General features: G+C 72.3%; 41 protein-coding genes (2 of these 41 running past the window's edge). 20 read left to right on the forward strand and 21 right to left on the reverse strand.

Translation table 11 applies throughout. The annotated features are described in order from the left end of the window. Positions 1-99 carry the 5' end (the start) of an RICIN domain-containing protein gene (locus ACWD4A_RS04580; protein ID WP_451189467.1) on the reverse strand. Its footprint begins 1,404 nt before the window's first position, so 99 of the gene's 1,503 nt are visible here — the first part of the coding sequence; its start codon is at positions 97-99; its stop codon lies off the left edge, out of view. 190 nt (positions 100-289) lie between these two features. Then, complete coding sequence (locus ACWD4A_RS04585; protein WP_451189469.1) at positions 290-1,522, reverse strand: DUF418 domain-containing protein; 1,233 nt, start codon at positions 1,520-1,522, stop codon at positions 290-292. 1,231 nt (positions 1,523-2,753) lie between these two features. On the opposite strand from ACWD4A_RS04585, the gene ACWD4A_RS04590 reads away from it, so the two are divergent. The 4 genes from ACWD4A_RS04590 to ACWD4A_RS04605 all read left to right on the forward strand — a co-directional run bounded on the left by ACWD4A_RS04590 (position 2,754) and on the right by ACWD4A_RS04605 (position 10,747). Then, positions 2,754-6,701, forward strand: a complete 3,948-nt coding sequence (locus ACWD4A_RS04590; protein WP_451189471.1) for a Pls/PosA family non-ribosomal peptide synthetase — start codon at positions 2,754-2,756, stop codon at positions 6,699-6,701. Positions 6,702-6,757: 56 nt separating this feature from the next. Further along, positions 6,758-8,122, forward strand: coding sequence for an aspartate aminotransferase family protein (locus ACWD4A_RS04595; protein WP_451189473.1), 1,365 nt, complete (start codon positions 6,758-6,760; stop codon positions 8,120-8,122). A 100-nt stretch (positions 8,123-8,222) separates the two neighbouring features. After that, positions 8,223-9,509: an aspartate kinase gene (locus tag ACWD4A_RS04600; RefSeq protein ID WP_451189474.1), complete on the forward strand. Its 1,287-nt coding sequence runs from the start codon at positions 8,223-8,225 to the stop codon at positions 9,507-9,509. Beyond that, positions 9,506-10,747 (forward strand): GNAT family N-acetyltransferase, encoded by a 1,242-nt coding sequence (locus ACWD4A_RS04605; RefSeq protein WP_451189476.1) that lies wholly within the window; start codon positions 9,506-9,508, stop codon positions 10,745-10,747. The genes ACWD4A_RS04600 and ACWD4A_RS04605 overlap by 4 nt, the downstream gene beginning before the upstream one ends. 29 nt (positions 10,748-10,776) lie before the next feature. Here the strand turns inward: ACWD4A_RS04605 and ACWD4A_RS04610 are convergent, their stop codons facing one another. Further along, positions 10,777-11,874 carry an alpha/beta hydrolase gene (locus ACWD4A_RS04610; RefSeq protein ID WP_451189478.1) on the reverse strand — a complete coding sequence of 366 codons (1,098 nt, stop codon included), beginning with the start codon at positions 11,872-11,874 and terminating at the stop codon, positions 10,777-10,779. A 200-nt stretch (positions 11,875-12,074) separates the two neighbouring features. On the opposite strand from ACWD4A_RS04610, the gene ACWD4A_RS04615 reads away from it, so the two are divergent. Further along, the gene (locus ACWD4A_RS04615) at positions 12,075-12,944 is read left to right on the forward strand and encodes a class II glutamine amidotransferase (protein ID WP_451189479.1); all 870 of its coding nucleotides are present in this window, start codon (positions 12,075-12,077) and stop codon (positions 12,942-12,944) included. A gap of 11 nt (positions 12,945-12,955) precedes the next feature. On the opposite strand, the gene ACWD4A_RS04620 is transcribed toward ACWD4A_RS04615, so the two are convergent. The 7 genes from ACWD4A_RS04620 to ACWD4A_RS04650 form a co-directional block, all read right to left on the reverse strand. Beyond that, entirely contained in the window at positions 12,956-14,026 is a 1,071-nt protein-coding gene (locus ACWD4A_RS04620) for a class I SAM-dependent methyltransferase (RefSeq protein ID WP_451189481.1), read from the reverse strand. Next, positions 14,023-15,204, reverse strand: coding sequence for a glycosyltransferase (locus tag ACWD4A_RS04625; protein WP_451189482.1), 1,182 nt, complete (start codon positions 15,202-15,204; stop codon positions 14,023-14,025). The genes ACWD4A_RS04620 and ACWD4A_RS04625 overlap by 4 nt, the downstream gene beginning before the upstream one ends. Beyond that, positions 15,201-15,995: an alpha/beta fold hydrolase gene (locus tag ACWD4A_RS04630; RefSeq protein WP_451189484.1), complete on the reverse strand. Its 795-nt coding sequence runs from the start codon at positions 15,993-15,995 to the stop codon at positions 15,201-15,203. The genes ACWD4A_RS04625 and ACWD4A_RS04630 overlap by 4 nt, the downstream gene beginning before the upstream one ends. After that, positions 15,992-16,312 (reverse strand): acyl carrier protein, encoded by a 321-nt coding sequence (locus tag ACWD4A_RS04635; RefSeq protein ID WP_451189486.1) that lies wholly within the window; start codon positions 16,310-16,312, stop codon positions 15,992-15,994. Before ACWD4A_RS04635 ends, ACWD4A_RS04630 begins: the two co-directional genes overlap by 4 nt. Beyond that, positions 16,309-20,823, reverse strand: coding sequence for a beta-ketoacyl synthase N-terminal-like domain-containing protein (locus ACWD4A_RS04640; RefSeq protein WP_451189488.1), 4,515 nt, complete (start codon positions 20,821-20,823; stop codon positions 16,309-16,311). Before ACWD4A_RS04640 ends, ACWD4A_RS04635 begins: the two co-directional genes overlap by 4 nt. A 2-nt stretch (positions 20,824-20,825) precedes the next feature. Next, on the reverse strand, positions 20,826-27,650 hold the full coding sequence (locus ACWD4A_RS04645; protein ID WP_451189490.1) for an SDR family oxidoreductase: 6,825 nt from the start codon (positions 27,648-27,650) through the stop codon (positions 20,826-20,828). Between the two features lie 365 nt (positions 27,651-28,015). Further along, positions 28,016-29,152, reverse strand: a complete 1,137-nt coding sequence (locus ACWD4A_RS04650; RefSeq protein WP_451189492.1) for an ABC transporter substrate-binding protein — start codon at positions 29,150-29,152, stop codon at positions 28,016-28,018. 294 nt (positions 29,153-29,446) lie between these two features. On the opposite strand from ACWD4A_RS04650, the gene ACWD4A_RS04655 reads away from it, so the two are divergent. Further along, a complete protein-coding gene (locus ACWD4A_RS04655) occupies positions 29,447-29,812 on the forward strand; it encodes a hypothetical protein (RefSeq protein ID WP_451189494.1) in 366 nt (121 codons plus the stop codon). A gap of 147 nt (positions 29,813-29,959) precedes the next feature. Here ACWD4A_RS04655 and ACWD4A_RS04660 read toward each other — a convergent pair whose 3' ends face one another. Beyond that, positions 29,960-30,355 carry a hypothetical protein gene (locus ACWD4A_RS04660; protein ID WP_451189496.1) on the reverse strand — a complete coding sequence of 132 codons (396 nt, stop codon included), beginning with the start codon at positions 30,353-30,355 and terminating at the stop codon, positions 29,960-29,962. 234 nt (positions 30,356-30,589) lie between these two features. On the opposite strand from ACWD4A_RS04660, the gene nadE reads away from it, so the two are divergent. Further along, entirely contained in the window at positions 30,590-31,432 is an 843-nt protein-coding gene (gene nadE, locus ACWD4A_RS04665; protein ID WP_451189498.1) for an ammonia-dependent NAD(+) synthetase, read from the forward strand. A gap of 153 nt (positions 31,433-31,585) precedes the next feature. On the opposite strand, the gene ACWD4A_RS04670 is transcribed toward nadE, so the two are convergent. After that, positions 31,586-32,881, reverse strand: a complete 1,296-nt coding sequence (locus ACWD4A_RS04670; RefSeq protein WP_451189500.1) for a class III lanthionine synthetase LanKC N-terminal domain-containing protein — start codon at positions 32,879-32,881, stop codon at positions 31,586-31,588. A gap of 165 nt (positions 32,882-33,046) precedes the next feature. Next, positions 33,047-33,967, reverse strand: a complete 921-nt coding sequence (locus ACWD4A_RS04675) for a radical SAM protein (RefSeq protein ID WP_451189502.1) — start codon at positions 33,965-33,967, stop codon at positions 33,047-33,049. Positions 33,968-34,256: 289 nt separating this feature from the next. On the opposite strand from ACWD4A_RS04675, the gene ACWD4A_RS04680 reads away from it, so the two are divergent. Both ACWD4A_RS04680 and ACWD4A_RS04685 read left to right on the forward strand, forming a co-directional pair. Then, positions 34,257-34,946, forward strand: a complete 690-nt coding sequence (locus ACWD4A_RS04680) for a helix-turn-helix domain-containing protein (protein WP_451189504.1) — start codon at positions 34,257-34,259, stop codon at positions 34,944-34,946. Positions 34,947-35,272: 326 nt separating this feature from the next. Beyond that, complete coding sequence (locus tag ACWD4A_RS04685; RefSeq protein ID WP_451189507.1) at positions 35,273-35,995, forward strand: dienelactone hydrolase family protein; 723 nt, start codon at positions 35,273-35,275, stop codon at positions 35,993-35,995. 85 nt (positions 35,996-36,080) lie between these two features. On the opposite strand, the gene ACWD4A_RS04690 is transcribed toward ACWD4A_RS04685, so the two are convergent. From ACWD4A_RS04690 to ACWD4A_RS04705, 4 genes are all read right to left on the reverse strand, one after another. Beyond that, on the reverse strand, positions 36,081-36,584 hold the full coding sequence (locus ACWD4A_RS04690; RefSeq protein WP_451189510.1) for an LURP-one-related/scramblase family protein: 504 nt from the start codon (positions 36,582-36,584) through the stop codon (positions 36,081-36,083). A gap of 99 nt (positions 36,585-36,683) precedes the next feature. Beyond that, the gene (locus tag ACWD4A_RS04695) at positions 36,684-38,555 is read right to left on the reverse strand and encodes an acyl-CoA dehydrogenase family protein (RefSeq protein WP_451189512.1); all 1,872 of its coding nucleotides are present in this window, start codon (positions 38,553-38,555) and stop codon (positions 36,684-36,686) included. Next, positions 38,552-39,385 (reverse strand): AfsA-related hotdog domain-containing protein, encoded by an 834-nt coding sequence (locus ACWD4A_RS04700; RefSeq protein WP_451189514.1) that lies wholly within the window; start codon positions 39,383-39,385, stop codon positions 38,552-38,554. Before ACWD4A_RS04700 ends, ACWD4A_RS04695 begins: the two co-directional genes overlap by 4 nt. 172 nt (positions 39,386-39,557) lie before the next feature. Beyond that, positions 39,558-40,520, reverse strand: coding sequence for a 3-oxoacyl-ACP synthase III family protein (locus ACWD4A_RS04705; RefSeq protein WP_451189516.1), 963 nt, complete (start codon positions 40,518-40,520; stop codon positions 39,558-39,560). A 289-nt stretch (positions 40,521-40,809) separates the two neighbouring features. Here ACWD4A_RS04705 and ACWD4A_RS04710 point away from each other — a divergent pair, with 289 nt between their 5' ends. Together ACWD4A_RS04710 and ACWD4A_RS04715 are read left to right on the forward strand one after the other, a co-directional pair. Next, positions 40,810-42,126: an MFS transporter gene (locus ACWD4A_RS04710; protein WP_451189518.1), complete on the forward strand. Its 1,317-nt coding sequence runs from the start codon at positions 40,810-40,812 to the stop codon at positions 42,124-42,126. Next, entirely contained in the window at positions 42,123-42,689 is a 567-nt protein-coding gene (locus ACWD4A_RS04715) for a hypothetical protein (RefSeq protein WP_451189519.1), read from the forward strand. The genes ACWD4A_RS04710 and ACWD4A_RS04715 overlap by 4 nt, the downstream gene beginning before the upstream one ends. A 17-nt stretch (positions 42,690-42,706) precedes the next feature. Here the strand turns inward: ACWD4A_RS04715 and ACWD4A_RS04720 are convergent, their stop codons facing one another. Then, positions 42,707-44,206: an IucA/IucC family protein gene (locus ACWD4A_RS04720; RefSeq protein ID WP_451189521.1), complete on the reverse strand. Its 1,500-nt coding sequence runs from the start codon at positions 44,204-44,206 to the stop codon at positions 42,707-42,709. A gap of 48 nt (positions 44,207-44,254) precedes the next feature. Between ACWD4A_RS04720 and ACWD4A_RS04725 the strand changes: the two genes are divergently transcribed. Further along, positions 44,255-45,787: an IucA/IucC family protein gene (locus ACWD4A_RS04725; RefSeq protein ID WP_451189523.1), complete on the forward strand. Its 1,533-nt coding sequence runs from the start codon at positions 44,255-44,257 to the stop codon at positions 45,785-45,787. A 27-nt stretch (positions 45,788-45,814) separates the two neighbouring features. Here ACWD4A_RS04725 and ACWD4A_RS04730 read toward each other — a convergent pair whose 3' ends face one another. Further along, positions 45,815-46,849 (reverse strand): helix-turn-helix domain-containing protein, encoded by a 1,035-nt coding sequence (locus tag ACWD4A_RS04730; protein WP_451189525.1) that lies wholly within the window; start codon positions 46,847-46,849, stop codon positions 45,815-45,817. Between the two features lie 118 nt (positions 46,850-46,967). Here ACWD4A_RS04730 and ACWD4A_RS04735 point away from each other — a divergent pair, with 118 nt between their 5' ends. Both ACWD4A_RS04735 and ACWD4A_RS04740 read left to right on the forward strand, forming a co-directional pair. Continuing rightward, positions 46,968-47,864 carry an alpha/beta hydrolase gene (locus tag ACWD4A_RS04735; protein ID WP_451189527.1) on the forward strand — a complete coding sequence of 299 codons (897 nt, stop codon included), beginning with the start codon at positions 46,968-46,970 and terminating at the stop codon, positions 47,862-47,864. An 81-nt stretch (positions 47,865-47,945) separates the two neighbouring features. Beyond that, the gene (locus ACWD4A_RS04740; RefSeq protein WP_451189528.1) at positions 47,946-48,335 is read left to right on the forward strand and encodes a cupin; all 390 of its coding nucleotides are present in this window, start codon (positions 47,946-47,948) and stop codon (positions 48,333-48,335) included. 98 nt (positions 48,336-48,433) lie between these two features. On the opposite strand, the gene ACWD4A_RS04745 is transcribed toward ACWD4A_RS04740, so the two are convergent. Further along, a complete protein-coding gene (locus ACWD4A_RS04745; protein WP_451189530.1) occupies positions 48,434-49,948 on the reverse strand; it encodes a neocarzinostatin apoprotein domain-containing protein in 1,515 nt (504 codons plus the stop codon). A gap of 289 nt (positions 49,949-50,237) precedes the next feature. On the opposite strand from ACWD4A_RS04745, the gene ACWD4A_RS04750 reads away from it, so the two are divergent. Next, positions 50,238-50,777, forward strand: a complete 540-nt coding sequence (locus ACWD4A_RS04750; RefSeq protein WP_451189532.1) for a hypothetical protein — start codon at positions 50,238-50,240, stop codon at positions 50,775-50,777. Positions 50,778-50,810: 33 nt separating this feature from the next. Here ACWD4A_RS04750 and ACWD4A_RS04755 read toward each other — a convergent pair whose 3' ends face one another. After that, the gene (locus tag ACWD4A_RS04755; protein ID WP_451189534.1) at positions 50,811-51,872 is read right to left on the reverse strand and encodes an amidohydrolase family protein; all 1,062 of its coding nucleotides are present in this window, start codon (positions 51,870-51,872) and stop codon (positions 50,811-50,813) included. Between the two features lie 470 nt (positions 51,873-52,342). Here ACWD4A_RS04755 and ACWD4A_RS04760 point away from each other — a divergent pair, with 470 nt between their 5' ends. The 5 genes from ACWD4A_RS04760 to ACWD4A_RS04780 all read left to right on the forward strand — a co-directional run. Next, entirely contained in the window at positions 52,343-53,155 is an 813-nt protein-coding gene (locus ACWD4A_RS04760; protein WP_451189536.1) for an SMP-30/gluconolactonase/LRE family protein, read from the forward strand. Between the two features lie 470 nt (positions 53,156-53,625). Continuing rightward, positions 53,626-54,684: an iron ABC transporter substrate-binding protein gene (locus ACWD4A_RS04765; RefSeq protein WP_451189537.1), complete on the forward strand. Its 1,059-nt coding sequence runs from the start codon at positions 53,626-53,628 to the stop codon at positions 54,682-54,684. Then, positions 54,681-56,252, forward strand: coding sequence for an ABC transporter permease (locus ACWD4A_RS04770; RefSeq protein WP_451189539.1), 1,572 nt, complete (start codon positions 54,681-54,683; stop codon positions 56,250-56,252). The genes ACWD4A_RS04765 and ACWD4A_RS04770 overlap by 4 nt, the downstream gene beginning before the upstream one ends. Continuing rightward, positions 56,249-57,355 (forward strand): ABC transporter ATP-binding protein, encoded by a 1,107-nt coding sequence (locus ACWD4A_RS04775; RefSeq protein WP_451189541.1) that lies wholly within the window; start codon positions 56,249-56,251, stop codon positions 57,353-57,355. Before ACWD4A_RS04770 ends, ACWD4A_RS04775 begins: the two co-directional genes overlap by 4 nt. A gap of 196 nt (positions 57,356-57,551) precedes the next feature. Next, positions 57,552-57,671, forward strand: the 5' end (the start) of a protein-coding gene (locus ACWD4A_RS04780; protein ID WP_451189543.1) for a hypothetical protein. Its footprint extends 270 nt past the window's final position; the window shows 120 of its 390 coding nt (coding positions 1-120); it begins with the start codon at positions 57,552-57,554; its stop codon lies beyond the right edge, outside the window.

A 57,671-nucleotide genomic window follows, 5' to 3' on the forward strand; every position in this document is an offset into this window, starting at 1 on the left:
GGCGGGAGCGGCCGGGGTGGCGGCGTATGCCTGGACGGTGGGGAGAGCGACGGCCAGGCTCGCGGCGGCGAGCGTCAGTGTGACGGCATGTCTGCGCAACGGATACTCCGTTTCAGGTGTGGGTACAGCGGTTCCCGGACCGTAGGCGCCTGGGATCGCCATCTGATTGACAGCCGATCGATTGCCCGCCCCGGGCATGGGCGCCCGCCCGTGCCGGGGCGCGACCGCAGGTGCCGTCAACAGCGGGAGCGTGGGCCCCTGGACACCGCGTACCGGGCCGGTGAGGGCCCTACCTGACGAGCTGCGCGGCCTTGGTGGCGCTGTTCAGGAGGTACTCCAGCGGCCCGCGCCGGAAGTGGCGCGACCAGGCGAGGGCCAGGACGGCGGCGGCCGCGACGAAGCCGAGCAGCACGGGCAGCGGCGAGCCGGGCACGTCCTCGATGCCGAGGGCCCAGATACCGACGATGTTGAGCACGTAGGCGGTCAGCGACATGGCGCCGACCGCGATGACCGGCCTGGCCAGCCGACGGACGCGGGGCAGCCTGTCGGCCGCCGCGACGCAGGCCGCGAGGACGGCGACGGCGACGCCGGTGTTGCCCAGGATCGACAGGGTCGTCTCGCTGTGCGGTGAGGCCACCAGCAGCCACGCGGGCGTACCCCCGGCCGGGTCGCCCGCGGTGTCGGACCACCACAGCGACATGGCGGAGCCGGTGCTCCCGGTCGCTTCGATGGCCTCGACTGCCCGGGGGAACAGGTGCAGTGCCAGCCAGGAACCCCCGTAGCCGAGGGCGGTGAGGGCGCCACCGGTGAGGGCGAGCCGGCGCTGGACGGCGGCCGAGGTGAGGTCGAGCCGGGCGACGGCCATCCCCGCGATGACGAAGGGCATCCAGGTCAGCACCGGATAGGCGCCGGTGAAGAGGAGTTCCAGGAAACCGCCCGTGCCGCTGATCCGGGCGAGCGGGTCGTGGTGGAGGACGGCCGGCGCCCAGCCGCCCGTGCGGATCGACCGCTGTATCAGGTAGAGCACCTGCGGCAGGACCAGCGCGGTGGTGGCGGCGACGACGGCGAGCGTCCTGGCACGCAGCCCGCGCAGGGGGAGGGCGAGCACGAAGTACAGCGCGTAGAAGGCCAGGATCACGTCGACCGGGGTGCCGGTCATCGTGAGCGCGGTGCCCAGCGGGAGCAGGACGGCGGAGCGGATCAGGATCCTGGCGACGGCCTGCCGGCCCGCGCGCCCGGTCCTGGGCGTGCGGCGGCCGGTGATGAGCAGGATCGAGAACCCGGCGAGGAAGGCGAAGAGCGCCGAGGCCCGGCCGTGGGACAGCTCCATGAGGAGGCCGACGGGCCCGCCGTCCGACGGGTCGGGGCCGACGTGGGCGGCGTACATCCCGAGGACCGCCAGGCCGCGTGCGAGGTCCACCCCGGCCAGCCGGGCCGTGGACGGTGGCGCGGCCCGGTCCCGCGGCGGTTCCGTGGGAGGGGCCTGGGCCGTTCGCCCGGCGGGGGAAGCGTTCTGTGTCATGGCTCCAGCGTCGGCCGGAGGGGCGTCCGGAGAGCAACGCTTCCCGGTTGATTCGAGGGCGAGTTGGGGGACCGACGACCCGCTCGCGGGTGGGCTCGCGCGGCGCGCCGGGGAGCGTGTCCGACGGCCCCATTGACAAGGGAACAGCAAGGTGCGGGGAAGCGTAGGGGTAATCGAGAGCCAGACTTTGCACGGCTGAAACGCCTCGCGAAGGCATCGGGCGAAGCCGCGGCCGCGGTGAATGGCTCGTTTTCCGGCTTGACTTGACGTCAGGACGGTGGACGCACATCGCCGTGCAGGGCCCGTTCCACCGTTGCCGAGGGTCCTGCGGCCGGTCGTCGCGGTGTCCGTGCGGGGCCCGTCTGCGGCGGGCCGGCCGGGCAGTGGTATACGGACGACGGGTCGCGGTATACGGACGGAAGTCCGTGTCGGGAGGGGGCCGGTGTCCACCACCGGAGTGGCGCGTTCGCATTGGTCCAGCGGGCGCGACTACGCCAGGACCCGAAGGGGAAGACATGCTTCCGAGGGGCTGAGCGGTCGTCGTCCTCCCGACCCGTCCCACCGTGGCGCGGTGACATTCCGTGGGCGCGGGCCGACGGCAACGGGCCAGTTCACGTTGGCGCGTATGCAACTGTTCGCCTCGGTTGGCCGAACCTAGTTTTCGTTTCGCCTAAACGTGTGGCCTACGCGAAAAGGGCACGGCCGGAACGTCGTAACAGGCAGGAGAGCGTGATGCTCTGAGTCGGAATGATCACGACGTCCGCCGGTGATTGCCGGGCCCGTTCTCTTCGGGATATCCGGACATCGGCACAGGACCGAGGCGAATGACCGTTGCCGGGCCGCGGGTGCGGCCCGGCCGTCACCGACGGCGACTTGTCGAGCGGGGGAATTCATCGGCTCCGCACCACTTCGGGACCCGATGGCGCCTGCCCGCAACGGCCCGCCGCACCAGCGCACATGGGGCATTACATGCGGGTTTACCCCGGCATACAGGGCTCCACCCGACACATCGCCCGGCGCGCGCCGTTCGCCGGGCCCGAACTCCGGGCGGTATGTCCGAGGGAGCGCCGCATTCGGTCAACGAGCAGCAATTAAGCAACCAAATTGCAGAAGTTCGGAACAGGGAGAGGTTATGCCAGAGGTGAGATCGACTCCTGGTCCCGCACGACCGGACGATTTTCCGGGGGTATCACCGCCGGCCTCCGCGAACGACGAGCCACCCGTCCGGACGTTGTCGCAATATTTCGAACGGACTTGTGACCGGCATCCGGACCGTACGGCCGTCGTCTGCGAAGGCGAGCAGCTCGGCTACGCGGAGCTCGACCGCCGTGCCAACCGGCTGGCGCATCTGCTGTGCTCACGCGGCGTGACCCAGGGCAGCACGGTGGGGATCCTGCTCGAACGGTCCGTGGACACGTATGCCGCCCTGCTCGGGGTGCTCAAGACCGGGGCCGCCTATGTCCCGCTCGACCCGTCGTTTCCCGCCGAACGGCTGGCCTTCATCGCCCGGGACGCGGGGCTGAGCGACCTTGTGACGGCCTCGGCGATGCGCGGGCGCACCCGGCAGTTGCCCTGTCCCGTCCTGGAACTCGACCGGAGCCAACCGGAACTGGCCATTCAGTCCAGTGGCCGTCTCGATGTCGACATCCCGCCATCATCGGTCGTCTATGTCATCTACACCTCCGGCACCACCGGCCGGCCCAAGGGCGTGGCGGTCTCCCACGCCAACATCGCCAACTTCCTGCGCGTGGCCACCCCGATCTACCAGGTGCGCGGCGAGGACCGCGTCTACCAGGGACTCTCGATCGCCTTCGACTTCTCGGTCGAGGAGATCTGGCCGGCCTGGATCGCGGGCGCGACCCTGGTGGCGGGACCCACCGACGCCCGCCGCGTCGGCCAGGGGCTGAGCGACTTCCTCACCGAGCAGGCGATCACCGTCCTGTGCTGCGTACCGACTCTGCTGACGACGATCGAGGCCGAAGTGCCCTCCTTGCGGAGCCTGCTCGTCAGCGGCGAGGCATGCCCGCCCGACCTGGTGCGCCGCTGGTCGCGTCCGGGCCGCCGCATCCTCAACGCGTACGGCCCCACCGAGACGACCGTCACCGCCACCTGCGGCGAGCTCTCCCCCCACCGGCCGGTCACCATCGGCACTCCCCTGCCCAGCTATCGCGTCTACATCCTCGACGACCGGCTGCGTCCCGTAGCCGAGGGCGAGAGCGGCGAGATCTGTGTCGGCGGCCCCGGCGTCGCGATCGGCTACGTCAACCGCCCCGACCTCACCACGGAACGGTTCGTGCCCAACCCGGTCGAGGCGGACCGCCGGGAGGTCCCGCGCGTCTACCGCACGGGCGACCTGGGCAAGTTCACCGCCGCGGGGGAGATCGAGTACCTCGGCCGCGTCGACACCCAGGTCAAGATCCGCGGTTATCGCATCGAGCTCGCCGAGATCGAGGAGGTGCTCCGGGAGGACGACGCGGTCGAGAACGCGGTCGTCACCCCTCTCGAACGGGACGGTGTGGTGCAGGATCTCGTCGGCTACCTCACCCTCGCCGACCGCACGGCGCGCGGCGCCGCCGACGACCTGCGCGACCGGCTGCGCGTCCGGCTGCAGCGCAAGCTGCCCGACTACATGATCCCCTCCTTCGTCGAGGTGCTCCCCGCGTTCCCGATGCTGGCCGCCGACAAGGTCGACCGCGCCGCCCTGCCCGCGCCGTCGTCGCCGCCCCTCACCCGCCGCTCGCGGCGGCACGTGCCCCCTCGTACGCCGCTGGAGCGGCAGTTGGCCGCGGAGTGGCGGGAGGTCCTCGGCGGCGAGGAGGTCTCCGTCGAGGACGACTTCTTCTGCGACCTGGGAGGCCACTCCATGGCGGCCGCCCGGCTGATGTCCCGGCTGCGGCGGCAGCCCCGGTTCGAGGGCCTGGCCATGGGCGACCTCTATGCCCGGCCCACCGTCCGTGGCCTCGCCGCCTGTGTCGAGGCCGGTGCCGCGGCGCCCGCCGCGCGGCGGGCCGGTGCCCCCTCTCCCCCGGTCCGGCGGCACTCCACCGCCCGGGTCCTGGCCTGCGGCGCCGCTCAACTCGCCGCCCTGTACGCCTGGCTGCTCCTGCTCGGTCTTCCCGCGGTCGTCCTGCTCTACCGGCTGCTCCTCGCCTGGCACGTCCCGGTGCGCGGCCTCGCCCCCGGCGGCACCCTGGACCGTCTCGCGCACCTGAGCCCGCCCGGCTTCGTGCTCATGGAAGTCGCCTGGCTGATGGTGAGCCTCGTGCCGCTGCCACTGCTCGCCGGCCGTCTGCTGATGCTCGGCGTCCGCCCGGGGTGGTATCCGCTGTGGGGCGTCACCTATCTGCGGTTCTGGCTCCACGGGAAGGTGCTCGCCTTCTCCCCGCTTGCGGTGCTGACCGGCTCGCCGCTGCTCGCCCCCTGCCTGCGGCTGCTCGGCGCCCGGGTCGGCCGCGGCTGCCATCTGTCCGCCGTCCTCGGCCTCCCGCCCTTCGTGGAGATCGGCGAGGGCGCGAGCATCGGCTACGGCGTGCGGATCCAGCCGTACGTGGTCGAAGGCGGCCGCATCCGGCTGGCACCCGTCCAGATCGGTTCCGGCGCCTTCGTCGGCACCAACAGCGTCGTCATGGCCGGTGCCGTGATCGGCGACCGCGCCTCGGTGGGCGAGCAGTCCCTCGTCCCCGCCGACCTGGCCGTTCCGGCGGACGAGCACTGGGCCGGGTCGCCCGCCGCCCGCTGCCCCGGCGTGCCGCCGCTCCTGGAGAGCATGGCCGCGGACGCCGACGACCGGCCCTGGACCGCCCGCCTGCTGGCCGGGTACGCGGCGGGGGCGCTGCTGCTCACGCTCGTCCCACTGCTGGTGGCCACGGCCGGTTCGGCGCCCGTGGCGTATGCGGTGTGGCGGTACGGCTTCGCCTGGGCGCTCGTGGCCACGGCGGCGGCCGGGCCGCTCGTGGTGCTGACCACCTGCGGGCTGGTGCTGCTCGTCAAGCGGGCCGTCCTGCCGCGTGTGCGTGCCGGGATCCACCCGGAGCGCAGCGGCTTCGGGGTCCGCAAGTGGATCGGCGACGGCATGATGACCATGAGTCTGACGCTGACGCACTCCCTCTACTCCACGCTCTATCTGGTTCCGTTCCTGCGCCTGCTGGGCGCGCGCACCGGCCGCTGGTCCGAGGTGGCGACCGTCAGCTTCGTCGACCCCGACATGCTGATCGTCGGCGAGGGCAGCTTCGTCGCGGACGTCTGTGTCGTGGGCCCCGCCGTCTTCCACCGGGGGCGCGTCGCCCTCGCGCCGGCGGAGATCGGCCGGCGCAGCTTCGTCGGCAACGGCGCGCTGGTCCCCGGCTCGTGCCGGCTCGGCGAGAACAGCCTCCTCGGTGTCCACTCCCTGGCACCGACCCGCCCGATCGATCCCGAGACGACCTGGCTCGGCTCACCGGCGATCTTCCTGCCGCGCCGCGAGACCAGCCAGGACTTCCCCGCCAGGTTCACCTACAGCCCCAGCCGCGGCCTGATCGCGGCTCGGCTGGCCATCGAGTACTTCCGGGTGACGCTGCCCGGGACGCTCGCCGCGCTCGGGGCGCTCGGCAGCCTCTGGGCCTCGGTCCGGCTCGCCGAGGACCTGCCGCCGTGGGTGCTGCTGCTCCTGGGACCGGCCCTGTTCCTCGCGGTCGGCGTCTCCTGCACGGTGGCCGTCGCCCTGCTCAAGTGGCTGGTCATCGGCCGCTACCGGCCGCGCGTGGAGCCCCTGTGGGGCGTGTGGGTGCGGCGTACGGAGCTCATCACCGGCCTGTTCGAGAACCTCGTCGTCCCGGCCCTGGTGAACTTCCTGACCGGCACCCCCTGGATCGCCCCGGTCCTCCGCCTCTTCGGTGCCCGGATCGGCCGGAGGGTGTGGCTGTCCACGACGTACCTCACCGAGTTCGACCTGGTCGAGATCGGCGACGACGCGGCCGTCGCCGAGGTCACGTCGGTGCAGACCCACTTGTTCGAGGACCGGGTGATGAAAATGTCCGACGTCAGGGTCGGCGCGGCGAGCTCGGTCGGCACCCGCTCCGTCGTGCTCTACGACGCGGAGGTCGGCGACGGCGCCTGCCTGGACGCGCTGTCCCTGGTCATGAAGGGCGAACGTCTGCCCGACCGTTCCCGGTGGCGCGGTATCCCCGCCCGCCCCTGCTGACACCACGGGGGCGGCACCCCGCCGCCCCCGCCCTCCCACCCTTTTCGGAGACAGTCATGGCACCCCTCGTACAGCGTGGTACGCGGACCGGGCCGCACGTCGACGGCGCCCTTCCCGGCCCCTGCTCCACCGAGCTGCTCGACCGGCAGCAGCAGCGGGAGTCCAACGCCCGTACCTATCCACGGCACTTGCCGATCGCCCTCGCGGAGGGATCCGGCAGCTTCGTCGAGGACGTGGACGGCAACGTCTTCATCGACTTCCTCACCGGCGCCGGAGTCCTCTCGCTCGGCCACAACCACCCCGAGCTCGTCCGGGCCGTGACCACGCAGCTGGGCCTGCTCACCCACAGCCTCGACTTCCCCACCCCGGCGAAGGACGCCTTCGTCGAGGCCCAGTTGTCGATGCTGCCCGCCCCGATGCGGGACCGGGTGAAGATGCACTTCTGCGGGCCGACGGGGGCCAACGCGGTGGAGGCGGCGATCAAGCTCTGCAAGATCGCGACCGGCCGTGGCGACGTCGTCTCCTTCCAGGGCGGATTCCACGGCAGCACCCACGCGGCCCTGTCCCTCAGCGGGCTCGTGGCGCAGAAGCACGACGTCCCCAACGGCATGCCCGGCGTGCACTTCTTCCCGTACTCCTCCTGCGGCAGGTGCCCGGTCGGCCTGGCACCGGACACCTGCGCGACCAACTGCGTCGAATACCTGGAGCGTTCGCTCGACGACAGCAACGGCGGCGTCCCGCTCCCGGCCGCGGTGCTGCTGGAGATGGTCCAGGGCGAGGGCGGCGTCGTTCCCGCCCGCGCGGACTTCGTCCGCCGCGTGCGGGAGCTGACCCGCGCGCTGGACATCCCCCTCGTGGTCGACGAGGTGCAGACCGGCTGCGGGCGCACCGGCACATGGTTCGCCTTCGAGCAGTACGACATCGAGCCGGACGTGATCGTCGCGTCCAAGGCGCTGAGCGGGATCGGCGCCCCGATCGCCGTCATCATCTACGACGCGAAGCTCGACACCTGGGCACCGGGCGCGCACATCGGCACGTTCCGCGGCAACCAACTGGCCTTCGCCGCGGGCACGGAGGCGGTGCGCATCGTCCGCCGCGACGACATCCTCGGCAACGTCCGCCGACGGGGCGAGCAGATCGCGGACCGGCTCACCGCGCTGCTGGTCAACCCCTGGGTGCACGAGGTGCGCGGCCGCGGCCTGATGTGGGGCGTCGAGCTGGCCGACCCCACGACCGGACGGCCTGCCTCCGCCTTCGCGGCCGAGGTCCAGCGCCGCGCGCTGCGGGGCGGTCTGATCGTCGAGCTCGGCGGGCGCGACGACTGCGTGGTGCGCATCCTGCCGCCGCTCAACGTCGAGGCCGACGTCGTGGACACCGCCTGCTCGATCCTCGTCGACGCCGTCGAGGCCGGTCACCCGTAACTCTGGTCCGCCCCGGGGCGGCCGGCACCGGCCGCCCCACACCGAGCGGCCGCCCTCCGACACACACAGCCGGGGCGGCCCCTGGAGGAGGCCCACCCTCATGGCTCTCATCGTCCAGAAGTACGGAGGCTCCTCGGTGCGGTCCACCGAACGCATCAAGCGGGTCGCCGAACGCGTCGTCGCCACCCGCGGGGAGGGCCACGACGTCGTGGTCGTCCTCTCCGCCATGGGCGACACCACCGACCGGCTGCTCGAACTGGCCCGGGAGGTCAGCGACCTCCCCTCGCCCCGCGAGCTGGACATGCTGCTCACGGCGGGCGAGCGCATGGCGAACGCGCTGGCCGCGATGGCGATCCACACCCTGGGCGCCGACGCGTGCTCCCTCTCGGGCCCGCAGGCCGGCGTGCTCACCACCTCGGCGTACGGCAGGGCGCGGATCGTCGACGTCGCGCCACGGCGGGTCCGGCAGGCGCTGGACCGCGGTGCGATCGTCCTGGTCGCAGGCTTCCAGGGACTCAGCCCGGAGACCGAGGACATCACCACACTGGGCCGCGGCGGTTCCGACACCACGGCCATCGCGCTCGCCGCCGCGCTCAAGGCCGACGTCTGCGAGATCTGCACCGACGTCGACGGCGTCTACACCGCCGACCCCAGGATCGTGCCGGAGGCCCGGCGCCTTCCGCACATCACCTTCGAGGCGATGCGCGAGATGGCCGCGAGCGGTGCGAAGGTCCTGGCGCTGCGCAGCGTGGAGTACGCCCGGCGGTGCGGCGTGACCGTGCACGTCCGCTCCTCCTGCCACACCGGGCCCGGCACCACGGTCTCCGGCTCGGCGGACGACGACCGGGGGGAACACGGCTCGATCACCGGCGTCGCGCACGACGTGTCGTGCGCGAAGGTCGCCGTGACGGGCGTGCCGGACCGCCCCGGCACCGTCGCGCGGGTCTTCCGGGCCGTGGCCGACGCCGGGTGCGAGGTCGACACGGCCGTGCAGAACGTGCCGGAGTCGGCCGACGGGGTCAGGGACATCACCTTCCTGCTGCCCGGGGACGGCGCGCCCGCCGCGGTGGCCGCCCTCCGGGAGATCCGCGCCGGGACCGGCTTCGCCGAGGTGAGCCGGGACGACGACGTCGCCAAGGTCTCCGTCATCGGCGACGGCATGCGCGCACGCCCCGGCGCGACGGCGACCTTCTGCGAAGCCCTGGCCGAGGCGGGGGTGAACATCGAGATCCTGTCGACGTCGGAGATACGGATCTCCGCCGTCTGCCGGACCGCGCGCCTGCACGACGCGCTCCGCGCGCTCCACCGGGCCTTCGGCCTCGACAGGACGTCCGACGGGACGCTCGGCGAGACACCCGGCAAGACGGAGGCGGTACCGGGCACATGAGCACGTCGCCGGCCGCGGCGTCCCTCCGGTTCCGGGAGGTGCCCGAGGCCCATCTCGACCGCGCCCTCGACCACGCCTCCCTCGTCTTCCACGAGACCTACGAGGACGGGTTGCGGGAACGCCACCGCCGGACCCTCCTGCGCTGCGACCGCCTCGGCGCCTACGAGGAGGGCCGGCTCGTGGGCCTGCTCGCCGCGCACCGGCTCCGGCTGTCCGTTCCCGGCGGCCAACTCCCCTGCGCCGGGCTGACCTTCATCTCCGTGGCACCGACCCACCGCCGCCGCGGAGTCCTCTCCGGTCTGCTGGAACAGCTGTGGCGGCACTGCGCCGCGGCCGGGCGCCCGCTCGCCGCCCTGTGGGCCTCCGAAGCCGCCATCTACGGCCGCCACGGCTTCGGGGCCGCGACGACCCTGTGCACGGTCGAGATCGACTCGCGGCGGCCGCTCGGCCTCCGTATCAGCCCCGACCCCCGACCGCCGCGCCTTGTCGACCCCGCCGCGGCGCCCGCCCTCCTGGCCCCCCTGCACGAGGCGGGCCGGGCCCGCCGGGCCGGGCGCCCCGCCCGCGACCCGCGCTGGTGGCGCGAACAGGTCCTGCCCGAGGAGGACGAGGACGACGACGAGCTCGGCCCGCCACGCGTCGTCGTCCTCGGCCACGGCACACCCGCGGGCTACGCGGTCTACCGCACCCGCGGCGGGGACGGCGACGGCGCACCCGGCCTCGTCCAGGTCGACGAACTGGAGGCCGGGACGGCGCCCGTCGCGGCGGCTCTGTGGAGCTACCTCGCCTCCATCGACCTCACCGGCAGGGTGCGGGCCTGGGGGCGGCCCGCGGACGACCCGCTGCTCCTGATGGCGGCGGACCGCGACCAGGTGCGCGTCACCGGGCAGTTCCCGGCGCTGTGGCTGCGCCTGGCGGACGTACGGGCCGCGCTGACCGCCCGCTCCTGGGCGGCACCCGCCGACCTCGTCCTCGACGTGTGCGACACCCGGATCGCCGCCAACCACGGCCGGTTCCGCCTGGTCACGGCCCCGGGCCACTGCGCGTACGAGGCGACCACCGGCCCCGCCGACCTCACCCTCGACGTGCGCGACCTGGCCGCCTGCTACCTGGGCGGCACCCTTCCCACCCACCTGGTGCGCGCGGGGCTCGCCACCGAGCACACGGCGGGCGCCGCCGACGCGCTCGACACCGCGCTGCGTACCGGGTATCTGCCGTTCACCGAGGACGAGTTCTGATCCGGGACCGCCGGACGCGGCGTCCCGGGTCAGGAGGAGGGGACGGGGCCCTGCATGTGCTCGCTGATCCACTGGATCAGGCCGCCCGTCTCCATGTTCGGCACATATGTCTTCGCGTTGTGGCTGCCGCCCTGTATGACACTCAGCTTGGTGTGGACCGGGCCCTTGGTGTACTGCTGCACGAAGTCCTCGATCGGGGGCATGGCGGAGGTCTCCTTGGTGCCGACCTGGAAGCCGAGGTAGACGTCCGGGCCCCCGGCCCGGATCAGTTCGGGGGCGAGCACCTTCGGATTGTTGGCGGCCTTCTCCTTGCCGTGGCCGGCCCACAGCCGGGAGTCCGGAACGATGTCCGGCCCCGAGGCGATGACGGCCTTGAACTTGTCGGGCTTCTGCAGCACGGACTTCAGGCCCGCGAAACCGCCGGTGGAGGATCCCATGAAGGCCCAGCCGTCGCGGGAGTCGATCGTGCGGAAGTTCTCCTTGACCAGGTCCGGGACGTCCTCGGTCAGCCAGGTACCCATTTTCGGCTGGCCGGGGATGTCGCTGCCGTCCCAGTACTGGCCCGCCTTGGGATCCTTGGCGTCCTTGTCGTGGTCCTCGGGGTTGAGCACCGGCATGACCACGATGAACGGCAGGCTCTTGCCCTCCTGCGACCACTTGGAGATGCTCGCCTCCAGCTTGAGGTCGGTGCCCATCCAGTAGTTGTTCGGGTACCCGGCGCCACCGGGCAGCGCGATCATCACAGGGAACCCGCTCTTCGCGTACTTGGGGTCCTTGTACTGCGGCGGGACCCAGACCCAGACCTTCCCCTTGAATCCGGACTTCTTGCCCGCGTACTCGGTGACCGCGATCTTGCTGCCGTCTTCCGGCACCGTGCCCGAGACGGTGAACTTCGCCTCCGGCCCCGTCGGCAGGGACACCTTGCCGCTGCCCGTCCCGCCCGGCTTGCCGTCCTGGCCGAAGCTGATGGGATCGCCCTTGTCGGAGAACACCCCGGCGTAGTCGAGCACCGGCCACGCGACCAGCCCGAGCACGACCGTCACAGCCGACGCGACGACCCAGCGCTTGGTGCGGGAGCCGCGGCGGCGGCCCTCGGAACGGGGAGTTTCGGTATCGGGGCGTGTCATCGTGTGTACTCCGGATCGTGCTGGTACCTGGGCGCGGGGCAGCCCCTGGGGATAACTCCGACCATGTATCTCAAGCCCTGCTAAGAGTCCTTTAAGAGGGCGGGAGCCGGGTGGTGCCCTGTCCCGGCGGGACGGTTCACGCCTCGTCGCCGGGGTACGCCGAGCGGCAAAGGGACCGACAGACGGACGAGGAGCCCCCCATGTGCCGACTATTCGGCCTGAGCAGCGCGCCCGTACGCACGCACGCCACCTTCTGGCTGCTGGACGCCCCGGACAGCCTCAGCAGACAGAGCCACCGGGATCCCGACGGAACGGGTCTCGGCTACTTCGACGCCCAGGGCGTCCCGCAGCTGCGCAAGGCGCCCATCGCCGCGTACCAGGACCGCCGCTTCGCCCAGGAGGCCAGACACGTCGAGTCGACCACCTTCCTCGCCCATGTGCGCTTCGCCTCGACGGGGAGCCTGGAAGGCCGCAACACCCACCCCTTCCTCCAGCAGGGCAGGCTCTTCGCGCACAACGGCGTCATCGAGGGCCTGGACGAGCTCGACGCCGAACTGGGGGAGGATCTGGAACAGGTCGCGGGCGACACCGACTCCGAGCGGTTCTTCGCGCTGATCACCCGCGAGATCGAGGCGCACGGAGGCGATGTCGCCGCCGGGATCGAGCACGCGGCCCGCTGGATCGCCCGGCGCCTGCCCGTCTACTCCCTCAACCTCGTTCTCACGACGCGTGACGAACTGTGGGCCCTGCGCTATCCCGAAGCCCACCAGTTGTACGTCCTCGATCGCGACGCCGGAGGCCAGCACGGTGACCGGCACCTCGACCACAGCGGCACCAAGGGCCGTATGCGCGTCCACTCACAGGACCTGGCGGGCACCCCCGCGGTCGTGGTCGCCAGTGAACGCATGGACGACAACCCTCGCTGGCGTCCGATGGAATCCGGTGAGCTGCTCCACGTCGGCCCCCGCCTCGGCATCACCAGCCAGGTGGTGCTGCGCGACCCGCCGGCCCACCGACTGTCCCTGGACGATCTGCGGCCCGAGGCCGCCACTTCCCAGAAGGCGGGCTGATCCGCCGCGCGTCACGGACGTGCGGCGGCTCCGTTGCGTGCCACGATCCGGTACGCGTTGGAGAGCCGCGTCCGGCGGAGGAGCGGGGCGAGCAGCTGTTCCGCGCCGTACACACCGGCCAGCAAGGGGACGGCCGACCAGAACAGGGCCGTACGGGCTCTCCGCTGGAGACCGCTGGGCGGGCCGGGGTGCCAGGGGTCGTCGGCGGTCGGCAGGGCGTAGGCGAGGGCGAGGACCGCGGCGCCGGTGAGATCGAACGGGATGTGCGGCTCGTGCCGTTCGACGGCGACGACGGTGTAGCCGAGTGATTCCAGTTCGCTGCGGAGGTTGGCGAGCGGGATGAGGTGCAGGTGCTGGGGCTGGAAGTACGGCATCCACCAGCGGCCCAGGATCCCGCTCATCGCGGACTCCGGGTCGGGGACCTCGATGATCAGGTGACCGCCGGGGGCGAGGACCGTCCGGGCGGCGGTCAGCTCCGCGCGCGGGTCGATGGTGTGCTCCAGGTAGTGGAACATGCTCACCGTGTCGTACCTGTCCTCCAGCTTGGGGGCGAGGTCGGTGAGGAGGCCGCGGTGCGCCTCGGCGATCCGGCCCTGGCGCTTGCCCTCGTCGACTCCCCCGCTGACGTCGAGACCGTCGAAGACGGTGTCCGGATGCACCGTCCTGGCCGACTGGGGGAAGTGCCCGTGCCCGGTGCCGACGTCGAGCCAGTGGCGGGGGGCGCCGAACGGGAGGAGGGCGCGGGCACTGGCGAGGTAGCGCTTGCGGTTGCCGCTGCCCGCGAAGACCCATTCCGCCAGGTCGGCTCCCAGGCCGTCGTAGAAGTCCCGGTAGTAGAAGTCCAGCCCCTCGGGCGTGAGTTGAGGATTCTGGAAGGAATGGGAGCAGTCACGGCACTGGTCGATCACGAAGGTGCCGGGCTTGCGCTGGAGCAGGTCGACGGTGCGCAGCCGGATGCGCAGCCGGGAGGATCCGCACCAGGGGCACTCGGTGCGTTTCGGCGCGTGGAAGCGTTCCGTGCCGAGGGCGAGTTCGCGCTGGTAGTCGACGCGGAGCCGGGCGACCTCCTGGGTACGGTTCATGGTTTTCCTGGTTCTCCCTGTCGTGTGGACGCGGCGAATTCTTCGAGGTGCGCGGCGGCCGCGGCGGCGCCTCCCGCGGCGCGGAAGGATTCCCCCACCCCTCGGGCGGCCTCGCGGTACTGGGGGCCGGTGAGCACGCCGTCCAGCGCGGCGCCGATCGCGTGACGGTCGCTGCGGCCGAACCGGACACGGATTCCGGCACCGGCCGTGGTGACCTGTGCGGCGATCACGGGCTGGTCGTCCCGGACCGGGGCGACGACCAGCGGCACCCCGTGCAGCAGGGACTCGGCGACGGTGTTGTGCCCGGCGTGGCAGACGACCGCGGACGCCCTTTGCAGCAGGGCGAGTTGCGGCATCCGTCGCACGGCCAGCACGGCGTCGTCCGTGGTGCCGTCGAGTGCCCCGCCCAGGTCGGCGATGACGGCCTGGACGTGTCGCGCGCGTTCCCGTACGGCCGCCGCGCACTCGGTGAGGAAGCGGGCGCCGAGGTCGGTGTTGGCGGTGCCGAGGGAGACCAGGACGGTATGCCGGCCGGGGTCCAGCCGCTCCCAGGGGAAGGGTTCCGGTTCGGGCCGTCGAGCGAGAGCGGGGCCCACGAAGCGGGTCTGCGCAGGCGCGGTGCACTCGCCCGTGAGGGCGGTGGTGGTGAAGGCGAGGACGAGGTCCGGCGAGAAGCGGGGGTCGTGGGTACGGGACGGGTCGCCGAGCGTGGCGCGTAGCTCGCCCAGCAGCCCGCGGATCCACTCCTCCACCTTCGGCATTGCGGCGAGCGGGCCGGAGAACTCGGCGGAAGTGGTGGCGGAGGTGGCGTAAGGGGTGCCGGACCGTTCGGCCGTCAGGGCTCCGGCGAGGGCCTGCTGGTCGGCGACGATCACATCGGGGTGGAAGGCGGCGACCGCCCGTTCCACCCCGGGCGCCATCGCCATGGCGAGCGGTCCGAGGAAGTCCTGCCACAGGAAGCGCAGTGCCGCGACCCCGCGCAGTTCTGGAGGCCGGTGCAGGTCGCGGGGTGTCTCGCAGGGGTGGATGTCGGCTCCCGGTCCCGCCAATTCTTCGAGGAGACCCGGTAGTCCGGCCCAGGCGACCCGGTGTCCGCGCCGGGTGAGTTCGGCGGCCACCGCGACGGCGGGGTTGATGTGCCCGACGAGCGGTGGCACGACGAAGAGGAAGCGTCTCATACGCGGACGGCCTTCGCCTGATGCCGGTGTCCGGCCCCGAGCCAGTCGAGCATGAGCGACCCGACGGTCCGTGGGTCGCCCACGAGCACGGAGTGGCCGTGGCCCGCCACTTGGTGGGTGCGGCAGTTGGGGAGCAGGGACTCCAGCCAGGGCGCCGTACCCGCGAGGTCGGAGGTGCCCCCGTACACGGCGAGGACGGGCAGGTCGAGTTTCCCCCAGCGTTCCTCGGCGGGTATGCGGCTGGCCGCGACGTCCGCGGCGAGCGTCGTCCCTTGCAGCAGCGGGCGGGCCCGGCGGACCAGCCGGGCCGCGTGCCGGCCGTAGGTGCGCTCGATCCAGGGCAGGGCCCGCTCGTCACGGAGTCTGTTCGCCGAGCCCGCCAGCAGGGTGCTCATCTTCGCCGCCCAGGCCACGGTGGGCGGTTCGGACTCCACGACCACAATGCTGGCGACCCGGTCGGGGTGGTGCAGGGCGTAGTCGAGGACGACGGTGCCGCCGAAGGAGTTCCCGACCAGGTGGACCGGCCCTGTGGTGTCCATGTCGTCGAGGAGGGCGGCGAGGTCGCCGGCGAAGTCCTCCAGGCGGTAGCCGGTGGCGGGGCGTTCGCTGCGGCCGTGGCCGCGCTGGTCGTACATCACCACGTCGTGTCCGGCCGCCGCGAGCACCGGGGCCACGGTGAAGTAGTAGCTGGTCAGGTTGTCCGTGGCGATGCCGTGTACCAGGACGACGGGGTCCCCGGCGGGCGGTCCGATGCGCGCGACGTTCAGGCGCGGGCGGCGGGCCGCCGTCACCCCAGGCGCCCGGTGATGTAGCGGACCATTTGACCGGCCGAGAGCCCGATGATCTCCGGGAGTTCGAGGGAGGCGAAGAAGGCCGGGAAGTCGACCCGGCCGCCGTAGCGGCGCCCGAGCTCGGCGGTGAGGGTGACCAGGTCGATGGACTCCAGGTCGAGGTCCTCGACGAAGCGGGTGTCCATGGTGACGGCCGTGCCTTCGAGGACGATCTCGGGGAGCACGGCGTGCAGTGCCTCGGTGAGCTCGGCGAGGGCAGCGTACGCCGCGGACCCCGGGAGGGGGGTGATGGCGTCGGGCGTGGGGGTGGTGGTCATGAGGGACTCTCCTCGTGGTGCTGCCGGTGGGCGTCCTCGGTCCAGGCGACGATGTAGCGGCGGGGCCGCAGGCCCGCCGGATTGCCGACCTCGGCGAGGGACACGGGGTGGGTGCGGCCGGAGGGCGTCCGGACCGTCAGCCGGTCACCGTCGGCGGCGGTGACGCGGAAGTCACGCGGTCTGCCCCGCAGTCCGGTGCCCTCGGCCTTGGCCGCGGCCTCCTTGGCCGTCCAGAAGCGGACGAAGGCGCGCGCGTCGCCGCCGAGCCGGCCGAAGAGGGGGAGCTCCTCGGGGGCCAGGACCGCGTCGCGGGTCGCCTCCGGCCGCTCGGTGATCTCCTCGATGTCGATGCCGGTGGGCGCGGCGCCGACCGGGCGCACCAGGGCGACGGCGGCTTCCGCGCAGTGGGCGAGGGACAGGTCCAGGGGCGGCAGTTCCCGGCCGTGGACCCCTTCCGGGTGCGGTCGGCCGGTGTCGTCGTTGCGCACCCGGATCTCGGCGGGGAAGACCGGGCCTTCGCCGTGCTGCCACAGGTGGTGGCGTACGGCGTCCTTGGCGGCGATCCGGCCGAGCAGCCACTGCGGCCTGCCCCGTGGCGGGCGGGCCGCGTAGGCGTCGCGTTCGGTGCCGCCCAGCATGTTGCGCATCATGAGCTCGCGGGAGGCCGGGTCGGGCCAGTACTCGAAGACCAGGTGCCAGCCGCCGGGCTGGATACGGGCGAGGGTGCTGTGCTCGGGCCTGCGCCGGATGGCGTCGGTGGCGGGTGGCGAGTCGAACCGGCGGTCCTCCCAGCCGTTGATCTCGCACCAGACGGTTCCTCGGTGGCCGAGCTGGATGTCGGCTGCCAGCAGGGTGTCGGTGAGGGAGGTGATCCGGACGTGGCAGTCGAGGCGCTCCCCCGCCGCGGGTTCCGGGCCGTGGAAGCGGATCTCGCGGATGCCGACCGGCAGGACGGCGGTGCGGTCGGGGTGGGTGGCCATCAGCCAGTAGCCGAGGAGTTGGCCGGCGTTGTCGAGGAGTGCGCCGGGTGCGGGCGGTGCGGTGATAACGCCCCGGACGTGGCGTGCGCCGAGCCCGGTGACCGTGGTGACGCCCTGGAAGAGCGGGCCGTGGAACATCCAGCGTTCGTCGTACATCCGCCGGGCCGGGACGGTGGGCGCCTCCTCACCGGCCGGGACGGACCAGCGGGCGGGCGGTGCCGGATGGCAGGGGGCGGTCTCGGTCTCGGCGCGCGCGTACCGGCCGAACTCCACGGTGTGGCGGCCGGGTCGGCCGGGGACGGTCCGGACGGTCGTGGTCACGTCGACGGCCGGTTCGGCGACCAGCCATGCGAGGAACCGGGCGTCGCGGACGGCGACGGTGACGCCGGTGCCGGGCGCGGCCACCGCCTCGGTCATGCGCTGGATCATGGTGGTCGCGGGGACCACGGGCCAGCGGTCGGCGATATCGGGCCAGTCCGGCCGCTGGTGGTAGAAGCAGTGGTCGGTGAGGTACGGCATGGTGTCGAGGGCGATCCGGACCGTGGTGGTCCGGGCGGGGTCCGCCGCGGTGCGCGGCGCCGCCGGGCCGGAGGCCTTGGCTTCCGGGGCCGGTGGAGCCGTCCGGCGTGGGTCGTGCGCCGCGAAGAGGGCCGCGGCCGTGTCGGCCGTCTCGGTCAGCAGGGCGCGCAGCTCTGCCGCCTCCGGGAACCGCCGTGCGGCGTCCTCGAGTTGTCCGGCCCCGGGTGCCGCCGTCCCCCCGCCGGTGAGCGCGCCGCGCAGTACCGTACGGAGCCGGTCGCGGGTGGCGGGTTCGAGGTGGACGGGCCCGGCGTCCAGGCCGAGCCGTACGCCCGGCCGGGCCGGGGTCGCGGACGGCGGTGGCGGGACGGTCCCGGTGGTGCGGCCTCCGCCCGGGGTCAGGGCGGAGGAGTCGGGTTCCGCCCCGTACGCCCACAGCCCGGCCACGGCCCGCCGCAGTTGGCCCAGGCCGTCGCCGCCGGTGGCCGCGGCCGTGACCGCCAGGTGCTCGCGTCCGGCGAGGATGTCGCCGGTCAGGGCGGGCAGCTGGCCTTGGCCGGTCTGGACGAAGGCCCGGAACCCGGCCGCGTAGAGGGATTCGACAAGTCCGCGGAACCGGACCGGCTCCAGGAGGTGGCGCACGGCCAGTTCACGGACCTCCGGCTCCCGGTGCGGGAACGGGGCGCAGGTCGTGCCCGACCAGACCGGCACCGAGGGCCGGTGCAGGGTGAAGCGCCGCATCGCCTCCCGGATCGGCCCCAGGTAGGGCTCCAGCATGGGCGTGTGGAAGCCGGACTCGAAGGGCAGCGCACGGCCGAGTACGCCGTCCCGGCGCAGTCGTTCCGTCACTTTCTCCACTTGGGCGGCGGGGCCGCAGACCACGGACTGGTGCGGGGCGTTGTCGTGGGAGAGCACGACCTCGTCGACGCCGGCCAGGGCCGCCTCCACCTGGTCGGCGGGTGCCCCGAAGGTCACGAAGACCAGGTCCGGTACCCGCAGGGCCAAGGGGTCGAAGTCCCTCAGGAAGGCGTCCACTTCCTTGTCGGCGAAGATCCCGCCGACGGCCATGGCGGTCCACTCCCCCACGCTGTGCCCGGCCAGGGCGTCGGGGGTGACACCGGCTCGGCGCAGCGCGGTGGCCAGGAGCCGCCCGGCGTCGACGACACCGGCGCCGTGCTCGGCCACGGCGCCGACCCGGGCCTGCTGCCAGGTGGGCCGGGGCAGTCCGAAGTGGCGGGCGATGTCCTCGCCCTGGGGTGTGAACCCGGCCTCCAGGCCGGGGAAGAGGAAGACGGTGCGGCCGCCGCCTGCCGGTCCGAGCAGTGGCCGGGGGGCGAACCACACCTCGCGGCGGCCGCCCCAGGCCCGGCCGCGGGCGACCACCTTGCGGGCCAGCGCGAGTCGTTCGGCCCCGGGCCCGGCCACGGCCAGCCGGGTGCTCCCGTTGCCGATGTCCCCTCCGGCGCGGAGGTGGGTGTCCTCGGCTTCGAGCGCCGCGCGCAGTCCCTCCGTGGTGTCCGCCGCGATCCGCAGGACGGGTTCGGGCTCGGCGACTCGCAGCGACGGGGAGGCGGGTCTTCTCTTCCTTGTCGTGCTTGTCGTGGGGAGGAATTCCTCCAGGACCACGTGGGCGTTGATGCCGCCGAAGCCGAACGCGTTCACCCCGGCCCGGCGCACCTCGGCGTCCCAGGGGCGGGCGGCCGGGGAGGGGCGGAAGCGGGTGGCGAGCAGGGAGGGGTGGGGGTCCTCGCAGTGCAGGGTGGGCAGGAGCACCTGGTGGTGGAGGGCCAGGGCGGCCTTGACCAGACCCGCCGCGCCCGCCGCCGGCATGGTGTGGCCGATCATCGACTTGACCGAGCCGATCACCGCGTCCGGTTCGCGGCCGTCGGCGCCGCTTCGCGAGGGGCCGAACACCCGGAGCAGTGTGGTGATTTCGGCCGCGTCCCCGTTGGGGGTTCCCGTGCCGTGCGCTTCCAGCAGGCCGATCGCCCCCGGGGCCGTGGGGTCCACCCCGGCGGCCGCCCAGGCCTGCCGGACCGCCCGGGTCTGGCCGTCGGGGTCCGGGTTCACCAGGGCCGCGGCCCGCCCGTCACCGGCCACCCCGGTGCCGCGCACCACCGCGTACACCCGGTCGCCGTCGCGCACCGCGTCGGCGAGCCGTTTGAGGACGACCACCGCGGTGCCCTCGCCCATCAGCACGCCGTCGGCGTCCCGGTGGAAGGGGCGGATCCGCTGGGTGCGGGAGAGTGCTCCCAGCCGGGCGAACACCGACCACAGGGTCACGTCGTGGCAGTGGTGCACGCCTCCGGCGAGCATCACGTCGCAGCGTCCCGCGGCCAGTTCGCCCACCGCCTGTCCGACCGCCAGCAGTGAGGAGGCGCAGGCGGCGTCGACCGTGTAGGCGGGGCCGCGCAGGTCCAGCCGGTTGGCGATGCGCGAGGCGGTGAAGTTGGGGACCAGGCCGATGACCGCGTCGGGGCTGTCCGGTCCCAGGGCCTCCTCGAAGGCGGTGCGGACCTGGGCCAGCCGCTCCTCGCCGAGCTCGGGCAGCAGCTCCCGTAAGGTGCGGGTCAACTGGCCTGCGGTGCGGACCCGTTGGTCGAGCCGGGCAAGACCGGCCGTCAGATAGCCGCCGCGGCCCAGCACCACTCCGACCCGCGCGGGATCGGCGGCGGCGAGGCCGCCCGCGTCGGCGATCGCGGCGGCGGCCGTGCGCAGGGCGATCAGCTGGTCGGGCTCGGTGGCGGGGACGGAGTCCGGCATGATGCCGAAGGCGGCGGGGTCGAAGCCGGGGAGCCGGTCGTCGACGAATCCGCCGCGCCGGCAGTAGACGGCGCCGGAGCGGTACTCGTCCTGGTCCCAACGCCCCGGCGGCACCTCGGAGATGGCGTCCACGCCGGTGAGGAGGTTGTGCCAGTACCGGTCCAGGTCGTCCGCGCCGGGCAGGGTGACCGCCATGCCGACGACGGCCACCGGCTCCTGCGCCGGGGTCCCGGGCGGCCCGGGGTTCACCGTCACCACCCCGGAGCGGCGTAGACGACCTCGCAGGTGTCGTCGTCGCCCCAGGTCAGTTCGCGCAGCAGGGCGAGTGTCCCCTCTCTCGGGTCGATCAGGCCGATGCCGCGCCGGGCGTACTCCCGGGCGAGTTCCGGGCCGACCATCCCGCCGTGCACGCTGTCCGGGGCCCATGGCCCCCAGTGCACGGTGAGTGCCCGGGTGCCCGTGGAGAGGTGCCACTGTCTGCCCAGGGCGGCGAGGGCGTCGTTGGCGGCGGCGTAGTCCGCCTGACCGCGGTTGCCGTGCACGGCCGCGACGGAGCCGAACAGGACAGTGAAGCGCGGTGGTTCGGGGAGTCGGCGCAACGCGGTGAACAGGGCGCGGGCGCTCTCGGCCTTCGTCCCGTGGACCCGGGCGAAGGACGCCGGGTCCTTGTCGGCGATGAGCCGGTCCTCGATGACCCCGGCGGCGTGCACCAGGCCGTCGATGCGTCCGTGGCGGGCGTGGGTCTCCTTGACCGCCTGCTCGACGGCCTCGGCGTCCCGCAGGTCGACGGAACGGTATCCGCCCTCGCCGCCGGCCGCGCGGATCCCGGCGAGGGTCGCCTCGATCTCGCGGCGGGCCAGGATGAGGCCCGCTTCCCGCTCGATCTCCGCGGGACGGAGCCCGCCGCGCGCGGCGAGTGCGGCCCGCAGTGCGACGCGTCCGATGATGCCCGCGGTTTCCGGCGGCTCGGGAGCGGCGGCCATGCCGGTACGGCCGAGCAGTTCGACGCGGCAGCGGGAGGCCGCCGCGAGGGCGACGGCGACGCGCGCGGCGATGCCGCGGGCCCCGCCCGCGAAGAGCAGGACGGACTCGGGCCCGATCCCGAGGGCTTCGGCGGCCCGGGCCCCGGTGGACTCGTCGTCGGTGAACAGCGGGCCCAGCGGGGCCTCCTGCGGCTCGGTGCCGAGCCGCCGGCCGTCCACGGTGCGTGCGACGACGGGCGTCCGGTCCGGTGCGAGGAGTTCCCCGACGATCGCGTCCGCCACTCCGTCGGGGTCCCGCCCGGCGGGCACGGACAGCAGGCGGGCGACCGTGTCCGGGTACTCGCGGGCGGCGGTGCGGAAGAAACCGCCCAGCCCGTCGTTCCGTTCGCCGTCGTCGGCCGGCTGGACGTACAGCAGCCGGCGCGGCCCGCGTCCGAGGAGGTCCTTCAGGAGGGGGAAGGCGTCCGGCAGCACCGGAGCGGCGGGCTCCCCTGCGGGGCCGGGCAGCAGGATCACACCGTCGGGCGGTACGGCGGAGGGGCCGGGGTTCCCGTCGGTACGGGTGGCCTGTGCCCCGTGCTCCCGGAGCCGGGCGAGGAGGGTCCGGGCGATGTCGGTGTTTCCGCCGAGCACGAGGAAGCGCCGGTCCCGCAGGGTCGCGGAGCCGTCCGGTGCGGGCGCGTCGTCCAGTGCCACGCTCCGCGGCACGTACCGTCGGGGTGCGACTCCGACGGGTTCGGCGGCCATGGCGTCGTCCGGCTCCTGGTTCCCGTGCCGGTCGGGGTCCTCGTCGGCCTCCTGCCCGGCGGGACCGTCCGTGCGCGATGTCATCCATTCGGCGATCGACGCCGCGGTCCGTGCGCGGGTCAGGCTCTCCAGGTCCGCGTCCTCCGGGATCCGTGGTCCGGTCCCGGTGTCCCCCAGCCGTTTCACCAGTTCGCCCGCGATCTCCGTGCGCTTGATCGAGTCGATGCTCAGGTCGGCCTCGAGGTCGAGCTGGGGATCGATCATTTCCATGGGGTAGCCGGTCCGTTCGCTGATCACCGACAGCACCGTGCGCAGCAGGTCCACCGGTTCGCCGGTGTCCGCGGGGCGGGCGGGTTCTGCCGTCTCCACTGCCTGGGCCGGAATGACAGCCGGGGCCGGGGCCCGCACCGGCGCGGGGGCCTGCGGCGGGATCGTGCCCGCCCCACCGAAGTACGTCAGCAGGACGTCCCGCTGTGCCGCGATCAGCTCACGGCTGCCGCGCAGGAAGTCCTGGAGCAGGACCTCGCGGTCCACCCGCCCGGTCCCTCCCGGGCCGTCGGCCGCGGTCAGCGGCGCGATCCGCCGCGCCGGGCGCAGCCCGCCGGGGAGCAGTCCGCCGTCCGCGGTGCGGACCAGGTGCCCGTCCACGATCCAGCCGGGGCGCTCCGGCGTCCGTCCGGGCTCGGCCACCACGGCGTCCCTGCCCGCGAACAGCGCTTCCGCGTCGACCTGGACGCCGCCGGAGACCGCGAGCCGGGCCAGTGCCTCCAGGTGGCCGCGCAGCCCTGCCTCGGCGTGCGGCTCGAAGGGGACGGCCAGGTGCGGCCGGTCGCCGAGGGTGGCGCGCACCAGACCGGTGAGCGCGGTGCCCGGACCCGCCTCGACGAAGATCCGCGCGCCGTCCTGGTACATCGCCTCGATCTGCTCGGCGAAGCGCACCGGTGCCACGATCTGCCCGGCGAGGCTGGCCCGCAGTTCGGCGGTGTCCGGCGGGTACCGGGTCGCCGTCAGGCCGGACCACACCGGGATGTCCGGTGCCCGCAAGGGGCGGGAGGAGAGCGCCTCGGCGAAGGTCTCCGCCGCGTCGGCCATCATCGGGCTGTGGAAGGCGCACGCCACGTCGAGGGGGCGGACGCGGAAGCCGGCGTCCTCCAGTGCGGCCATTCCCTGCCGCACCGCCCGGCTCGGCCCCGAGACCGTCGTCTGGGACGGGGAGTTGTGGCCCGCGACCACCACCTGCCCGGCCAGCCCGGCCTCGGCCAGCGCGGCTTCCACCGCGGCCGCCCCCGCCGTGACGGCGGCCATGGTGCCCGGCTCGCCCCCGGCGGCGCTCGCCATCGCCTCGGCGCGCAGCCCGCTCAGCTCCGGCAGCGCCTCGACGGGGAACGCGCCGGCCACGCACAGCGCCACGAGTTCCCCGTACGAGTGGCCGGCCGCCATGTCGGGGCGGATGCCCAGGTCCGACAGCACGTCGTGGACGGCCAGGCAGGCGGCGCCCAGGGCCGGCTGGGCATTGCGGGTGTCGGCGAGCCGGGCGCGCTGCGCGTCCCGCACGGCCGGGTCGAACGCGGCCGGCGGGAACATCGCGGCGGCCGGGGCGTGGCGCAGGTGCCCGTGCGTCTCCGGGAAAGCGGTGAACAGGTCCGCCAGCATGCCGGGCCGCTGGCTGCCCTGGCCCGGGAAGAGGAAGGCCAGCTTGCCGCCGGTGGGCCCGGCCCCGGCCGTGAAGAGGCCCGGGGCCGCCCGGTCGGCCAGCGCGGCCCGCAGCAGCCCGGTCAGCTCGGCGGGGCCGGAGGCGACCACGGCCGCGGTGACCGGACCGGCGGCCGGGTCCGCGGCCCGGCGTGCCGCCGTGCGTGCCAGGTCACGGAGCCGCCACGGCCGCCAGCGGGTCGTGTCCTCCGTGTCCGCGGCGGCTGTCCCGCCGGGCCCGTGGGCCGCGTTCGCCTCCGTCAGCCGCAGCAGATCCTCGATCGCCGCCCGGCCGCGGAAGAGGAACAGCTCGGCGGGCCAGGCGTAGGCGGCCTGTCGCGGCGGCGCCTCGCCGTCGCAACCCCGCATCACCACATGGAAGTTGGTGCCGCCGAAGCCGAAGGCGCTCACCCCGCCGACGCGTTCGCCGGACGGCTCGGCCCAGGGCAGGGGCCGCTCGTGGAAGACGAACGGGCTGCTCTCCGGCCGCCACGCCGGGTTGGGCCGCCGGACGTGCAGGGTCGGCGGGCGCACCCCGGTGTACAGCGCCAGGGCCGTCTTGATGACACCGGCGAGTCCGGCCGCGCACTTGGTGTGGCCGATCTGCGACTTCACCGAGCCGATGACGCACCCGCCCGGCTCGGCGCCCGACTCCTGGAACACCGTGGTGAGCACGTCGAGTTCGGTGCGGTCGCCGACCACCGTACCGGTGCCGTGCGCCTCGACCAGGCCGACCCGGGCCGGTGAGATCCGGGCCTGGGCGTAGGCCCGTTCCAGCGCCGCGCGCTGGCCTTCCGGCCGGGGCGCGGTCAGGCCGCGGGAGCGTCCGTCGCTGGATGCGCCGACGCCCTTGATGACGGCGTAGACCCGGTCCCCGTCGCGCCGCGCGTCGGCGAGTCGTTTGAGCACCACGCAGGCGACGCCCTCGCCCAGCGCGATGCCGTCCGCCCCGGCGTCGAAGGTCTTGCAGCGGCCGGTGGGCGACAGCGCGTGCACGGACGAGAAGAGCACGTAGTCGTTGATGCCGTTGTGCAGGTCGGCGCCGCCGCACAGGACGAGGTCCGCCGCGCCCGTCGCCAGTTCCTTGCAGGCCACGTCGACGGCGGCCAGGGAGGAGGCGCAGGCGGCGTCCACGGTGTAGTTGGCCCCGCCGAGGTCGAGCCGGTTGGCGATCCTGCCGGAGATGACGTTGGCGAGCATCCCGGGGAAGGAGTCCTCGGTGAGGGTGGGCAGTTGCTCCGCCAGGTCCTCCGGGAGCCGCCCGCCCAGGTAGGACGGCAGGACGGTGCGCAGCGTGGTCGCGTGGGACATGTCGCTGCCGGCCTCGGCCCCGAAGACCACGCCGGTGCGTTCGCGCGGGAAGTCCCGGTGTGCGTAGCCCGCGTCGGCGAGGGCTCTGCGAGCCGCTTCCAGGGCGAGCAGTTGCACGGGTTCAATGGAGGAGAGCGAGGACGGCGGGATGCCGAACCGCAGCGGGTCGAAGGGGATTTCCGGCAGGAAGCCGCCCCACCGGGAGACCGAGACGTCGTGCGCGGGCGCCCCTTCGCCGTGGTGGAGGGCCGGGTCCCAGCGGTCGGCGGGCACCTCGGTCACCGCGTCCGCGCCGCCGAGCACCTGGGCCCAGTAGGCGGGCAGGTCGGGGGCTCCGGGGAACATGGCGGACATGCCGACGATCGCGACGTCGAGCGGCTGCGGCGCGGGGGCCGGTGCCGTCGTGCCGTCCGCCTCCCCGGACGGCTCGGCACCGCCCAGTTCGGCGGCCCGCCGCTCGTAGAAGGCGGCCGCGCGGTCCGTGACGTCGCGGTGCAGTTCGGTGACGGTCGTGGTGGTGTCGCGCAGCACCGCGACCTCCCCGGCCATGAACATGCCCTCGTCGAACTGCCGCCGTTCGCCCACCTCGTGGAGTTCGCCGTCGACGCGCTCGACGCCTTTGCTGGCGATGCGCAGCCGCCCGAGGTTGAGCCGCTCCAGCCGTTCCCAGGCCTGCCGTCTGGGGACGCCCTGCTCGCGCAGCTCCTCCTGGTGTGTCCGGTAGGTGTCGGTGAACGGGCTCGGTACACAGCGGGTGACGTGTCCCGGTGCGGTGTCCAGCAGGACGGTGCTCCGCGCGGTGAGCACTGTGCGCTGGAAGAGCGGCTGGACCGCGCCGCACTCCACCGCCTCGCGGGTGAAGAGGTATGCGGTTCCCATCAGGACGCCGACCGCGGCACCGCGCCGGGTGAGCCCGGCGGACAGGGCCGCGACCATCGCCGCCGAGCGCTCGTCGTGCACCCCGCCCGCGAAGAGCACCTCGATCCCCGGCCGCCCGCCCCGTTCCGGCCGGGTGTCCAGGAAGTCTTCCAGGACGGCCAGTTGGGCCTCCCAGAGCGGGAAGGAGTTGCTGGGCCCTACGTGGCCGCCGCACTCGGCACCCTCGAAGACGAACCGCCGGGCCCCCGCGTCGAGGAACTGGCCGAGCAGTCCGGGCGTCGGGACCTGCAGGAAGGTGCGGATTCCCTGCGCTTCCAGCGCGGCGGCCTGCGCGGGGCGGCCACCGGCCAGGACGGCGTGGGTGGGCCGGAGTTCACGCACGGCCTCCAGTTGGGCGGCGCGTACCTCGTCCGGCGCGAAGCCCAGGATGCCGACGCCCCAGGGCCGCCCGTCGAGCACGGCCCTGGTCTCCGCCAGGAGGGCCCTGGCCCGCTCCGGACCGGCCAGGGCCAGCGCGATGAACGGGAGGCCGCCGCCCTCGGCGACGGCGGCGGCGAACCGCGCCTGGTCGCTGACCCTCGTCATCGGCCCCTGCGCGACGGGGAGCGCGGTGCCGAACGAGCGGCTCAGGGCCGACCCCGGAAGCAGAGCCTCCGCCGCGCCGGGGGCCCGCAGCGCCCGGTCGACGCTCTCGCGCACGGACCGTACGGCGGCGCCCACCGTGCGGTGGTCCGCGGCGAAGCGGCGGGCGAGGAAGGCGTCCTGTCCGAGCGGGACGGGACGGTCGCGCAGTTCGGCGGGGACACCGGGGCGGTCGCGGTCCAGCAGGCGCCGCCCGTCGGCCAGGACCGTCCCGGTGCCGTCCGCCGCGCGCAGCAGGCGGGCGAGCGCGGGCGGGGTGGCGGCCTCCTCCAGCAGCGCGAGCTGTACGTCGAGCACGACACCGGCGGCGCCCGCGAGGACGGCCGCCGCGGCGGTGTTCGGCCCGATGCCGCCGCACGCCCAGACGGGGACGTCCGTCTCCGGGTCGGAGAGCAGCTGTTGCAGCAGTACGAAGGTGGACAGTTCACCCGCCGGTCCACCGCACTCGCCGCCGCGCGCGACGATGCCGGCCGCTCCCGCCCGTACCGCGGCGCGGGCCTCGGCCCGTGAGCGGACCTCGGCCAGCACGGTGACGCCACGGCCCTCGCCCCCGAACCGTCCGACGCCCGGGGCCAGCAGGACGGTGTGCGGCCCCGTGCCGTCCGGGCCGTACAGCTCGTCCGGGCGGAGCGCACAGTCCTCCGGGACGCGCACGCCGAAGTCGCCGCCGGTCCGGCGGCGGGTGAGGGCGAGGGCCTCGCGGACGCGGCGGTCCCCGCTGCCGAGGTCGAGGACACCGGTCCCACCGGCTCTGCGGACGGCCGCGACGACCCGCGCGTCGGCCTCTCCGAGCGGACTGACACCGATAACGGTCTGCACCACGAAGGCGGCTCCCCACCAGGGACTCGGAATCTGAACGATGCCGGAGGAGCCGGATGCAAGGGCGATCGCTCCCGCCTCTGCAGTCGCCTCTTCCCCACAGCATAACGTTCCGGATCACCGTTTCACGCCACAACCGGAGGAGCAAGTCCGGTTCCGCGGCGCGCAGTTGCATGTACGGGGATCCCGTCAGCGCCCGCGCATCATATTCCGCTTGACAGCAGGCCTCAAGACCTCACCCTCGGACCATCCGTTCGCCCATCGCTATTAATCGAACAACTCCCGTGCTTCACCGGCACTTTGGCCATGCGTCACCCCAACGCCCCACCGGGCGCGGCCGCCCACCGGCCGCGCCTTCGCGCCGCGGGCTAGCCCTGCGTACCGTTCTGGTCGACGGGGTACAGGCCCAGCCGCCCCTTGGGGTCGGCCGGGTTCGCACCCTGGACGTCGCCGACGTAGAGGCTGACGCGCGCCTTGTAGCGGTCCAGGGCGGCGCGGTCGCTCATGAACGCGCCGAGACCGAGCGGGTTCATGTTCGGATAGTCGAAGATGCCCTTGCGGCCGGCCGGGGCGGCCACGTCGGTACGGGAGCTCCAGCCGCCGGTGCCCTGCTGCGCCTGCTTCGAGAGGATCCAGCTGAGGTAGAGCTTGGCGGCGGCCTTGTGCGGGGCGTCCTTGAGGATGGCGCCGGTCTGCGGCCACGCGACCCAGGGCGACTTCTCCGGAATGCTCGCCTTCGACAGGCCGCTGGAGCTGCCCGCGCTGCCGAAGTTCGCGACGTAGTCACCGGTGCCGACCAGGTTCGCGGAGTCCGCGGTGCCGCGGACGAACTTGGGGTTCTGGGCGAGCAGCTTCTTCAGGTAGTCGAAACCGTACTTGTCGGTGAGCTGCTTGAAGTAGTACAGGACGGCGTCGTCGTCGTTCGGGTAGGTGAAGACGAGCTTGTTCCTGAATTCGGGCTTCAGGAAGTCCTCGGCCTCGACGGGCGCGTTGTCGCCGAGCGTGGTGGCGGTGACGTCGGCGAAGGCGAAGAAGAACAGGCCCGTGTAGTAGCCGTCCTTGTCCTTGATCCGGTCGTAGACCTTGTTCCAGCCGACCGGCTTGTACTGCTCGAGCGCCCCTTCCTTCTTCCAGCGCGGGAAGTCGTCGAGGGTCTGCAGGTGGACGACGTCGGCGACGACCTTGTGCTCGGCTATCTGGTTGTCGAGGCGCGCGTCGTGGTTCTTGCTGAAGTCGACGACGGTGTCGACCTTCATCTTGGGGAACTGCTTGACGAACGCGTTCTTGAGGTAGTCGGCCTGACCCGGCTTGTCGCCGCCGGCGTACACGACCAGGCGGCCGCCTTCGGCCACGGCGTCCTTGTAGAGCTTCTGCAGCTGCTCGTCTTCGCTCGCGCCCGTCGACGCGCGGTGAGCGGTGGGGGCGACGGCAGCGGTGGTGGCTCCGCCGGCCACGAGCACGCCGAGGGCGACGGCTGTGGCCCAGACCTTCCGGGTGGATTTCACGACGACTCCTTCATGAGGGGGGAAACGGATGTTCTTGAAACTTCAAGAACATCCTCGGGGCACACCCTAGAACGACCTCATTGAACTTTCAAGAACAGGTGATCGGGTGACCTGTGCCACAGTCGCGGCGGCCTCCCGTCCTCGCCGGTGACCTCCGAAAAGGGCCGTCACGGTGAATACGGTGGTCGGAGAGGGTGAACGCGGAAGGCCGGGCACTTCGCAGACTTGGTCGATGCAGGCGCTACCGGTAGCAAGGCCGTGGGATGTGCCAACCGCGAGGGTCAGGACCACACAGTGAAGAGAACCAGTCCCATGAAGATGGCGGTCACAGGTCTTTTCGGCCTGCTTCTGACCGGGGGCGGGGCGTCGCCCGCCATGGCCTGGGGCGACGGGCCGTTCGGCGCCGAGGGCGACACATACATCCGCTTCCACGCCGGATTCACCTGCGAAGGCCAGGCCCGGTACTGCGTCAACGGTCCCGTGAACAGCGGAAACACCAGCAACGCACAGAATGTCCGACTGACCGGAAATCCCAGCAACAGCGGCAGCCCCACGAACAACAGCGGGTCCGTCAACTCCGGCTCCAGCGGTACAGGTGCCGCGTCGGGCAGCTCCAACCACCAGCAGCACATCGGCGAGGGCGGCGAACTGCGTCTGTGAAATGACGGCACAGTGCCCGTGATCGCCTCAGGCCCCGGTGAGACCGGGGCCTGAGGCATGTACGGGAGGGGCGGTCCGGCGATCCGATATCGGTCCGTCTCCACGACCGCGTCCCCGACCGGCAGGATCGCGTCCACGGCTGGAGTACTAGCGAATCCTGGAGACGTCGATCCTGCTGTCGCGCTCCGCACCCGTGGCGGAGTTGAGGCTGTTGGTGGAACCGGCGGCGGTCTCGATGTTTCCGCTGTCCACCGGATTTCCGTGGTTGAGGAAATTGTTGCTGTTACTGCTGTTTCCGCTGTGGACCGGACCGTTTACACAAGGGTGCGGCGAATCGGTCACCGGCGATTTGTAATTGAAGTCGGCCAGGCGGTTGTTGCAGATCACGCCGGACACCATTCCGGTGACGGTACCGAGATCCGCGCCCGCCACGGTGGCCAGCAGCGATCCGCCCGGATCGGTCTGCGCCCGCGCACTTCCGGTGCCGCACAGCACCAGACCGCATGCCCCGGTGAAAGTCACCGCCTGCACGAGTCTTCTCACGACACTCCTTGCCTGGCCGGCCTGCTGATCCCAGACGTATCGTGCTGCGCTTTTCCCCGGTGGTCCCGGCAACCCACGGGAAGCCAAACGCCTGCGGGCCGTATTCAGCCGGACAGCCCAGCCACCCATGATGCCGGGACCCCACCGGGGAGGGGCCATGCCGGGTATCAGGGCTGAGTAGGGTGGGTGTGACAGCACACCGTGAACAGGAACGAACAGGAACAAGGAGCAGACGTGAGCGAGCCGGCGTCCATAGCCCTGCAGCAGGAGATCGCCCGGGAACTCCAGGTCGCCGAGATCTTCGAGGCCGAGCGGGAGATCGAACGCCGGGTGGCCTTCCTCGCCGAGCGGCTGACCTCCACCGGTCTGCGCTCCCTCGTGCTCGGGATCAGCGGCGGCGTCGACTCCACCACCGCCGGCCGGCTGTGCCAGCTCGCCGTCGAGCGGGCCCGGGCCGCCGGGCACGAGGTGCGGTTCTACGCGATGCGGCTGCCCTATGGGGTCCAGGCCGACGAGCACGACGCCCAGCTCGCGCTCTCCTTCATCCGGGCCGACCACGTACTGACCGTGGACATCAAGCCCGCGAGCGACGCCGCGCTCGAGGCCTCGCGGACCGCCGGGGTGAGCTTCCGCGACGCCCACCACCAGGACTTCGTGCACGGCAACATCAAGGCCCGGCAGCGCATGATCGCCCAGTACGCGGTGGCCGGCGCGCACGACGGCCTGGTCGTCGGCACCGACCACGCCGCCGAGGCGATCTCCGGCTTCTTCACCAAGTTCGGCGACGGCGCCGCCGACCTGGTCCCGCTGACCGGCCTGACCAAGCGCCGGGTACGCGCCGTCGCGGACGCGCTGGGCGCGCCCGCCGAGCTGGTGTGGAAGACCCCGACGGCCGACCTGGAGACCCTCGACCCGGGCAAGGCCGACGAGGACGCGCTCGGCGTCACCTACGACGACATCGACGACTTCCTGGAGGGCAAGCCGGTGGACGAGCGGTCCTTTGAAACGATCGTCCGCCGCTACCGCCTCACCGACCACAAGCGTCGGCTGCCCATCGCCCCCGCGGTCTCCGGCTGATCGTGTCATTGTCGCCCGCTCCGCGTGTGATGCGATGAACACGACCCACGGCACAGTCTTCCTGGCCCGGGTGTGTCCTCGTACCGGAGGAGCGCGCGAGAACACCGTGAACGTCCGGCCCGCCCCCGTATGCGGGCCGGACGCTCGCGGCGTTCACTCCGGATGTCGGAGTGGGTCGGCTACCACTTGCGGCACACTCACGGCGGATGCCGTCGGCAGGGCCCGGCAGGTCAGGGCGCGCCGTACCTCCGCGAGGTCCGGCCGCAGCCCCGGCTGTTCGTGCAGGAGCTCGAGGACGAGCGGCGCGAACCGGCGCGCCGCGGAGTTGTCACGGCACAGGTGGCCGAGCAGCCCCGCGATGCGCTGCCGGTACGGGCGTGCGGGCGGATCGTCGGGAGCGACCAACGGGTCCACGCCCGTGAGCAGATGGAGGAGAGCCGCGCCGAGGCCGTAGAGGTCGGTGGCGGGGCCGGGGCAACGGTCGGAGGTCCGGGCGGCGGCCTGTTCGGGGGCCGCGTAGCCCGGCGTGTGCGCGTGGACCACACGTTCGCCGGGGCGGGCGAGGAGTTCGAGGTCGATCAGCCGCAGCTCGTGGTCCTCGGTGACCATCACGTTGTTGGGGTTGAAGTCGCGCAGGACGAAGCCCTCGCGATGGACGAGCTCCACCAGGCCGACCAGGCCGACGGCGAGCCGCTCGGCGAGCGCCATGGGCGGGCCCCATTCGCCGCCGTCGCGTTCGTCGGTCGCCCGGTGGACCCCGCCGGTGAAGGCGTGACGGACGACGTAGCGGTCGTCGAGCCGTACGGGCCGGGGAGTCGCCCCGCCGGGCGCGGGCGGTTCGGGCCGCTGTCCGGTGAACGGGTCCCGCGGCGCCCACGGCGGCGGCGAGAACCAGGCATCGCGCCGGTCCCGGTCCAGGGAGCCGTCCGGCGCCATCAGCATGACCTCGTACGAGGCCTCGTTGCCGAGGACGGGCACCCCGTGGAAGGCCCCGAAGCGGTAGTGCACCAGGCTGCCGGGCCGGTACGGGCGGTCGGAGAGGATGCCGGGCCCCGGCAGGCCCTCGGTGGCGCGGTGCGGTTCTTCCGCGAGCGCGCGCAGCCAGTCGTCGTCGCCGGCCGGGTAGACGGTGACGAATTTGCCACCGCTGCTCCGGCCCGTTCCGCGCGAGCAGAGTTCCGCCACCCGGGCAAGGGTTCCGGCGAATTTGAACGGGCAGCGGTGAGCGGCCAGGATCTCGGCTGTCTGCGCCAGAACCAGCGGGGCGGACAGCGGCGTTGCCGAAACACGCAGTTTCCATCCCTGGATGCGCGACGGCGCCTCCGGCAGCCGGACGTGACACCAGAAGTCGCCCGTCCTGATCCGCCATTCGTGCGGTTCGTGACGGGAGAGGACGGAACAGAGGCAGTCCACAAGCAGCGACCGTTCCGCGGTGCGGCCGGGTTCCATGGGTTCCGCCTTCGTCCGGTGCCGGCAACGCGAGGGAGAATTCGGTGAGGAGAGGTCAGCGGTACTCGGGGCGCCGGTCGATCCTGGCGCGGTCCTCGGCGGTGCCGAAGTGGTGGTCGATGCGCCGGGCGGCTTCCGCCCATTCCCTCATGGTCCGCACGGGTGTCAGTGTTTCCACGACGAACGGGTCGCCGCGCCGGGCGACCGCCTTTTCCCAGAGGACGCCGGGGCCTCGTCGAGGATGTTTCCCACCGTGCCCTCGTAGATCGGCATGGCTCGCACCCCGCCGTCCGGCTCCACCTGCATGGCGTGCAGGACCCAGCCCTTGGCGAGGTCGTCGGGGTGCATCAGCAGCATGCGGTTGTCCTCGATGGAGATGTCCAGCGTCCCGGGTGCGAGCGACTGCAGGTGTTCGAGCTGCCGGGCACTTGCCGTGCGGCGGATCTGCGCGTCGTCGAGGAGCTCGCGCTCGGCGAATCCGGTCCGGTTGGCCAGCCCTGAGGGAACCGTCACGCCGAAGATCAGATGCCGCATCGCGGGAAAGCGCGGGGCGATGTCGGCGCAGAATTCCTCGAGTTGGTGGATGTTGCTCCGCATCAGCGAGCAGTCGATCCCGAAGGTGCCGGGGCCGGTACCGCGCGCGGCGAGATCGCGGGAGGCCTCGTCGAGGAAGGCGAGAGCCCTGAGCGCACGCTCGAAGGAGCGGGCCCGGCCCCTGATCCTGTCGTGCACGTCGGCCGTGGCACCGTCCAGGCTCACGGCGATCCGGGAGAAGACCTCCAGGAGTTGTCCGGCCAGGGGCCGGTCGACGTGCCACCCACTGGTGTAGAGGACCACGGGAATGTCCGCGCGCGCGATACGCTCGGCAATTTCCAGCACGCCTTCGACAAGGAGGGGTTCGCCGCCCGCGAGGGCGATGCCCAGCGGGCGCAGTGAAATCAACGCGTCGGCCACCTGGAGCAGTTGTGCGTGATCGAGCTGCCGGGACGGGCGCCGGCCGGACTCCGAATAGCAGTGCACACAGCGCAGCGGACAGGAATAGGTCATGTCCCAGATGACATCCGTGGGGCCGCTCAGCGTATCCACCGGGGATTCCCCTCCCTCGTTCGTCCCCCGTCCACGGACCGGCAGAAGCACCGTCCGCGAACTCACCGTAGTGGCGCGGCGGTCGGCCGCACGAGGAGCGTTCCGCTGAGCGGAACAGGACACGGGCACAGCCGTACCCTTGAGCAGGGCCGCACGGCTCGGGCCAGCCTGTTTAGCCGGGTGACACGGGACGTTTATCCCTGCCGCCTTGACTGGCTCCCGGAGCCGAGAGGGGGTCGAGCGTATGGCGGGGCGAGGGTCGACGGTCCGGAATCCGGAGGAACAGCCATTGCCCGGACGAAGCGTGCTGGAGGGGGCGTTCTCCCTGCTGGAGTCGCTGGCGGGGAGGGAAGAGGCGGGCCTGGCCGCGCTGGCCGCGGACAGCGGCCTGCCCAAGACGACCGCGTACCGGCTGCTGGAGCAGCTCATCGAGCTCGGCGCCGTCGAACGCCGCGGCACCAACTACCGGACGGGGGCACGGATCTTTCGCCTGGGGCACAAGTGGCAGCCATATCCGGGACTGAAGGCCGCGGCACGGCAACCGCTGCGGCACCTGGCAGGTGTCACCGGTGCGAGCGTCGGCCTGTGCGTACTGCGGGAAGGCCGGACCATGGCGGCCGCGGGGATTTCCGGCGTGGTGGACGAACTGGCCCCGCTGCGGGCGGGCGTGACCTGGCCGTGGGGCACCGCGGCGGGAAAGGTACTGGTGGCGACGGCGCCGCCGACCGCCCCGGTGGGCCCGCTGCCGACTTCCTGGAAGCGGGAGGCGGCGGCCATCCAGGAGAGCGGCGTGGCCTTGGACCACGAGGAGCTGGTGCCCGGCGTGTGCTGTGTCGCCGCGCCCGTGACGCTGCCGCGTGGCGAGGTCGTCGGCGCCCTGTGCGCGATGGTCGACCCCACGCAGGATCTACGGCGGCTGACGCGGTTCGTCACACAAGCGGGCCGAGCAGTCGGCGCGGGGTTGCATGCCGCTCGCTGAGGGCGCTCGGCTGTGCTCGACAAGAACGACAGCGCCCCCAGCGCGCCCGCGCGCCCGCTGCCCCGGTGCCTCACCTCGGGAAGCCGCGCTGAGGCCAAGCAGCTCTGCGTGGCGTTCCGGCTCCGTGGCAGCCGGCCACGGAGCCCGCGCAAAAAACCGTTTGGGGGACCACGGCGGCCAGTGCTACCTTTCCGGAGGCCGTGCGAGAGAACGAGGAGGTGGTACCCGTGAACGCAGTATTGACATGGGTGCTCCCCTCCGGGGTCACGGTCGGGCGATAGGTCGTCCGGGAGCGCCGTTCAAGAGCACTCCCGAAAGGCACGACCATGCAATTCACTTCTGAACAGCGTCTCGACGACGGCGTCCTCGAGCGCGAATTCACCCTCGGCGAGATCCCCGGCACCCTGTGGACGCCTGAATCAGCGGCACCGGCCCCGCTGATCCTGATGGCCCACAACAACGGCCTGCCCAAGCGGGAACCGCGGCTGGTGGCGCGGGCCCGGCACACCGCGGCGTGCGGCTACGCGGTGGCCTCCATCGACGCCGCCGGGTGCGGTGACCGGCCCCGTTCCGCCGCCGACGAGCAGGCCCGCGCCGACCTCCGCCGGGCGATGCAGGCCGGCGAGCCGGTCGACGAGATCTTCGAGTCCCTCGTCGGCCCGCTGGTCGAAAAGGCGGTCCCGGAATGGCGGACCGCCCTGGACGCCCTCCTTTCGCTGCCCGGGATCGGCGGCCCGGTCGGGTACTCGGGGTGGACCGCCGTCGGCATCCGCCTCGCGGCGGTCGAGCCGCGCATCGCGGCCGCCGGTTTCTTCGCCGGTGGTTATGTGCCCCGCGCCCAGCGCGAGGAGGCCCGGCAGGTCACCGTTCCGCTGCTGTTCCTGCTGCAGTGGGACGACGAAGGGAACCCCCGGCAGCGGGCCCTGGACCTGTTCGACGCCTTCGGCACCAAGGAGAAGACGCTGCACGCCAATATGGGCGGGCACACCGGCACACCGTGGTTCGAAGTGGAGGACGGGGACCGGTTCTTCGGCCGGCACCTGAAGTAAGGCCGGGCCGCCAGGCCGACAGCGCTCCACACCACGGGCCCCTGCCGACCCGGCAGGGGCCCGTGGTGCCCGGCCGCGCTCCTGTTCAGAGGTTGGTGAGCTTCTCCCCTTTGCGGTCCTCAAGGGTGTGGTCCACGCACACCGCCAGGACGAGGAGCAGGGTCGCGTCCTCTTCGTCCATCACGTCGACCGAGTAGGCGTCCCGGATGCTGAACCAACGGCGGGAGATATGGGCCAGTGTGGTGCCCTGTTCCTGGATGTCGAACTCCCGGTCCCAGAAGTTGCCCACGATCCGCAGCCTCCTGCCGTCCCGCAGGCGGACCCGGAAGCGGTCCCCGAAAAAGGTGAAGGCCCGTTTGCTGATGCGGGCCTCTGTCCTGCCGTCCCGCTTGACCAGGATGGTGTGGTGGAGGGTCAGGGTCTTCTTGACGATGGTGGCGACCTGGTTGCCCCGGGTGTCCACGAAGGCGAACGTGCTGCGCAGCCGGAACAGCTTCCTGTCGACTTTGCAGATCTTCTCCCGGTGTTCGGTCTCGATCCACGCCTCTTCGTGGAAGGCCAGCATGCGGTCGCGCACCAGGTAGCGCACGGCGTTCCCCCGTCCGGATCGTCCCTGCCGGGCCGACGGCAGGGTGGTGCCCAGAGCGTAATGGGTCGGCGGGTGGGCCGGGCACGGGGCCGGGCACCGTCAGTGGTGGGCGGAGTCGAGGACGGCCTGGAGCCAGTCGGGCCGTCCGATCGGGGCACCGAGGCGTGCGGGCGGCAGCGCGAGCGTGTCGATCAGGGCAGGCAGGTGGGTGTGGACGTCGGCGAGCGCGCGGGGACGGGCATCGTGGACGAGCCGGCTCTCGTCAGGAGTCAGGTCGCCGTGTTCGAGGTGCCGGCCGAGATCCTCCTCGATGCTGTCCAGGCTCATGAGGTGTTGCAGGGCGGCCAGGGCAGGCTGGTCCGGGGAGCCTGCCAGGGCGTCGACCTGGTCCTGGAACCGTTCGAGAACGACCCTCTTGGTGTGGGCGACTGCAAGGTCGACGAGGCCGGGGAGCAGGGGGTTCCACACGGCGAACTCGTCGGGCGCCTGAAGGCGGGGGCCGCTGCCGGCGCCTGTGGTCCGGTCGAGCTGCCGTGCCAGATCCGTGTGAAGTCGGCGTTCGCGAAGACGGGCGAGGCCGACGGCGGTGCGCGGGTCGGCCACGTCGAGGGGGCCTGCCGGTGGCTCCGCTGCCGGCGGCAGGGGTTCGGCCAACAGCGACTTGCCGGCGTCGAGGTGGATGAGCAGGGTGTCGCCCGCGGCCGCGTGGAAGATCCGTGCGAGGTCCTCGTAGTCGGTGATGCGGTTCATGGACAACACGCCCTGTGCGCCGCAGCGTTGCCGGCATACGGCGGCGACCTGTTCCAGAGTGCGGGAGGTCCATGCCTTGGCCAGGGCTAGATCGCGGTGGGCCGCACTCCAGGGTGCCCAGGTGGGCGGGGTGTCGCCGACGGCCGTCGGCCCGCTGTGCGCCCCTCGTACGAAACGCTCGCGCTCCTCGTTGACCAGGAAGGTCGCGGCGTAGGCATGAGCGAGGGCGCTGTAGAGGGCCTCCTGCTGGGTGCGGTATTCCAGGACCGGCCGCTCGGGCGCGAGCCGCCCCATGGTGGTGCGCCCGCGGGCGTAGCGCAGTGCGATGGCGACGGCGGCCCGGGCGGCCGCGGCCTGGCCGGTGGCCGCGCTGACGGATGCGTGGGCGGAGGCCAGCAGGGAGCGGATCAGTCGGTGGTCGCTGCCGCCGAGGGGGTCCTCGAAGTGTCCGTCGTCGGTGATGTCCGCGCTGTCGCGCAGCCAGCCGTCGTAAGGAACCGGGGTGCCGTCGAAGCTGATGACGGCGTAGTCGAGCGGGACGAGGGAGGTGGGCGGAAGTGGTGTGATGCGGGCGCCGGGGGCCGTGGTGGCGCCGTGTCGCAGGCGGACGGCGAAGGGGAAGACGCCGTGCGCACGGTCGTCGACGAGCAGTCTGGCGTAGACCACGGCGATCCTGGACCGGCCGGGTGAGCCGGCCGGTGCCATGAACTTGGCCGCTTCGGGGCCGGGGGTGTGGAGGGTGAAGGTACGGCTGGTGTGGTGGTAGCGGGCTTCGGTCCCCGGAGCGAGGTGACTGCTGCCGCTGCCGAGTTCGGTGATGAGGATGCCGCCGACGGCGTCCATTCGGTCGAGGTCCTCGATGAGGGGTGCGAGGCTCTCGCCGGGCCGTCCGAGTTCGGCCAGGGTGCAGGTGACGACGGAGAAGTGGACCAGCGCCGTGAGGAAGAGGCCGGGATCGACCGTCGCGGCCCATTCGAGGGTGGTGAGCAGGCGGGACCGGTCGTGGTGCAGGGCGAGGCTTCCGCCCGCGTCGAGCCCGAGGGCGCGCAGCCTGCTGTACGTCTGCCCGTACCGGTCGTCGGCCGGGCCGGCAGGTGAACCGCGGTCGAAGCAGGGGCTGTCGAGCAGGCGGTCGAGGCGGGACAGCTGACGCAGCCGGTCGCCGTGCAGCAGGCGCCGCATCGAGGCCGGTCCGGACGGCTCCGGGGCGGGGTCCGTCACGGAGCGGCCTCTTGGGCTTCCGGGGAAACACGGAGCAGGTTCTCGGCCGGTGGGCCGGGCAGGACGTGACCGACGGTCCCGGACTGCGCGGCGGGGTGTGCCGAGCGCTCCAGGGTGCGCATGGCCTGGGCGTGTTCGATCGCGAAGATGTGTGCGGGGTCGAAGGCGTGCAGGCGCACTCGGCAGTTGACGCAGACACGGCCGCTCTGACGGATCGTCACCTCGGCTGCCAGTGGGATGCGATGGTCCTCGGGGGGTCCGGTGACCCGCAAGGTGCCGTCGAGTTCGGCGGGGAGCGGGAAGACGAACCTCTCGAAGTCGGTCTCCAGACCGTGCATCACGGCATAGCGGTCGCCCTGGCCGGGAAGGGGCGCGACGAGCTCCGGGACGGCCCAGGTGACGAGCTGCGTGCATGCCTCGATCAGCAGCATGCCGGGGACGTGCTGCTGATCAGCTGTGTGATCACGGATCATCTCGGTTTCGTTGGGGACGGTGAGGCGGGCACTGAAGCGGCCGTCGGCGGCTCGGGCGTCTCCGATGAGGACGTTGTCCTGGGCGTGCTTGAGCACGCGATGGCGTGGAACGGGTCTCGGGGGGTGGCGGTGGGTGGTGTCCGCGGGAACGGCATCGGCCTCGGGCATGCGCTCGCACAGATCGGCCCAGGTGTTCTCGTCGATTCCCAGTCCCGGCACCACAGTGGGCCGGGCATCGGGCTCCGGGACGTATCGCGCGAGCCGGTCGCGCAGTTGCCTGGCGGTGACGATCTGGGGATGGACGGTGGCGCGGGAGAAGGACTCCCCCACCACCCACAGGATCCGGGGTGTGGCCATGGTGTTCTCCTCAAGTGCGAGGCCGACAGGCGTGGTTGTGGCTCGCGGTCGGAACGGGTAAGGCGAACGGTGGCCCCGCGAGCTCGGCCCGTCCGCGCCGACGGGCCCGGAATCCGGTACGGCCGGAATCCGGTACCGCCGGGCCCGGGCGGGCCTGGGCGGGCCCGGGGCCTCATGTGGCCGCGAGGAGCGGGCTGCGCGCGGGTCTGGTGGTGCCGCTCCACGTCATGACCGTGCTGCCCCAGGTGAGTCCGGCGCCGAACGCGACCAGCAGCACCCGGTCACCCGCCTTGATCCGGCCCTCGGCCGCGGCGTGGGCCAGGCCGAACGGCAGTGATCCCGCGCCGATGTTCCCGACCTGGTCTCCGATCACCACCAGTCGGTCGGGATCGATGCCCAAGGACTCTCCCACGCCGCGCAGCAGGACCGGGTTCGGCTGATGCGTGACCACCACGTCCACGTGCCCCAGTGTCAGGCCCGCCTGTTCGAGGGCGGTCGTCACGGCCTTGGGAACGATGTCCACGATGAAGTCGCGGACGGCGCGCCCGTCCATGGCGATGTGGTGCCCCCCGTCGGCGAGTGTGGCGGCCGAGGCCGGGCGTCGGCTGCCGCCGGCCGGGATGAGGACGTCTCCGGCCCGGCGGCCGTCGGAGCCGAGGGCGATGGTCCCGAAACCCTCGCCGGCGGGTACGGGTCCCATGACGGTGGCCGCCGCTCCGTCGGCGAACAGCACGGCCGTGGGGCGGTCCGTGGCGTCGACGAACGGTGAGTAGACCTCGCAGCCCACGACCGCGGCGTACCGTGCGTCCGGGTCACCGAGGAGCCAGTCGCGCGCGACGCGCGTGGCGAAGAGCCAGCCCGAGCAGGCCGCGGAGACGTCGAAGGCCACGGCGTTCCGCGCGCCCAGCGACGCCTGTACCCGGCACGCCGTGGAGGGACCCAGTTCGTCGGGCGTGGAGGTGGCCAGGACCAGCAGGTCCAGCTGCTCGGCGGCGATACCGGCGCAGGCGAGCGCCTCGCGGACGGCCTCGGCGGCGAGGTCCGACGTCGCCTGGCCCGGTCCTCCGATGTGCCGCCGCCGCACGCCGGTACGTTCGAGAATCCACTCCGGGCTGATCCCGGCACGGGCTCCCACCTCGGCGTTTGTACGGACTGTCGGCGGAAGGAACGCGCCCGTCCCCAGAATTCCGATGCGGTGTTCCACGTTTGACTCCCCTTCAGCAGCCCGCCACGAAGAGTGGATCAGCAGCACGCCGCGCTCGCCACCCGGCTCATGCCGGATGCGGCCATCCGGGTCGGGCGCCCCGACCGGGCGGACCGTTGTGCGGCGCCCGGTGTCGCGCGGGGCAGGAGCCGCCGGTGCGGCTTCCCTCCTTCAGAGCTCTCGCGTTGCGAAGGTGCGCGGCCGAACACAGCATGGCTAGTTGTCGATAAAGAAACGCACATGCTGTGAGGTCGATGTGAGCTCCGACGCCTCTGGCGACGTCCGCCGCTCCGTTGTCGTCAGCCTCATCGGCACCACATTGGTCTGGTACGACTTCTTCCTGTACGTCAGCGCCTCCGTGCTGGTCTTCCACCACCGGTTCTTCCCCTACCTGACGCCCTTCGCCGGCACGCTCACGTCCGTGGGGCTCTACGGGGCCGGCCTCGTGGCCCGCCCGGTCGGCGGCGTGCTCTTCGGCCATCTCGGCGACCGGTACGGCAGACGCCCGGTCCTGGTGGCCACCCTGGTTCTCACCGGCGCCTCGACCGGGCTGATCGGCGTGCTGCCCGCGTACGACCGGATCGGGCTCGCCGCCCCGCTGCTGCTGGTGACGCTGCGCATGTCCCAGGGACTCGGCCTCGGAGGCGCGTGGGGAGCCGCGGCCGTCGTCTCGCTGGAGTGCGTCGCGCCGGAGCGCCGGGGGCGCGTCTCCAGCTGGGCCCAGACCGGGGCGCCGGCGGGAAATCTGCTGGCCTTCGGCATGATGACGGCCGTATCGGCACCGATGACGCCCGAACAGTTCCTGACCTGGGGCTGGCGGCTGCCGTTCCTGTTCTCGGCGGTGCTGGTGGCGGTCGGGCTGTGGGCCCGTATGCGCATCGAGGAGACCCCCGTCTTCCAGGCGCTGGCCTCGGCCGGTGCCTGCCGCGAACGGCCGGTCGTCGAGCTGGTGAAGGACCACCGGGGCAGCCTGCTGACCGCCGCGGCCGTGACCGTGGGCGCGGACGTCGTGCTCTTCACGTTCTCGTTCGGCTATGTCCTCACCTTCCTCAACGTCGCGGGAGTGCCCTTCACCGCCCTGCTGGCCCTCACGGTCCTCGGGCCACTGGCCCTGATCGCGCTGATCCCTCTCTTCGGCCTCCTGTCCGACCGCTACGGCCGACGGCGCGTCTGCCTGGCCGGCACGGCGGCCACAGCGGTGTGGGCTGCCGGGTTCGTTCCCCTGCTCCGCACCGGTTCGCTGCCGGTCCTGGTGGTCGCGTACCTGCTCGCGCTGGCGGCCTTCGCGGCGATGTACGCACCTCAGGCGGCCATCGTCGCCGGACTCTTCCCGAGCCACCTGAGACTCAGCGGCACCACGACCGGATACCAACTGGCCGGGCTCCTGGGCAGCACGCTCGCCGCCTTCCTGGCCACCCGGGCAGCCGGTTGGTTCAACACCCCCGCCGCCGTCCCCACCTATGCCCTCGTCGCGCTCCTGGTCAGCGGCGGGGCGCTCCTGATCGCTCGCCGTACCCCCGAAGGAGCAGGCACATGAAACGTCTCTGGCGGCTCCCGGTTGTCGTCGCGGCCGGCGCCCTCTTCACCGCACTCGCCCTCTACGACGTCTCGTCCGCCGGTGCGCCCACGGTGATCACCTGCGACAACACATGGACGATGAACTTCGATCCGCCCCTGACCACCACACCGCAGAACGGCGTGACGGCCAGGATCAGCGACCCCACCGGCGCACTGCGCGAGTGCACCGGCGATGCCGCCATGACCATGGGCGACTTCGTGGCCGAAGGCACCGGCAACAACGTGACCTGTACCGTCGGCAGCTACACGAACACACCCGGCACGCCGCAACGCGTCGACTGGGACGCCAAGGACAACCAGCCCACCAGCACCTACACCTGGAACATGACCCCCATCGGAGACCTGCTCAGCGCCCAGACCCCCCTCGACGGCGGGATCACCGAAGGCCGGTACCAGGGCGCCACCTGGACGATGGCCATCGACGCGCTCCGGTCCAGGATCAACCTCACCGACTGCGCCGGTCCCACCGGGCTGAAGTCCATCAGCGTCGCGGGCACCCTGGTCATCACCACCGCCGGATAGACCGGCCGCCCTCCGCATCACCCCCTGCCGGATGAAAGCGGGTTGGGCAGCATCGCCCATCGGTCGCCTCCCGGAGCCAGCCGCATCAGCGTCAGCGCCTTCGCCGGCAGCCGCTCCGCCCGGAGCACCCGCAGGTCCGCGGTCGGGGTGAGGTCCCGCGTGGCGGCCTCCAGGATCGTGCCCAGCGTCGGGGCGTCCCCGGCCAGCGGGCCCAGCGCGCCCGTGATCAGGCCGCCGAAGACCTTGCGGCGCAGGACGGACGGGTCGTCGTTCAGCAACCGGCCGGTGAGCGGCGGGGCCGGAAAGCCGTGCCGGATCAGCCGCTCCGGGCTGATCCGGATGTCGGCGAGATCGCGGTAGACCAGCCGCAGGGCCCGCCCTTCCGCGTCGACGACCGCGAGGAGATTCTGCCCGTGCGCCTCCAGGGCCACCCCCAGATCGAGCAGGTCCAGGCAGACGCCCAGGGCCAGGCGCGCGAACCCGATGGTCCTCTCCATCCGCTCCCGCGGGGCGTGGCAGGCGAAGAGCGCGGGCAGTTCGGCCACGGGCACGACCCGTTCCCCCGCACCGGCGTACGCATACGGCGACTCCCGCAGCATCGCGGCCAGGTCCGGCGTGCCCGCTCCCGCCGCCGCCAGCGTCCGCGCGATGTGCAGCCGCCCGCCCAGGCGGTCCGCCACCCGCTCGGCGACCTCGGAGGTGGCCAGGGCATGGTCCACCGAGTAGGCGGAGATGTCCCGGACGGCCGAGGTGAGCCGGACACTCAGCGCCGTCTTGACATGCAGATCCGGGCCGAGGGCGAGCGTCCGCAGCGCCAGCAGCGGATGGGCCTCCGGCCCGGGAAGCGCCGTGCGGCCTGCCAGGACGTGCGCGGCCTGCCAGGGATGCGCCGGGATCAACACGGCCGCACCGTCCCGGAGTTCCGACGGCCACGGACCCCGCACCGTGGCATCCGTCACGGGGACGAGCCGCAGGCCCACCACCGGCCGGTGTTCCGGCGCGTACGCCAGTTGTTCGGCGGCCGAGAAGCCCGGCCGGGACCGGCAGCCGGGATGGTACGGATGGCCGTCCGGCGACCGCTGCTCCCATTCCCACGGCGCCCCGGGAGGATCAGCGGGCCGGGGCGCCGTGCGCGACAGCGCCAAGGAGGCGACGCTGTGGTCGAGTTCGGCGGCGAAGCGCTCCCCGCCCGGCACGGCCAGGGCGGTCAGCAACCGGGCCGGGCGGTCGTACGGAACGCCGTCCAGTTCCACAGCGGCGACCGCCGTCCCCGTCGTCCAGGGATCCGACGGCGGACCGTGCAGCCGCCGCCCGTCGGCCAGCCGCAGCACGGGACCGCCGTCCCCGGCGGTACGGCCCGCGATCCAGGGCAGCGGCTCGTGGACCAGCCCGCGCCACAGCCGGGCCAGGATCGCCGCCCGCGCCCCGGGCAGGGCGGAACGGTACGCGACGGTCAACTCAGGGCGAATACTGTCCAGTTCCTTCGCGAGGTCCCGCTCGGTGTCGGTACGGCACACGCGCACGTCCTACCGCACTCGAACGCACTCCACACATACTGACGGTCGATGAATGCCTTCGCCCGGACAGCCGACGCACTGGCCGTCACGCCACTGCTCAACTGCCTGCTCCGAGAAACCGCCTTACCGGCCGGGGAACCGGCCGCCGGCCGCACCGTCCACCGCCTGCGTGCCGGCGGCCGACTGCTGCGCGTCCGCCCCGGCCGCTGGCCCTCCGCCCCCGAGCTGTGGACCGGCGGTACCTGGCACCCCCTGTGCCACTCCGACCTCGTCGACCTCGCCGTCCAGGAGATGCGCGCCGCCACCGGGCGCTCCAACGCCGCCCTGGCCGCCGAGATGGCCGCCAGCCGCGCGGCCGTCGAGGCGCTCCTCGCCGCCCGCGCCCGTACCGCCCCGCCCGACGACCTCTGGCTGCGCTCCGAGCAGTCCCTGGTCATGGGGCACCCCTACCACCCGGCCCCCAAGTCCCGCAGCGGAGGCGGTCCGCCCGGCGCCTGGCTGCGCTACGCGCCCGAGGCCCATGCCCGTTTCCCGCTCGTCCTGCTGGGCGTGCGCGAGGACGCGGTGATCGACGACGGCGACACCCGCGCCCTCGACGCCCTGGGGCACGTCCCGCCCGGCTACCGCCCGCTGCCCGTCCACCCCTGGCAGTTCGACCTCACCCACCGCCTGCCCGCCGTGCGCGCCGCCTTCGCCGAGGGCCGCCTCGTCCGGTCGGGCACCACGCCCTGGCGCGCTCGGGCCACGTCCTCGGTGCGCACGGTCCATGTCCCCGGGAGCCCCGAACGCCCCGGCGCGGACGGGGACCTGTTCCTGAAGTTCAGCCTGGAGGTGCAGATCACCAATGACGTCCGGCGGATCCGGCGGCATGAACTCCACGAGGTGCGCCGCACCGATCCGCTGGTCACCGCCGCCTTCCGGGCGATGGGCGGCCCCGCGGCCTGGCTGCGCGAACGCGGGTACCGTACGGTCCGCGGCCTCGACGAGACCTTCCCCGTCCTCGTCCGCGACGGCCTGGACGGCCATCTGCTCCCGGGTGCCACCGCCGTCCTGGCCGCCGCCCTCCCCGAGGGCTTCGACGGCAGCCCCCTCGACCGCCTCACCGACCCGCTGCGGTGGTGGTCGGCCTACCTGGCCCAGGTCGTCCCGCCCGTGCTGGAGGCGTACGCCCGGCACGACGTCGCGGTCGAGTGCCACCTCCAGAACACCCTGGTCGCCGTGGCCCCGGACGGCACACCCGTCCAGGCCGTCTTCCGCGACACCGAAGGCGCCAAGACCGTCCCCAGGACATCTCGCGAGGCGGCCTGGCAGCGCCTGGTGTACTGCCTCGTCGTCAACAACCTCACCGAGATCGCGAACACTCTCGCCCACCGCTTCCCCCCGTCCGCCGACGCGCTGTGGCCCGCCGCGCGGCGGGAGTTCGAACGCTACGACAAGGAGCGCGGCCTCCCGGAGACCGAGGCGCTCCTCGCCGCGCCGACGGTCCCGGGCAAGGCCAACCTCCTGTCCCGCTGGATCGACGCGGACGGCACCGAGCCACGCTATCTCCCCGTCCCCAACCCGCTGGCCGTGCGCCCGTGAACCGTCGGGGCGGGCCTTCCTCGGTCGTCAGTCGTCGAGCAGCCGCCATGCGGTGAGGGCGAGTCTGGCCCGTACCAGTCCGGTGGGCCCGGTGAGTTCGATGCCCAGGGTCCTGCCGATCTGTTCGAGCCGGCGGGCGACGCTGCTGTGGTGCAGGTGGAGAAGGTCGGCGGCCCGGCGCAGGGAGCCGACGGCGCAGTAGGTGTCCAGGGTCTCCAGATCTTCCGGGCTTTCGGCGATGCGGGCGATCGCGGTCACATCGGCGTTGCCTCGCGCGGCGTCCCGGGGTATCTCGGCCAGGAGCGCCAGCGCGCCCAAGTCGGCGTAGTGGAGGACCGGTTGGCGTGGAGTGGTGAAGCGGAGGGCGGTGCGGGCTTCCCGCCAGGACCGGTCGGGGCCTTCGGCGGCGCCGATGCCCGCGCGGACGCCTGCCGGGAACCGGGCCGGGTCCAGGGTCGTGGCGAGGATGACGCCCACATCGGCGATCAGTGCCGCCTTCACCGGGCGTGCCGGGCAGAGCAGGCCGCCGACCTGGTCGAGCGGAAGCTTCGACCGTACGGCGACGACGTGGACCGGCAGGTCGGCGGCGAAGCCCAGGAGCCGTAACGCCCTGGCCGTGGCCGCCTCGTCACCGCCGGCGCTTATCGCCAGTTCGACGAGGGCGGGGTCGGCCATGGTGGTGCGGGCCGGGCCGTACCGCTCGACGACCGCCGCGACGGCGATGGCGAGCCGGTCGAGGAGGACTTCGTCGAGCGGGTTGGGCGGGGCCGGGCGCTCCAGCCACACCGTGCCGATCTCCTCCTCGTCGAGTGTGACCGGCACCGTGGTGGACGCGGGTGCCGGCGGGGCGGAGGCCTCCCCGCCGCCGGGCGACATGCGGACCGCCCGCCCCGTGCCGTGGAGCCGGATCCCGGCCACGCACTCGGCCAGGCCCGCCGAGGCACGGCCGAGCGCCGGGAGATCCACCCGCCGGCGCATCAGTGTGTCGTAGAACGCGACGATGCGGATCGCGCCGTCGACGTACGGATCAAGTCCCGACAGCCGTACGGCCAGTGCCTCCATGGCAGAAGGATAGAAGGAAAGGAAGGAAAAGGGGCGCGCCGGCCGGTGCGCGATCGGGGTGGGATGTGCGACGGATGGCGGCTGACCCCGGGTGGTGGCGGGCGTGACGATGGCCGGTATGGATCCCGAACTCGAAGCATTCATCCCGCTGTTCCCCCGGGCCGACATGGCCGACCCGGTCGCCGCGCGTGAGAAGTTCGCCGGGCTGGCCGCCGCGGTGCCCGCACCGGACATCGCGGGCCTGGAGGTCGAGGACCGTACGGTGCCCGCCCGCCCGGACGTGCCGGTACGGATCTACCGCCCGCACCCGGCACAGGGCGCCGTCGTCTGGCTGCACGGCGGCGGATTCGTCATGGGTGATCTGGACACCGAACACCCGTGGGCCACCCGGATCGCCGACGGATCCGGCGCCGTGGTGATCTCGGTCGGCTACCGCCTGGCCCCCGAACACCCCTTCCCCGCCGCCCTGGACGACGTCCACGCCGTGCTGGCCTGGACGGCCGAGCACGCGGCCGAACTCGGCATCGACCCGGCACGCATCGCCGTCGGAGGCCACAGCGCCGGCGCGGGACTCGCGGCCGCAGCCGCCCTGCGGGCACGCGACCGGCAAGGACCACCGATCCACTTCCAGTTGCTCAACCAGCCCGGACTCGACGACCGGCAGGAAACATGGTCGGCACGCAACTTCACCGACACCCCCATGATGTACCGCGACAAGGCCACCCAACTGTGGCGGCTCTACCTGGGCCCCACACCCGCCACCCCGTACGCCGCCCCCGCACGGGCCACCGACCTCTCCGGCCTGCCACCCGCCTACATCGCCACCGCGGAATACTGCCCCAACCGCGACGAAGACATCCACTACGCACTGCGCCTGCTACAGGCGGGCGTACCGGTCGAACTCCACCAATGGCCCGGCACCTTCCACGGATCCCAGGCCATCCTGTCCGCCGAAGTGTCCCAGCGACAACTCGCCGAAATCTCCGCAGTCCTGCGCCGCGCCCTGGCCGAGTGAGATGGTCACGGCCGACCGGGCCCGCCATCCCCACGCCACGACCCACCGGATGAAAGATCACCACAGGAAGGAAGTCCCGGCATGACCGCCACCCCGATCGACCTCTTCGCGTCGTTCATCCGCTTTCAGCAGGACGGCCAGGTGCACGCCGAACCGCAGACCTTCGATCTCTCGCGGGACGGCTGGCAGTTGATGTCCTTCCATGTGGAGACCGACGCCAACGTCCACGCCGGCCATTGGGAGATCCACCCCGACGCGGACGAAGTCGTCTCCTGCCTCACCGGCGGGATACGCCTCTCCTTCCGACCGGAACAGCCGGGGGAAGGAGAGGAGGAGATCAAGCTGACGGCCGGAACCGCGGTCATCGTGCCGCGCGGGCGATGGCACCGCATCGCGTTGGACGCCCCCAGCGACATCCTGTCCGTCACCATGCCACGGGGAAGCCGTCTCGAGGAGCGGACCGAAGCCTAGGCCAGGCCGCCCCTCGACGCTCCTCCTCGTTACCCTCCTCGTCACTCCTCCTCGTTACCCTCCTCGTCACTCCTCCTCGTTCACGGCAACGGCCTCGCTCACTTCTTGAGCGGGGTCGTTTCCGCCACGAAGTCCAGCGGGTGGCGGACCGATTCCGGGCCGCGGACGCGGGTGCCGAAGACCACCAGCTCGCAGGCGCCTTCGGCGCGGCAGTCGACGGTGCGGCCGTCGATGCCGGTGAACGTCGCCGAAAGGGTGACCGTCTCGTCGACCTGACCGTCGTCGGTGGTCGCCGGCGGCCTGGTGCGGGGGCGGCAGCCGAAGGTGTCGGCGGAGCCGGTGGCGCACTCCATGATCAGTACGTGGTACTGCGGTTCGTAGCCCTGGCCCGTCGCGTGCACCGGCCGGCCGTCCACCAGGCCCTCGTCCGGGTCCACATCGAGGGTGGGCTGTGCCTCCAGGCGGCCCTGCGGGCGGAAGCTCAGCGGGACCGTGGTGAGCAGGGCCCCGGTGTTGTCGGTGAGCGCCAGGGAGCACGGGTTGTCGGACTGGGCCGTGCGGCAGTCGAAGGCCCCGGCTTTAGTGCCGAGTTGGGCGTACAGCTTCTTCGGCGAGGTCTGGTAGGTGCCGTCCGGGTACACGCGGAACTGGCGGCCGGTGGCGTCGTCACAGGTGGTCACGGATGCCGAGGGCCCGCACTGCTTGACCCAGACGCGTCCCCCGGGAGGGCCGCCCGTGATCGTGAACCGGACGATGTCGCCGTCGAGGATGGCGGTGGTGCGGTGCACGTTCAGCTGCGGACCGGTGGTGGTGACGGCCCGCGGGGCCGATGCCGCCCCCGGGGACAGCAGGTGCCATGGCTCCCAGCCGCCGCCCGGTGCCGACTGGTAGACCTCCCAGGTGCGGGGCCTGTTCCACTCGGGTGCCGTCAGACGGAGCCTTCCGTCCGGGAGTTGCTCCACGGCACTCGGCTGGCTCAGGCCCACGTTCGGGTCCGGGACCCGGCCCATGGACTGGACCGGGCCCCAGCCCTCGTCCGCGTTCCGCTGGTGCCGCAGTTGCATCGCGCTGCCGGTCCGTGAGCCCTCGGCGAAGGCGTCGATGCTTCCGTCCCGTTCCTTGAACAGCACGGCTCCACCGTGGTACGGCGACGGTGCGAGGCCGAAGGCGTCCGGTGTGCTCCAGCCGCCCTCACCACCGTCCTCCACCGTGTGACAGAACGAGCCGTAGTTGGAGAACAGCAGCTCCAGGTCGCCCGCCGAGTTCTCGACGGCCGCGATGGAGTAGCCCTTCGGGCCCACGGTCGCCGCGCTCACCCGCTGCCACGGCCCGTACGTGCCGCCCGGCGTGTCCTGCTCGCGGTGCCAGACGAAGGGCAGGCCCCGGGTCGCCGTGGCGTCGTAGAAGGGCTGGAACTGGGCTATGCGGCCGTCCGCACGGTCCACGGACACCGGGCTGTCGGACGCCGGACTGCTCGCCAGGCCCTTGGCACCGGGGTCCGTGGCACACGCGGCCTCGGCTCCGTCGGACCTGGCCGCGGCCGGTGCGGCCGCCACTGCGGGGGTCGTCGCGGCCCCGGCGCAGACGAGCGCCAGCGCCACCGCTCCGCGCACCAGCCTCCCGGCCCGTCCGTCCCGTGGCGTTCTTTGTCGTAATTCCATCCGCTCCCCACCCTTCTGATCGGCCCCATGGGGCAGGGGAGCATCTTCGTGGCGCACGGCGGCCGCTGCCAGCCCGTACTTTCGGCCAGGCATGCAAGCGGGTAACCCAAGGCGTGGGAGCGCGAAGGAGCCGGAACGGGGGCGCACGGTCGTGTACCGCGCCGTAGCCGCGCGGCATACAACAGACTCCCCCACAGGCCTGCCGCCGCAGGCCCGCCGTCGCCCCGCCGAGGAGTCAGCCATGTCCCGCGCACCCGCCGTCTTCCGCCCGTCACCGGCACGTGTCAGGACCGGGGTGGTGATGGCCGGAGCGGCGTGCATGGCCCTGCTGGCCGTACAGCCCGCCCGGGCGTCCGTCGCCGACGACAGCCTCCTCGCCCACGTGCCCCCGGCCATCCGCGGCTCCTGCTCCTCCGTGGCCGCTTCACAGCTCCCCTCTTCCGCCGTCGGCGCGGTCAGTTGCAAGCCCACGGGTGGCGCGCCGGTCGTCTATATGCAGTTCCCGGACACGTTCAGCATGCAGAACGCCTACGACAGCGACCTGAGCAACTATTCGTTCGGCTATACCAGCTGCGATGCGTCGACTCCGCTGAACGGCAAACAGCCTTACTCGGTCGCCGGACAGGAGGCCGGCAAGATGGCGTGCTACCGGGACAAGGACGGCAGCGGCAACGACATCGAGTGGACCAACAGCACCCTGTCCATTCTCTCGCTGACCAAGTCCTCCTCCCCGTACGACCAGTTGCTCCGATGGTGGCAGTCGGCGGGCCCGGTGTCGTGACGCCTTTCCTGAGGCGGGGCCGGCCGCCTCGCCTCACCCCGCCCTGCATACCTCCGGCGCGTTCTCCTTCAGGCCGAGCAGTCGGTAGTAGTTCTCCCCGAGGGCGATGTCGCGGAAGGCCCGGTCGTCCAGTGCCTTGTTGATCCGGCTGGTGACTTCGAGCTCCTGCTCATAGACGTGGTAGTCCTTGTCGCGCGAGGCCACGAAGTCGGTGCCGGGAATGACCCTGGTCGGATACCGGTCGAGGAACGCGGCGTACTTCTGCCTGACTCCCGGCTTGCTGAAGTAGTTGTCCTCCAGCACCCGCCAGCTGAGGTCCAGCGTGAGGTCGGGGTGCTCGTCCAGAAGCCTCTCCATGAGCCTGATATGCCGGTCGGGGTCCATGGTGGTGAGCTCCTTGGACAGGCCCATGTGCGCCCATACGATCTTGTTCCCCGGATACAGCCGAAGGGTCTCCTCCATCAGGTGGAGATACTTCGTCTGCTCCGCGTCGCTCCCGAGGTCCGAGTGGATGGTGATCGGAATCCCGCGGTCCCGCAGCACCTTCATGAACGGTGCCCAGTTCTTGATGTTCTCGCTCGTCGCGGGCGTGTGGTGGTTGGGGAACAGCGCCTGCTTGACGAGGTTCACCTCCCCCGCCCACCGGAACACCCCCGGGAACTCCTTGTCGTAGAGGGCGATTCCGGGCGGGACGGTCTCCGGGTGGTTCAGGTCCATAAAGGTCATGGAGACCGCGAGTTCGGGGTCCTTGGGCTTCGCCTCCACGTAATTCCCGGCGTTGGCGAAGTCGTTCTTCATGCTCGGCACCACGGGAGTGCCGGGACAGTCCAGGTAGTACGTGCAGGTGGAGTTCACCGGCAGCGTCTGCCCGATGCCGTACATGCTCGCGTGCCGGACACCGCTCTTGTGCAGATACCCGGTGAGTTCCTCGAACGGAATCGCCTGCCCGCCGAACGGGCGGAAGTGCAGATGGCTGTCGACCTGCGAGGTGTAGGGCTCCCTCGCCCGGTCGAAACACCCCGCGCCCGCCACCGCCGGACCCGCTCCCGCCGGGGAGGCGACGACGGCCACCGCCGTCAGTACCGCACCGGCCACGCCGAGGCGCCCGCTGATTCGTGATCTGCCGATGATGACCTCCGGTTGACACGGTCGTCTGTCGCGGCCCGGGAACCACAGCTGCCACTCCGTTGCGGCCGCACGGGCCCTGGAAGTGTGCCCGGGAAACGGGCCCCGCAGCCTTGCCGCAGGCGCCCGGCGGCGGAGCGAAGTTGTTCGACCGGTCACCCGGCCGCCGCCGCGCAGCACGTGGAGGCCACCGTGGATGCGGCCTTGCGCCACGCTTCTATACTGCCGGGTAACCAGCATTCCTTTACGTCAAGTTGAACCTCACGCATCCCCCGAGCACCACAAACTGAAAGGACCGACCCTTCATGATGCGCATCCGCAGAGCGGCCTGTACCGCCGGCCTGGTGTCCGTGCTACTGGTCGGCGGTTCGCAATTACCTGCGACCGCGTCCCCGGCGCCGACCTCCAAGTCCCTCGGGACGTGTACGGAGCGGGCAGGCGTGGAGGTGTTCCGGGAGGGCGGCGTACCGCTGCTCGACTGGCGGGAGAACCTGGAGTTCGACGGGCGTGGCACGCTCTGGGTCTCGCACCTCACCAAGAACCGGGTCGAGGGATACGCCCCGGACGGAACGCTCAAGGCCAGTTTCCCCGTGAACGGCCCCGGCGGAATCCGGCGTGGTCCGGACGGAATGATGTACGTCAATTTCGGCGTGAATCCGCTGACGTCCTGGGCCTCGGGCGGCGGCATCATGCGGTTCGATCCGACCGCCGCCGCTCCGAAGGCCGAGAAGGCCGTGGACGGGCTGTCCGGCATCAACGGCCTGGCCATCGACACCGACGGCAACTTCTACGTCAGCCGTGAGCTGGCCACCGGCATCCTCAAGATCCGGCCGGACGGCACAAAGGACGAGGAGTGGACGCGGGCGGCGAACGTCTTCGGCACCAACGGCCTGGAGATCGTCGGCGACCAACTGTACGCGAGCGTCCTCACCAGTACCGCGTCACCGGTCGTACGCGTCCCCCTGAACAATCCGGCGGGGCACACCACGGTCACCGAACTCAGCCCGAACCCGCTGAAGAGCAAGGCTCTCGACGACCTCACCTATTTCGAAGGCCATTTGGTGGTCGCCAGTTTCCGTGACGGCGAACTCATCCAGGTGGATCCGGCCACTGGCCGTTCCTGCGTCCTGGTGTCGGGGCTGCGTATGCCCACCAGTGTCCGGGTCGCCCGTGGCTTCGGCGACCACGACCCAAAGCGCGAACTGTTCGTGGTCGAGGCGTCCGGCCGCATCGTCAAGGTGACGGTCGGCTGACACGGGGCCGCGCGAGCTCGGCCACCCGTTGTACGCGGGGAATTGTTCCGACGCGACCATAGCCGACCGGGTGCGGCCGCGGATCGAGACCGCGAATTCGTTCCCGCCCCGATCAACCGATCGAGGTGCCGGGCAGCCGGGTCACGGTAATCCGTGACCCGGACCGGACCGGGACGTGCCACGGCAGCGCGGCTCCCGGCGTCCGCCTCTTGCTTTACGGCAGGCATGAGCAGCCGAATTGTGCTGGATTGATCCCGCCAAGGCTTGCCCAAAAATTCCCAAGTCGAGATACCCCCGATATCTGACGCCGTAAAACTTGTTAGGCAAGCCTTTCCTGCTCTAGGTTCTGCGCCAAGCCCGGCCAGGTGTCCCGGGCTCAGGACGTACGGGGCGCCCAGCCGCCACCCTCGACTCCCCCCACATGCCCTCCCCCCACCACCGGGCTTCATGGATCGCGAAGGATCTTCACCATGCGCAAAACCGGACTCACGGCCGCATCGGCAGTGGCCGCTTCCCTCCTCACGCTGGCCGGCTGCGGTTCGGCCACCAAGACCGACGACGCCGCGTCGCCCTCGGGCGACGGGCGGTCCCTGGCCGGTCAGTCGATCACCCTCTACAGCGGTCAGCACGAGCAGACCGTCAAGGCGCTGACCGCGGACTTCACGAAGCGCACCGGTGTCAAGGTCAGCCTCCGCTCCGGCGACGAGGCCGAACTGGCCAACCAGCTCCTCCAGGAGGGCTCCGCCTCCCCCGCCGACGTCTTCTACGCCGAGAACCCGCCCGCGCTGACCGTCCTGGAGAACAAGGGCCTGCTCGCCCCCGTCCAGGCCGGCACCCTCAAGGCCGTCCCCGCCGCGGACAGTTCCCCGAAGGGCGACTGGGTCGGCGTCTCCGCCCGCACCGCCGCCTTCCTCGCCGGCACCGGCAAGCCCGCCGACAGCGCCGCGCCCGCCTCCGTGCTCGACCTCGCCAAGCCCGAGTGGAAGGGCCGCCTCGGCATCGCGCCGAGCGAGACCGACTTCGCGCCGGTCGTCACCCGCGTCCTCAAGGCCAAGGGCGCCGACGCGACCAAGCAGTGGCTGCAGGGCCTCAAGGCCAACTCCAAGGTCTACGGCAGCAACGAGGACCTGTCCGCCGCGGTCAACAGCGGCGAGGTCGAGGGCGGCGTCATCGACGAGTACTACTGGTACCGGCTGCGCGACGAGAAGGGCGCCGCCAATACGCACAGCAAGCTGCACTACTTCGCCAAGAGCGACCCGGGCGCGCTGGTCGACGTCTCCGGCGCCGCCGCGCTGAAGGGCGGCAAGCACCAGGCCGCAGCCCAGGCCTTCCTCGCCTACCTGGTGGGCGCCCCCGCGCAGAACGTGATCGCCGACTCGGAGAGCTACGAGTACCCGCTGGTCACCGGCGTCCGCGGCAAGGCGGAACTGCCCGCGCTGGACAGCATCGGCACCGTCGCCGACGTCGCCCAGCTCGGCGACGGCAAGGAGGCCATGCAGCTGCTCCAGGACACCGGTCTGCTGCAGTGACCGTCCTGAACCGCCCCGCCGGTCCGTCACCGCTGCGGCGGTGGCGGACCGCCGGCCTGCTCGCGCCGCTCGCCCTGGCGACCGTCGCCGTGGTCGCCTCACCGCTGGCCTTCGTCGGCGGGCAAGCCGTCCAGGCCGGCTGGGGACAGGCCCGGCGGCTGCTCGGCCGCCCGCTGATCGCCACCCTTCTCTGGCACACCGTCGCCCTCGCGGCGGCCGTCACCCTGACCACCGCGGTGACCGGCTTCGGCGCCGCGTACCTGATCGAGCGGACCGACCTGCCAGGACGCCGCTGGTGGACCGTCGCGCTGGCACTCCCGCTCGCCGTGCCGGAGTTCGTCCGCGGCTACTCCTGGGTCTCGCTCTCCCGCTCCGTCCACGGGTACTGGGGCGCGGTGCTGGTGATGAGCTGCTCGCTGTATCCACTGGTCTTCCTGCCGGTCGCCGCGGCCCTGCGCCGCAGCGACGCCGCCGCCGAGGAGGTCTCCCGCAGCCTCGGCCGGGGACCGCTCGCCACGCTCTGGCGGGTCACCCTGCCGCTCACCCGGCCCGCCCTGGCCGGAGGCGTGCTGCTGGTCTCCCTCTACCTGCTCGGCGAGTACGGCGCGTTCGCGATGCTGCGCTACACCACCTTCGCCACCGCCATCTTCAACCAGTACAAGCTCGGCTTCGACGCCGCCTCGGCGTCCCTGCTCACGCTCGTGCTGGTCGCCCTCGCGCTGCTGCTGGTCGGTCTCGACGCCTGGGCGGGCCGGCACGGCCGGGTCGCCCGGCACGGGGCGGCCGGCCGCTCCTGCCCACCCGCGCGCCTCGGCCGCTGGACCCTGCCGGCGGTGACCGCGCTCACCGCCGTCACCGCCGTCTCCCTCGGGGTGCCGGTGTACGCCCTCGCGTACTGGCTGCTCAAGGGCAGCTCCACCACCCTCCCTTCGGCCTCCGTGCTGGACGCGACCCTCACCACTCTCGGCTACGCGCTCGGCGCCGCCGTGGTCGCCACCGCCGCCGCCGTCCCGGTCGCGCTCTACTCGTGGCGGCGCGGTACCCGGCTGGCGCGGGCGACCGAACGGACCGCGTACCTGACCCGGGCACTGCCCGGCATCGCCGTCGCCCTGTCCGTGGTCTACTTCGCCATCCGGTACGCGCAGCCGCTCTACCAGCAGCCGCCGCTGCTGGTGGCCGGGTACGTGATCCTGTTCTTCCCGCTCGCGCTGACCGCCGTCCGGGCCGCGCTCGCCCAGGTGCCGCCGGGCGTCGAGGAAGTCGCCCGCTCGCTCGGCACCCGGCCGCTCGCCGTTCTCGCCCGGGTCACCCTGCCGCTGGTGCTGCCCGGACTCGGTGCCGCCGTCGCCATGGTGGGTCTCACCGCGAGTACCGAGCTGACGGCCACCCTGCTGCTGCGGCCCACCGGCACCCAGACCCTGGCCACCCAGTTCTGGACGTACACCAGCGGCCTCGCCTACGGCGCCGCCGCCCCCTACGCCGCCCTGATGGTCGTCATGTCCGTACCCTCCGTCCTCCTGCTGACCCGCCGTACCCTCGGCGCGAACCGAACCGGTGATGCACGATGAGCGGCCTGTCCATCCAGCGTCTGTTCGCCTCCCACGGCCGCGAAGAGGTCCTGCGCGGCGTCGACCTCACCGTCGCCGACGGGACGCTCGCCTGTGTGCTCGGGCCCTCCGGCTGCGGGAAGAGCACCCTGCTGCGCACCATCGCCGGCTTCCATCCCGCCCACCGGGGGCAGGTCACCGTCCGCGGCCACGTGCTGGACGACGGAACCCGGCGGGTGGCACCCGAGCGGCGCCGTATCGGGTACGTCCCGCAGGACGGCGCGCTCTTCCCGCACCTGACCGTCGAGGCGAACATCGGCTTCGGCCTCCCGCGCCGCCGACGCCGCGAGCGTGTCGCGCAGTTGCTCGCCCTGGTCGGGCTCGACGGCTTCGAGCGGCGCCACCCCCACCAGCTCTCCGGCGGCCAGCAGCAACGTGTCGCCCTCGCCCGTGCACTCGCGCCCGATCCCGAACTGCTCCTGCTGGACGAGCCGTTCGCCGCACTCGACGCCGCGCTGCGGACCGATGTCCGGGCCGAGGTCGCCGCCGTGCTCCGGCAGACCGGTGCCACCGCGATCCTGGTCACCCACGACCAGGACGAGGCCATGTCCTTCGCCGACACTCTCGCGGTGATGCGGGACGGCCGGATCACCCAGACCGGCACCCCGCAGGACCTCTACCACCGGCCCGTCGACACCACCGTCGCCCGCCTCCTCGGAGAGGCCAACGTGATCCCGGCCGACTTCGACGGCGACCGTGCCGCCACCGCCTTCGGCCCCCTGCCCTGCACCACCGCCCCGCCCCCCACCGGCACGCGCCACGTGATGCTCCGGCCCCGCCAACTACGCCTGGCCGACGCTCCGGGACGCCCCGGCTCGGTCCCCGCCCGCGTCCTGCGCCACGACTTCCGCGGCCATGACCACCGGCTCGAGCTCGCCCCCGACCCCGACCCCGGCCACGACCCTGGCCCCGGCTTGCCCGGCACGCTCGTCGCCTATGTCGACACCGTCCCGCCGGACGTGGCCTCGACCGTCCACATCGAGGTCTCCGGCGCGGCCCACCCCGTCGCCGAACCGGACCGGACACCGGCCGCCGAGCCGGACTCCCTCGTCCACGCCGAGTAAACGGCGCGGGGCAGCCCCGCCCCGACCGGGGTGCGCGGGACAGGGCACGCGATCGTGGCGGGTTGTGTCCTGTCCCGCGCAGGGCCGTCGGCCGGAGCCTTCCACGGAAAGGGGAAGGCGAGCACAATCGGGCGCGACACGCTCTCACTTGGAGTCGACTCATGATTCCTTTCGGTGAACAGATCGCCGGGCCCTCATGACGGGCGCGCCGTCCCGGGCCGGTGTCCTGCACACCGCGGACGTGGCCGCCGTCCGGCACACGGCCGAGCCCGGTGTGTGCGCGGTCGTCGTCCTGCCGGTGGACGATCCGCCGTGG

The organism is Streptomyces sp. NPDC002537, from assembly GCF_053594975.1.

Bases quoted from the DNA above. Each gene is read 5' to 3' on its own strand.
- ACWD4A_RS04585 (WP_451189469.1), bottom strand. From the start codon at position 1,522: ATGACACAGAACGCTTCCCCCGCCGGGCGAACGGCCCAGGCCCCTCCC.
- ACWD4A_RS04595 (WP_451189473.1), top strand. From the start codon at position 6,758: ATGGCACCCCTCGTACAGCGTGGTACGCGGACCGGGCCGCACGTCGAC.
- ACWD4A_RS04600 (WP_451189474.1), top strand. From the start codon at position 8,223: ATGGCTCTCATCGTCCAGAAGTACGGAGGCTCCTCGGTGCGGTCCACC.
- ACWD4A_RS04605 (WP_451189476.1), top strand. From the start codon at position 9,506: ATGAGCACGTCGCCGGCCGCGGCGTCCCTCCGGTTCCGGGAGGTGCCC.
- ACWD4A_RS04610 (WP_451189478.1), bottom strand. From the start codon at position 11,874: ATGACACGCCCCGATACCGAAACTCCCCGTTCCGAGGGCCGCCGCCGC.
- ACWD4A_RS04615 (WP_451189479.1), top strand. From the start codon at position 12,075: ATGTGCCGACTATTCGGCCTGAGCAGCGCGCCCGTACGCACGCACGCC.
- ACWD4A_RS04620 (WP_451189481.1), bottom strand. From the start codon at position 14,026: ATGAACCGTACCCAGGAGGTCGCCCGGCTCCGCGTCGACTACCAGCGC.
- ACWD4A_RS04625 (WP_451189482.1), bottom strand. From the start codon at position 15,204: ATGAGACGCTTCCTCTTCGTCGTGCCACCGCTCGTCGGGCACATCAAC.
- ACWD4A_RS04635 (WP_451189486.1), bottom strand. From the start codon at position 16,312: ATGACCACCACCCCCACGCCCGACGCCATCACCCCCCTCCCGGGGTCC.
- ACWD4A_RS04670 (WP_451189500.1), bottom strand. From the start codon at position 32,881: ATGGAACCCGGCCGCACCGCGGAACGGTCGCTGCTTGTGGACTGCCTC.
- ACWD4A_RS04685 (WP_451189507.1), top strand. From the start codon at position 35,273: ATGCAATTCACTTCTGAACAGCGTCTCGACGACGGCGTCCTCGAGCGC.
- ACWD4A_RS04700 (WP_451189514.1), bottom strand. From the start codon at position 39,385: ATGGCCACACCCCGGATCCTGTGGGTGGTGGGGGAGTCCTTCTCCCGC.
- ACWD4A_RS04715 (WP_451189519.1), top strand. From the start codon at position 42,123: ATGAAACGTCTCTGGCGGCTCCCGGTTGTCGTCGCGGCCGGCGCCCTC.
- ACWD4A_RS04725 (WP_451189523.1), top strand. From the start codon at position 44,255: ATGAATGCCTTCGCCCGGACAGCCGACGCACTGGCCGTCACGCCACTG.
- ACWD4A_RS04730 (WP_451189525.1), bottom strand. From the start codon at position 46,849: ATGGAGGCACTGGCCGTACGGCTGTCGGGACTTGATCCGTACGTCGAC.
- ACWD4A_RS04735 (WP_451189527.1), top strand. From the start codon at position 46,968: ATGGATCCCGAACTCGAAGCATTCATCCCGCTGTTCCCCCGGGCCGAC.
- ACWD4A_RS04740 (WP_451189528.1), top strand. From the start codon at position 47,946: ATGACCGCCACCCCGATCGACCTCTTCGCGTCGTTCATCCGCTTTCAG.
- ACWD4A_RS04750 (WP_451189532.1), top strand. From the start codon at position 50,238: ATGTCCCGCGCACCCGCCGTCTTCCGCCCGTCACCGGCACGTGTCAGG.
- ACWD4A_RS04765 (WP_451189537.1), top strand. From the start codon at position 53,626: ATGCGCAAAACCGGACTCACGGCCGCATCGGCAGTGGCCGCTTCCCTC.
- ACWD4A_RS04775 (WP_451189541.1), top strand. From the start codon at position 56,249: ATGAGCGGCCTGTCCATCCAGCGTCTGTTCGCCTCCCACGGCCGCGAA.